This is a genomic window from Rhizomonospora bruguierae (genome assembly GCF_018397995.1).
In the GTDB taxonomy this organism is placed as follows: Bacteria; Actinomycetota; Actinomycetes; order Mycobacteriales; family Micromonosporaceae; genus Rhizomonospora; species Rhizomonospora bruguierae.
Genome location: NZ_BBQH01000013.1, coordinates 109,551 through 165,328 on the forward strand (window position 1 = coordinate 109,551; position 55,778 = coordinate 165,328).

General features: G+C 71.7%; 56 protein-coding genes, 3 tRNA genes and 2 pseudogenes (1 of these 61 only partly in view). 29 read left to right on the plus strand and 32 right to left on the minus strand.

The genetic code is table 11. From position 1 onward, the window contains the following. The 6 genes and pseudogenes from KJS59_RS05185 to KJS59_RS05210 all read right to left on the minus strand — a co-directional run. A pseudogene (locus tag KJS59_RS05185) lies at window positions 1-366 on the minus strand (LCP family protein); the annotation flags it as partial. Between the two features lie 57 nt (window positions 367-423). After that, the gene (locus KJS59_RS05190) at window positions 424-1,698 is read right to left on the minus strand and encodes an LCP family protein (RefSeq protein ID WP_213451138.1); all 1,275 of its coding nucleotides are present in this window, start codon (window positions 1,696-1,698) and stop codon (window positions 424-426) included. A gap of 67 nt (window positions 1,699-1,765) precedes the next feature. After that, window positions 1,766-2,743 (minus strand): NAD-dependent epimerase/dehydratase family protein, encoded by a 978-nt coding sequence (locus KJS59_RS05195; RefSeq protein ID WP_213451139.1) that lies wholly within the window; start codon window positions 2,741-2,743, stop codon window positions 1,766-1,768. Between the two features lie 114 nt (window positions 2,744-2,857). Further along, complete coding sequence (locus KJS59_RS05200) at window positions 2,858-4,534, minus strand: solute symporter family protein (RefSeq protein WP_213451140.1); 1,677 nt, start codon at window positions 4,532-4,534, stop codon at window positions 2,858-2,860. Then, a complete protein-coding gene (locus KJS59_RS05205; RefSeq protein WP_213451141.1) occupies window positions 4,531-4,890 on the minus strand; it encodes a DUF485 domain-containing protein in 360 nt (119 codons plus the stop codon). Before KJS59_RS05205 ends, KJS59_RS05200 begins: the two co-directional genes overlap by 4 nt. A gap of 141 nt (window positions 4,891-5,031) precedes the next feature. Beyond that, entirely contained in the window at window positions 5,032-5,562 is a 531-nt protein-coding gene (locus tag KJS59_RS05210) for a flavin reductase family protein (RefSeq protein ID WP_249713888.1), read from the minus strand. Window positions 5,563-5,643: 81 nt separating this feature from the next. Between KJS59_RS05210 and KJS59_RS05215 the strand changes: the two genes are divergently transcribed. Then, on the plus strand, window positions 5,644-6,612 hold the full coding sequence (locus tag KJS59_RS05215; RefSeq protein WP_213451142.1) for a DMT family transporter: 969 nt from the start codon (window positions 5,644-5,646) through the stop codon (window positions 6,610-6,612). Here the strand turns inward: KJS59_RS05215 and KJS59_RS05220 are convergent. The 4 genes from KJS59_RS05220 to KJS59_RS05235 are packed head-to-tail and all read right to left on the minus strand — an operon-like array spanning window position 6,596 to window position 11,150. Continuing rightward, complete coding sequence (locus KJS59_RS05220; protein WP_213451143.1) at window positions 6,596-8,272, minus strand: ABC transporter permease; 1,677 nt, start codon at window positions 8,270-8,272, stop codon at window positions 6,596-6,598. The genes KJS59_RS05215 and KJS59_RS05220 overlap by 17 nt on opposite strands. After that, on the minus strand, window positions 8,263-9,024 hold the full coding sequence (locus KJS59_RS05225; RefSeq protein ID WP_213451144.1) for an ABC transporter ATP-binding protein: 762 nt from the start codon (window positions 9,022-9,024) through the stop codon (window positions 8,263-8,265). Before KJS59_RS05225 ends, KJS59_RS05220 begins: the two co-directional genes overlap by 10 nt. Further along, window positions 9,021-10,748: a sodium/solute symporter gene (locus tag KJS59_RS05230; protein ID WP_249713889.1), complete on the minus strand. Its 1,728-nt coding sequence runs from the start codon at window positions 10,746-10,748 to the stop codon at window positions 9,021-9,023. The genes KJS59_RS05225 and KJS59_RS05230 overlap by 4 nt, the downstream gene beginning before the upstream one ends. A gap of 3 nt (window positions 10,749-10,751) precedes the next feature. Beyond that, on the minus strand, window positions 10,752-11,150 hold the full coding sequence (locus KJS59_RS05235) for a DUF485 domain-containing protein (RefSeq protein ID WP_213451145.1): 399 nt from the start codon (window positions 11,148-11,150) through the stop codon (window positions 10,752-10,754). A 119-nt stretch (window positions 11,151-11,269) separates the two neighbouring features. Here KJS59_RS05235 and KJS59_RS32115 point away from each other — a divergent pair. Then, a pseudogene (locus tag KJS59_RS32115) lies at window positions 11,270-11,614 on the plus strand (Uma2 family endonuclease); the annotation flags it as partial. Between the two features lie 84 nt (window positions 11,615-11,698). Here the strand turns inward: KJS59_RS32115 and KJS59_RS05245 are convergent. The 4 genes from KJS59_RS05245 to KJS59_RS05260 form a co-directional block, all read right to left on the minus strand. Continuing rightward, window positions 11,699-12,454, minus strand: a complete 756-nt coding sequence (locus KJS59_RS05245; RefSeq protein WP_213451146.1) for a LytR/AlgR family response regulator transcription factor — start codon at window positions 12,452-12,454, stop codon at window positions 11,699-11,701. After that, window positions 12,451-13,659: a sensor histidine kinase gene (locus KJS59_RS05250; RefSeq protein WP_213451147.1), complete on the minus strand. Its 1,209-nt coding sequence runs from the start codon at window positions 13,657-13,659 to the stop codon at window positions 12,451-12,453. The genes KJS59_RS05245 and KJS59_RS05250 overlap by 4 nt, the downstream gene beginning before the upstream one ends. Window positions 13,660-13,786: 127 nt before the next feature. Then, window positions 13,787-15,295 (minus strand): sugar transferase, encoded by a 1,509-nt coding sequence (locus KJS59_RS05255; protein ID WP_213451236.1) that lies wholly within the window; start codon window positions 15,293-15,295, stop codon window positions 13,787-13,789. A gap of 566 nt (window positions 15,296-15,861) precedes the next feature. Continuing rightward, on the minus strand, window positions 15,862-16,722 hold the full coding sequence (locus tag KJS59_RS05260) for an Fpg/Nei family DNA glycosylase (protein ID WP_213451148.1): 861 nt from the start codon (window positions 16,720-16,722) through the stop codon (window positions 15,862-15,864). Window positions 16,723-16,747: 25 nt separating this feature from the next. On the opposite strand from KJS59_RS05260, the gene KJS59_RS05265 reads away from it, so the two are divergent. Further along, the gene (locus KJS59_RS05265) at window positions 16,748-17,926 is read left to right on the plus strand and encodes a glycosyltransferase family 4 protein (RefSeq protein WP_213451149.1); all 1,179 of its coding nucleotides are present in this window, start codon (window positions 16,748-16,750) and stop codon (window positions 17,924-17,926) included. On the opposite strand, the gene KJS59_RS05270 is transcribed toward KJS59_RS05265, so the two are convergent. The 5 genes from KJS59_RS05270 to KJS59_RS05290 form a co-directional block, all read right to left on the minus strand. Beyond that, complete coding sequence (locus tag KJS59_RS05270; RefSeq protein ID WP_376771127.1) at window positions 17,868-18,635, minus strand: CDP-alcohol phosphatidyltransferase family protein; 768 nt, start codon at window positions 18,633-18,635, stop codon at window positions 17,868-17,870. The two genes, KJS59_RS05265 and KJS59_RS05270, sit on opposite strands and share 59 nt — an antisense overlap. Next, window positions 18,619-19,677, minus strand: coding sequence for an iron-containing alcohol dehydrogenase family protein (locus KJS59_RS05275; RefSeq protein ID WP_213451150.1), 1,059 nt, complete (start codon window positions 19,675-19,677; stop codon window positions 18,619-18,621). The genes KJS59_RS05270 and KJS59_RS05275 overlap by 17 nt, the downstream gene beginning before the upstream one ends. Next, window positions 19,665-20,396 carry a phosphocholine cytidylyltransferase family protein gene (locus KJS59_RS05280; protein WP_213451151.1) on the minus strand — a complete coding sequence of 244 codons (732 nt, stop codon included), beginning with the start codon at window positions 20,394-20,396 and terminating at the stop codon, window positions 19,665-19,667. Before KJS59_RS05280 ends, KJS59_RS05275 begins: the two co-directional genes overlap by 13 nt. A 110-nt stretch (window positions 20,397-20,506) precedes the next feature. Further along, entirely contained in the window at window positions 20,507-21,244 is a 738-nt protein-coding gene (locus tag KJS59_RS05285) for a hypothetical protein (RefSeq protein WP_249713891.1), read from the minus strand. Between the two features lie 17 nt (window positions 21,245-21,261). After that, on the minus strand, window positions 21,262-21,711 hold the full coding sequence (locus KJS59_RS05290; RefSeq protein ID WP_213451152.1) for an NUDIX domain-containing protein: 450 nt from the start codon (window positions 21,709-21,711) through the stop codon (window positions 21,262-21,264). Window positions 21,712-21,870: 159 nt separating this feature from the next. Between KJS59_RS05290 and KJS59_RS05295 the strand changes: the two genes are divergently transcribed. The 3 genes from KJS59_RS05295 to KJS59_RS05305 all read left to right on the plus strand — a co-directional run bounded on the left by KJS59_RS05295 (window position 21,871) and on the right by KJS59_RS05305 (window position 24,771). Then, entirely contained in the window at window positions 21,871-22,968 is a 1,098-nt protein-coding gene (locus tag KJS59_RS05295; protein ID WP_213451153.1) for an aminotransferase-like domain-containing protein, read from the plus strand. Between the two features lie 301 nt (window positions 22,969-23,269). Then, window positions 23,270-24,397, plus strand: coding sequence for a magnesium/cobalt transporter CorA (gene corA, locus KJS59_RS05300; RefSeq protein WP_213451154.1), 1,128 nt, complete (start codon window positions 23,270-23,272; stop codon window positions 24,395-24,397). After that, window positions 24,397-24,771: a hypothetical protein gene (locus tag KJS59_RS05305; RefSeq protein WP_213451155.1), complete on the plus strand. Its 375-nt coding sequence runs from the start codon at window positions 24,397-24,399 to the stop codon at window positions 24,769-24,771. Before corA ends, KJS59_RS05305 begins: the two co-directional genes overlap by 1 nt. Window positions 24,772-24,865: 94 nt before the next feature. Here KJS59_RS05305 and KJS59_RS05310 read toward each other — a convergent pair whose 3' ends face one another. Then, window positions 24,866-25,570: a hypothetical protein gene (locus KJS59_RS05310; protein ID WP_213451156.1), complete on the minus strand. Its 705-nt coding sequence runs from the start codon at window positions 25,568-25,570 to the stop codon at window positions 24,866-24,868. Window positions 25,571-25,727: 157 nt separating this feature from the next. On the opposite strand from KJS59_RS05310, the gene KJS59_RS05315 reads away from it, so the two are divergent. After that, entirely contained in the window at window positions 25,728-26,252 is a 525-nt protein-coding gene (locus KJS59_RS05315) for a peptidylprolyl isomerase (RefSeq protein ID WP_213451157.1), read from the plus strand. A gap of 70 nt (window positions 26,253-26,322) precedes the next feature. Then, window positions 26,323-27,270, plus strand: coding sequence for a rhomboid family intramembrane serine protease (locus KJS59_RS05320; protein WP_213451158.1), 948 nt, complete (start codon window positions 26,323-26,325; stop codon window positions 27,268-27,270). Here KJS59_RS05320 and KJS59_RS05325 read toward each other — a convergent pair. After that, window positions 27,258-27,680, minus strand: a complete 423-nt coding sequence (locus tag KJS59_RS05325) for a PH domain-containing protein (protein ID WP_213451239.1) — start codon at window positions 27,678-27,680, stop codon at window positions 27,258-27,260. The genes KJS59_RS05320 and KJS59_RS05325 overlap by 13 nt on opposite strands. A gap of 51 nt (window positions 27,681-27,731) precedes the next feature. Here KJS59_RS05325 and KJS59_RS05330 point away from each other — a divergent pair, with 51 nt between their 5' ends. The 3 genes from KJS59_RS05330 to KJS59_RS05340 all read left to right on the plus strand — a co-directional run bounded on the left by KJS59_RS05330 (window position 27,732) and on the right by KJS59_RS05340 (window position 30,333). After that, window positions 27,732-28,889 (plus strand): thiolase family protein, encoded by a 1,158-nt coding sequence (locus KJS59_RS05330; protein WP_213451159.1) that lies wholly within the window; start codon window positions 27,732-27,734, stop codon window positions 28,887-28,889. Between the two features lie 43 nt (window positions 28,890-28,932). Then, window positions 28,933-29,406, plus strand: coding sequence for a hypothetical protein (locus KJS59_RS05335; RefSeq protein WP_213451160.1), 474 nt, complete (start codon window positions 28,933-28,935; stop codon window positions 29,404-29,406). 234 nt (window positions 29,407-29,640) lie between these two features. Next, complete coding sequence (locus KJS59_RS05340) at window positions 29,641-30,333, plus strand: glycosyltransferase family 2 protein (protein WP_213451161.1); 693 nt, start codon at window positions 29,641-29,643, stop codon at window positions 30,331-30,333. Here KJS59_RS05340 and KJS59_RS05345 read toward each other — a convergent pair. Further along, a complete protein-coding gene (locus KJS59_RS05345) occupies window positions 30,323-31,186 on the minus strand; it encodes a transketolase family protein (protein WP_213451240.1) in 864 nt (287 codons plus the stop codon). The two genes, KJS59_RS05340 and KJS59_RS05345, sit on opposite strands and share 11 nt — an antisense overlap. A 5-nt stretch (window positions 31,187-31,191) precedes the next feature. Continuing rightward, the gene (locus KJS59_RS05350; protein ID WP_213451162.1) at window positions 31,192-31,887 is read right to left on the minus strand and encodes a transketolase; all 696 of its coding nucleotides are present in this window, start codon (window positions 31,885-31,887) and stop codon (window positions 31,192-31,194) included. 54 nt (window positions 31,888-31,941) lie between these two features. Here KJS59_RS05350 and soxR point away from each other — a divergent pair, with 54 nt between their 5' ends. Next, window positions 31,942-32,379, plus strand: a complete 438-nt coding sequence (gene soxR, locus KJS59_RS05355) for a redox-sensitive transcriptional activator SoxR (RefSeq protein ID WP_213451163.1) — start codon at window positions 31,942-31,944, stop codon at window positions 32,377-32,379. A 32-nt stretch (window positions 32,380-32,411) separates the two neighbouring features. On the opposite strand, the gene KJS59_RS05360 is transcribed toward soxR, so the two are convergent. After that, the gene (locus tag KJS59_RS05360; protein WP_213451164.1) at window positions 32,412-33,377 is read right to left on the minus strand and encodes an NAD(P)H-quinone oxidoreductase; all 966 of its coding nucleotides are present in this window, start codon (window positions 33,375-33,377) and stop codon (window positions 32,412-32,414) included. 145 nt (window positions 33,378-33,522) lie between these two features. Here KJS59_RS05360 and KJS59_RS05365 point away from each other — a divergent pair, with 145 nt between their 5' ends. After that, window positions 33,523-34,005: a lamin tail domain-containing protein gene (locus KJS59_RS05365; RefSeq protein WP_213451165.1), complete on the plus strand. Its 483-nt coding sequence runs from the start codon at window positions 33,523-33,525 to the stop codon at window positions 34,003-34,005. 122 nt (window positions 34,006-34,127) lie between these two features. On the opposite strand, the gene KJS59_RS05370 is transcribed toward KJS59_RS05365, so the two are convergent. Next, window positions 34,128-34,757 (minus strand): LysE family translocator, encoded by a 630-nt coding sequence (locus tag KJS59_RS05370; RefSeq protein WP_213451166.1) that lies wholly within the window; start codon window positions 34,755-34,757, stop codon window positions 34,128-34,130. A gap of 51 nt (window positions 34,758-34,808) precedes the next feature. On the opposite strand from KJS59_RS05370, the gene KJS59_RS05375 reads away from it, so the two are divergent. After that, complete coding sequence (locus KJS59_RS05375) at window positions 34,809-35,570, plus strand: aminoglycoside adenylyltransferase domain-containing protein (protein WP_249713892.1); 762 nt, start codon at window positions 34,809-34,811, stop codon at window positions 35,568-35,570. A 112-nt stretch (window positions 35,571-35,682) separates the two neighbouring features. Next, window positions 35,683-35,771 (plus strand) — tRNA-Ser (locus KJS59_RS05380). 408 nt (window positions 35,772-36,179) lie between these two features. On the opposite strand, the gene KJS59_RS05385 is transcribed toward KJS59_RS05380, so the two are convergent. Then, the gene (locus KJS59_RS05385) at window positions 36,180-36,983 is read right to left on the minus strand and encodes an ISAs1 family transposase (RefSeq protein ID WP_213451167.1); all 804 of its coding nucleotides are present in this window, start codon (window positions 36,981-36,983) and stop codon (window positions 36,180-36,182) included. Window positions 36,984-37,168: 185 nt separating this feature from the next. Between KJS59_RS05385 and KJS59_RS05390 the strand changes: the two genes are divergently transcribed. From KJS59_RS05390 to KJS59_RS05410, 5 genes are all read left to right on the plus strand, one after another. Then, window positions 37,169-37,369 carry a hypothetical protein gene (locus tag KJS59_RS05390; RefSeq protein ID WP_213451168.1) on the plus strand — a complete coding sequence of 67 codons (201 nt, stop codon included), beginning with the start codon at window positions 37,169-37,171 and terminating at the stop codon, window positions 37,367-37,369. Window positions 37,370-37,373: 4 nt separating this feature from the next. After that, on the plus strand, window positions 37,374-38,309 hold the full coding sequence (locus tag KJS59_RS05395) for an NAD-dependent epimerase/dehydratase family protein (protein WP_283775744.1): 936 nt from the start codon (window positions 37,374-37,376) through the stop codon (window positions 38,307-38,309). A gap of 546 nt (window positions 38,310-38,855) precedes the next feature. Beyond that, the gene (locus KJS59_RS05400; protein ID WP_213451170.1) at window positions 38,856-39,548 is read left to right on the plus strand and encodes a hypothetical protein; all 693 of its coding nucleotides are present in this window, start codon (window positions 38,856-38,858) and stop codon (window positions 39,546-39,548) included. 283 nt (window positions 39,549-39,831) lie between these two features. Then, the gene (locus KJS59_RS05405) at window positions 39,832-40,560 is read left to right on the plus strand and encodes a GntR family transcriptional regulator (protein WP_213451171.1); all 729 of its coding nucleotides are present in this window, start codon (window positions 39,832-39,834) and stop codon (window positions 40,558-40,560) included. Window positions 40,561-41,114: 554 nt separating this feature from the next. Beyond that, the gene (locus tag KJS59_RS05410) at window positions 41,115-41,648 is read left to right on the plus strand and encodes an NUDIX domain-containing protein (protein WP_213451172.1); all 534 of its coding nucleotides are present in this window, start codon (window positions 41,115-41,117) and stop codon (window positions 41,646-41,648) included. Window positions 41,649-41,727: 79 nt separating this feature from the next. On the opposite strand, the gene KJS59_RS05415 is transcribed toward KJS59_RS05410, so the two are convergent. Next, a complete protein-coding gene (locus KJS59_RS05415; RefSeq protein WP_249713906.1) occupies window positions 41,728-42,447 on the minus strand; it encodes an IucA/IucC family C-terminal-domain containing protein in 720 nt (239 codons plus the stop codon). 350 nt (window positions 42,448-42,797) lie between these two features. On the opposite strand from KJS59_RS05415, the gene KJS59_RS05420 reads away from it, so the two are divergent. Further along, complete coding sequence (locus KJS59_RS05420) at window positions 42,798-44,318, plus strand: peptide deformylase (protein ID WP_213451174.1); 1,521 nt, start codon at window positions 42,798-42,800, stop codon at window positions 44,316-44,318. On the opposite strand, the gene KJS59_RS05425 is transcribed toward KJS59_RS05420, so the two are convergent. Further along, on the minus strand, window positions 44,315-45,427 hold the full coding sequence (locus tag KJS59_RS05425; protein ID WP_213451175.1) for a globin domain-containing protein: 1,113 nt from the start codon (window positions 45,425-45,427) through the stop codon (window positions 44,315-44,317). The genes KJS59_RS05420 and KJS59_RS05425 overlap by 4 nt on opposite strands. A 234-nt stretch (window positions 45,428-45,661) precedes the next feature. On the opposite strand from KJS59_RS05425, the gene KJS59_RS05430 reads away from it, so the two are divergent. Both KJS59_RS05430 and KJS59_RS05435 read left to right on the plus strand, forming a co-directional pair. Next, a complete protein-coding gene (locus tag KJS59_RS05430; RefSeq protein ID WP_213451176.1) occupies window positions 45,662-46,309 on the plus strand; it encodes a pyridoxamine 5'-phosphate oxidase family protein in 648 nt (215 codons plus the stop codon). A 128-nt stretch (window positions 46,310-46,437) separates the two neighbouring features. Next, window positions 46,438-47,193 (plus strand): CPBP family intramembrane glutamic endopeptidase, encoded by a 756-nt coding sequence (locus KJS59_RS05435; RefSeq protein WP_213451242.1) that lies wholly within the window; start codon window positions 46,438-46,440, stop codon window positions 47,191-47,193. A 174-nt stretch (window positions 47,194-47,367) separates the two neighbouring features. Here KJS59_RS05435 and KJS59_RS05440 read toward each other — a convergent pair whose 3' ends face one another. Then, window positions 47,368-47,817 (minus strand): GNAT family N-acetyltransferase, encoded by a 450-nt coding sequence (locus tag KJS59_RS05440; protein ID WP_213451177.1) that lies wholly within the window; start codon window positions 47,815-47,817, stop codon window positions 47,368-47,370. A gap of 63 nt (window positions 47,818-47,880) precedes the next feature. Continuing rightward, window positions 47,881-48,492: a hypothetical protein gene (locus KJS59_RS05445; protein WP_213451178.1), complete on the minus strand. Its 612-nt coding sequence runs from the start codon at window positions 48,490-48,492 to the stop codon at window positions 47,881-47,883. Window positions 48,493-48,607: 115 nt separating this feature from the next. On the opposite strand from KJS59_RS05445, the gene KJS59_RS05450 reads away from it, so the two are divergent. The 3 genes from KJS59_RS05450 (at window position 48,608) to KJS59_RS05460 (ending at window position 50,138) form a co-directional block, all read left to right on the plus strand. Next, window positions 48,608-49,138 carry a hypothetical protein gene (locus tag KJS59_RS05450; RefSeq protein ID WP_213451179.1) on the plus strand — a complete coding sequence of 177 codons (531 nt, stop codon included), beginning with the start codon at window positions 48,608-48,610 and terminating at the stop codon, window positions 49,136-49,138. Window positions 49,139-49,940: 802 nt separating this feature from the next. Next, window positions 49,941-50,031 (plus strand) — tRNA-Ser (locus KJS59_RS05455). A 34-nt stretch (window positions 50,032-50,065) separates the two neighbouring features. Beyond that, a tRNA-Arg gene (locus KJS59_RS05460) sits at window positions 50,066-50,138 on the plus strand. 1,160 nt (window positions 50,139-51,298) lie between these two features. Here the strand turns inward: KJS59_RS05460 and KJS59_RS05465 are convergent. After that, entirely contained in the window at window positions 51,299-51,706 is a 408-nt protein-coding gene (locus tag KJS59_RS05465) for a helix-turn-helix domain-containing protein (protein WP_213451180.1), read from the minus strand. Window positions 51,707-52,040: 334 nt separating this feature from the next. Between KJS59_RS05465 and KJS59_RS05470 the strand changes: the two genes are divergently transcribed. The 3 genes from KJS59_RS05470 to KJS59_RS05480 are packed head-to-tail and all read left to right on the plus strand — an operon-like array spanning window position 52,041 to window position 54,524. Then, window positions 52,041-53,567, plus strand: coding sequence for a helix-turn-helix domain-containing protein (locus KJS59_RS05470; RefSeq protein WP_213451181.1), 1,527 nt, complete (start codon window positions 52,041-52,043; stop codon window positions 53,565-53,567). A 15-nt stretch (window positions 53,568-53,582) separates the two neighbouring features. Continuing rightward, window positions 53,583-54,215 carry a 2'-5' RNA ligase family protein gene (locus KJS59_RS05475; RefSeq protein ID WP_213451182.1) on the plus strand — a complete coding sequence of 211 codons (633 nt, stop codon included), beginning with the start codon at window positions 53,583-53,585 and terminating at the stop codon, window positions 54,213-54,215. Window positions 54,216-54,260: 45 nt separating this feature from the next. Beyond that, window positions 54,261-54,524 carry a hypothetical protein gene (locus KJS59_RS05480; protein WP_213451183.1) on the plus strand — a complete coding sequence of 88 codons (264 nt, stop codon included), beginning with the start codon at window positions 54,261-54,263 and terminating at the stop codon, window positions 54,522-54,524. Between the two features lie 617 nt (window positions 54,525-55,141). Here KJS59_RS05480 and KJS59_RS05485 read toward each other — a convergent pair. After that, on the minus strand, window positions 55,142-55,778 hold the 3' portion of the coding sequence (locus tag KJS59_RS05485; protein ID WP_213451184.1) for an SUMF1/EgtB/PvdO family nonheme iron enzyme. Its footprint extends 389 nt past the window's final position; only the last 637 of its 1,026 coding nucleotides appear in the window; its start codon lies off the right edge, out of view; the stop codon is at window positions 55,142-55,144.

Below are 55,778 nucleotides of genomic sequence, written 5' to 3' on the forward strand. Positions count from 1 at the left end.
GATCGGCACCCGCCAGTCCCGCGGGATCGACACCAGGTACCCCTGGTCGTGGCTGGCCGGGATGTGCAGGATGACGATCGTGTCCGAGCGGGCGCCCGCGTCCGGGCCGTCATTCGGCCGCACGTCGATGCCGACCAGCAGGAGGTTGATCGCGCCCTTGATGGTCGACCCGCCCGGCCCGCTCGCCGCGGCGGCGTCCCCGCCGATGAGGTTGGTCGTGGTGATCCCCGAGGTGGCCTCGTTGATCGCCACCCGGGCGAGCACCACCGTCGCGCCACTGCCCACCATCAGCAGGGCACCGAGGATCACGACTAGCCGCGCCCAGAGCGGGTCACGCCGGCGACGCCGCGGGGGCGCGGAAAGCATGGGCGCCACCGTAGCCACGGTGGCGGTACGGAAAATGGCCGCCAGGTAGCGCCCGGCTTAACTCCCCGGCTTGCCCGCCGGCACCCCGTTCGCCGCCGACCACTCCGCCATCTTGTCCGCGCGCATCGCCCCGTAGAGGTTGACGGCCTTGTCCCGGTCGGAGAGCAGCACCGACTCCCCGTCGATGGTGTCGCTGCCCGCGGTCGGGTTGGTGAGGAACGTGAGGTTCTCCCCGCGCAGCCCCTTGAACTGCCACGCCAGGTCCGGCAACTGGAAGGTCTTGTCCACGGTCACGGCCTTGGTGACCGACTCCAGGAACGCCTTGAGCTTGAGCGGGTTGGCCAGCGTGCCGTTGCTCGCCGCCTTGTCCATCAGGGCCCTGAGGAACTCCTGCTGGTGGCGCATGCGGGCGAAGTCGCCGTCCGGGAACTGCTTGCGCTGCCGGATCCAGTCCAGGGCCTCCTCACCGGTCATGTGCATGGGGCCCGCGGTGAACACCCGGTACGGCTTGTGGATCGAGGTGATCGTCTGGTCCACCCTCAGGTCCACCCCGCCGAGCGCGTCGACGACCTGCTTGAAGCCGGCGAAGTCGATCGACAGCACGTGGTCGACCCGCACGTCGGTGAAGCACTCGACGGTCCGCACGGCCAGCGGCAGCCCACCCCAGGCGAACGCCGCGTTGATCTTCGCCCGGCGCTCGGTGGCGCAGCTCGCGCTCGGGTTCTCCGGCACCGGCACCCACAGGTCCCGGGGGATGGAGACCAGGTAGGCGTGGTCGTGCGAGGCGGCGATGTGCATCATGATGATCGTGTCGGCGCGCCACTGGCTGGCCTTGTCCATCGGGGCGTCCGGGTCCCGGGAGTCGCTGCCGACGACGAGGATGTTCAGCGCGCCGTTCAGCGAGATCGGCGGGCGCCCGCCGGAGATCGCCGAGAACGGGTCGGTGCGGGCGACGTTGCTGGCCACCCCCCGGTACCACAGCAGCCCGCCGCCCCCCAGCAGGAGCAGCAGCAGGACGCCCAGCACCAGCGAGATGCGCCCCCACCGCGGGCGGACGCGCGGCCGGCGGGGAGCGCCACCGGGGCCGCCGGAGCGGCCGCCCCGCCCGCCCGGCCCGCCGGGGCCACCCGGCCCACCGGGCGACCGGGCCTCGCGCCGGCCCTCCCCGGACCGCTCCCGAGATCCCTGCGACGCCGCCCGGCCCGAGGCGCGGCCGGCCGGCGCCCCGGAGGAGCGTTCCGGTCGCCGGCGCGGCGGCTGGGACTGCGATCCGGGCACCGACGCGCGACCCGAAGCGCCGCGCCGGGGCGGCCCGGATGTCGAGGTTGACATTCCACCAGGGTACGTACCGGCGGCCCGGGCGCACGTCAGTCAACGCCGGGCGGCACAAACAGGGGAATCAGTGCAGCCGCTGGCGGAAGTGCTCGATGGTGCGGCGCAGACCCTCCTCCGGCCCCACCTCCGGCCGGTACCCGAGCAGCGTCCGGGCCCGGGTGAGGTCCGGGCGGCGCATCTCCGGGTCGTCGGCGGTGCGGGGCAGGAACACCAGCTCGGAGCGGCTGTCGCTCAACTCGATGATCCGGGTGGCCAGGTCGCGCATCGACATCTCGTGCTCGGTGCCGCAGTTGATCGGCCCGGTCTCGGCCGAGTCCAGCAGCAGCAGGATGCCGCGGACCAGGTCGTCCACGTAGCAGATGGACCGGGTCTGGTCGCCGCTGCCGTGCACGGTCAGCGGCGCGCCGCGCAGGGCCTGGCTGATGAACGTGGGGATGGCCCGGCCGTCGTCGGGGCGCATCCGGGGGCCGTACGTGTTGAAGATCCGCACGATCGCTACATCCACCCCCCGGCTGCGGTGGTACGCCATGGTCGCCGCCTCGGCGAAGCGCTTGGCCTCGTCGTAGACGCTGCGCACGCCGACCGGGTTCACGTTGCCCCAGTACGACTCGGGTTGGGGGTGCACGTGCGGGTCGCCGTACGCCTCGGAGGTGGAGGCGAGCAGGAACCGGGCGCCGTCCTCGGCGGCCCGCTCCAGCAGGTGCAGCGTGGCCACCGACCCCACCCGGAGGATCTCCACCGGGAGCGCGGAGAAGTCCGTCGGGCTGGCCGGCGAGGCCATGTGCAGGATCGCGTCGAAGCGTTCGACCAGCGCCGGCACGTGCTCGGGCAGCCCGTCCGAGACGTCCGCCTTGACGAGCGTGAACAGCGGCTGCTCCCGCAGGTGGGCGATGTTCTCCTCGGAGCCGGTGACGAAGTTGTCCACCGCCACCACCGTGCAACCGCGCTCGACCAGGACGTCGACCAGGTGCGACGGGACGAAACCGGCGCCGCCGGTGACCAGGATCCGGTGCCCCTCGCCGTACCGCCGCTCGACCGCCATGAGCGTCAGCCTATCGGTGCCGGTCGGTGCGGGCGGGTGAAGGGTGGCCGGATGGGACGATGGCCGGCCCCGTCGGGCGGGGCCGGCCACCTCTTTTCTTCCCAGCGTCCCGCGTCAGTGGGCGCCGGCGCCCGTGAGCGAACGGACCTCCAGTTCGGCGTACTTGTCGGCGTCCGACTCCCCGCTCAGGATCGTGCCGAGCCAGCCGCACAGGAAGCCGATCGGGATCGAGATGATGCCCGGGTTGGACAGCGGGAACCACTGCCAGTCCTGGTGCGGGAACATGGCGGTCGCCGCCCCGGAGACGACCGGCGAGAAGAAGACCAGCACCACCGCGGAGATCAGCCCGCCGTAGATGGCCCAGGTCGCGCCGGAGGTGTTGAACCGCTTCCAGAAGAGGCTGTAGAGGATCGCCGGCAGGTTGCCGGAGGCGGCCACCGCGAACGCGAGCGCGACGAGGAACGCCACGTTCAGGTTCTGCGCGAAGATCGCCAGCACGATCGAGACCGCGCCGATCACGAAGGCCGCGATCCGGGCCACGTTGACCTCCTGGCGCTCCGAGGCCTGCCCACCCTTGACGACGTTGGCGTAGAAGTCGTGGGCGAGGCTGGACGAGGAGGCCAGGGTGAGCCCGGCGACCACCGCCAGGATCGTGGCGAACGCGACCGCGGCGATCACCGCCAGCAGGGCGGCGCCGCCGGTGTCCCCGCCGAGGTACCGGATGCCCAGTTCGCGGGCGAGTTGCGGGGCGGCGGTGTTGCCGGCCTTGTCCTGCGCGGTGATGTTGGCGCTGCCCACCATGGCCGCCGCGCCGAAGCCCAGGGCCAGGGTGAGCAGGTAGAACACGCCGATGATGCCGATCGCCCAGAGCACGCTCTTGCGGGCCGCTCGGGCGGTGGGCACCGTGTAGAAGCGGATCAGGATGTGCGGCAGGCCGGCGGTGCCGAGCACCAGCGCGATGCCGAGCGAGAGCAGGTCCATCTTGCTGTAGAAGGTGTCCAGGGCGCTGGCCGACTCGATGCCGTACCGCAGCCCCGGTTCGAGGAACTTCTCGCCCTTGCCGGAGGCCGCCGCCGCGTCGCCGAGCAGCGTGGACAGGTTGAACCGGTAGGCCGCCAGCACCATGATCGACATGAGGATGGCGCCGCCCATGAGCAGGAACGCCTTGACGATCTGGACGTAGGTCGTGCCCTTCATGCCGCCGACCGTCACGTAGACGATCATCAGCGCGCCGACCAGTACGATCGTCCCCACCTTGGCGGTGGCGGCGTCCATGCCCAGGAAGGTCTGCCCCGGCTTGATGCCCAGCAGCAGCGCCACCAGGGCGCCCGCGCCGACCATCTGGGCCAGCAGGTAGAAGATCGACACGGTGATCGTCGAGACCGCCGCCGCCGTGCGGACCGGCTTCTGCCGCATCCGGAACGCCAGCACGTCCGCCATCGTGTACTTGCCCGAGTTGCGCAGCAGTTCGGCGACCAGCAGCAGGGCCACCAGCCAGGCCACCAGGAAGCCGATCGAGTACAGGAAGCCGTCGTACCCGTAGAGCGCGATCAGGCCGGCGATGCCCAGGAACGAGGCGGCGGACATGTAGTCCCCGCCGATCGCCATGCCGTTCTGGAAGCCGGAGAAGGTGCGGCCGCCGGCGTAGAAGTCGGTGGCGTTGCGGGTCTGCCGGCTGGCCCAGATGGTGATGGCCAGCGTGACCGCGACGAAGAAGAGGAACAGCGTGATCGTGATCGTCCGCGCGGTCGAGCTGGTGACCTCCGCGGCGAGGGGGACAAGGCCGTTCACTGCGCGCCACCCTCCAGGTCGTGCCGGATCTTGTCGGCGATCGGGTCGACCTTCCGGGCCGCGTACCGGGCGTAGTACCAGGCGATGAGGAACGTCGAGACGAACTGGAGCAGCCCGAAGATCAGCGCGATGTTGATGTGCGTGTCGCCGATCCGGGTGTTCATGAAGCCCCGGGCGTACGCCGAGAGGATCACGTACAGGGCGTACCAGAGGAAGAACGCGACGGTCGCCGGGAAGACGAAGCCGCGCAGCGCCTTGCGCAGCCCGGCGAACTCGGCCGACTGCTGGACGGCCAGGTAGCGGCCGCGCTCCGGTTCCGGCTCGGTGGAGACGGTCTCGGGGGCGTCTGTGCTCATTCGGTGTCACCACCTTCACAAGGGGTGTTCGGGTGAGGTTCACCGGGGACGCTAGGGATCGACATGCCTCGTGCACGGGCGCGTGCCGGCGGATGCGCCGAACGGCATCTCCCCTGCGCCGAGTGACCGGCGCCACAGCGGTCAGCGGTCGTCGACCTGCCGGTACCGGCCACGCAGGTGGAGCAGGGGCAGCTCGCCGTCCCCGACCGCCACCTGCTCGATCGTGGCCTCGACCAGCAGCCCCCACCCGTACGGGCGGGCCGCGTCGAGGCGGCAGCCGGCCCAGGTGGCAGCGCCCTCCGGTACCGGGCCGTAGCCGGTCTCCCGCCACCCGCCGGTCTTGAACGGGCCGCCGGGCGCGGGCATCAGGCCGGCGAACCGGTCGGCCAGGTGCCGGTCCCGCGCGGTGAGCGGCGTCACTGCGAATCGGCCGGCCGCCTCCACCGCCGCCCACAGGTCGGACTCGTCGTCCACGATGCCGAGCAGCCGCCCGGGGTCGCCGTCCACCACGACCGTGGACGAGACGGTCAGCCCGGCCGGACCGGGCGCGGTCCACAGCGTCACCGCCGCGGGCAGGCGGCCGCGCAGCCGGCGCACCGGCGACCGCTCCGCCGCCGGGGTGGCGAACGGGTCGGTGCCGTGGATCCCGGCGCCCGGCTCGAAGTCCCGCACCCCACCATCCTGCCCGCCCCGCACCGGGCCGCGCAGCGCGGGACCTTACTGAGTCGCCACTCAGTCCGGTACCGTTCGGCGGTGCGGCGGCGGGCGACCTGGGCGGTGGGGGGCATGCTGGCCGCCGCCGCCGTCTGGGGCTTCACCTACCTGTGCACGGTCTGGGTGCTCGCCGAGGCCAGCACCGCGAGCTTCCTGGCCGTCCGGTTCCTGGCCGCCGGCGCCCTGCTGGTCGCGCTGCGCCCGGGCGCGGTCCGCGCCCTCACCCGCCGGGAGGCGACCGCCGGCGCCGGCCTGGGCGTCCTGCTCGCGGCGGGCATCGGCCTACAGGTCGAGGGCCTGCGGCACATCTCCCCGGCCGTCTCCGGCTTCGTCACCACGCTGTACGTGGTGCTCACGCCGCTGCTCGGCCGGGTGCTGCTGCGCCGCCCGGTGGGCCGTGCCGGGTGGGCCGCCGCGCTGCTCGCCACCGCCGGCCTGGCCCTGCTGACCCTGCACGGCCTGGCGGTCGACCTCGGCGTCGCGCTGACCCTGGCCGGCGCGGTCGCGTACTCGTTCCACCTGATCGGGCTCAGCGAGGTATCCACCCCGGACCGGGCGCTCGGGCTCACCGCGGTCCAACTGCTGGTCGTCGGCGCGGCCGGGGCGGCCTGGGCGCTGGCCGAGGGGGTCCGGCTGCCGCACCGCCCCGGCGCCTGGGGCTGGATCCTGTTCTGCACGGTCGCCGCCACGCTGCTCGGCTACCTGGTGCAAACCTGGGCGCAGGGCTATGTGGACGCCACCCGGGCGGCGGTCGTGTTCGCCACCGAGCCCCTGTTCGCCGCCGGCTTCGCCGCCCTCGCGGGCAGCCCGCTCGGCGCGCGTGACCTGCTCGGCGGCGCCCTCATCCTCGCCGGCGTCCTGCTCCCGGTGGCCCGCCGCCGCCGGCTCCCGGTCGCGGCGCCCCCGCCCGATCCGGCGGCCACTCCCGGGCCGTCCACTCCGGTGGCGGTTGCTCCCGGGCGGGCGGACCGCCGCAGCGGTGCGGGTGAGGCTAGCGGCGCGGCGTGACGGCCTGGAGGAGTTCGGGGGCGCGGCGGTCGAGGATGTCGCCGCCGATGTAGGAGCCCAGGGCCGCGGCCCCCAACCCGTACCCGAGGCCGGCCGGCAGGGCCAGCCAGGACCAGGCGTCCCCGCTCAGCGCCGCGAGCAGCGCGACGGGCGCGGCCAGCGCCGCGGTCGCCACCAGCGAGAGCAGCGTGAGCAGGCTCTTGGCCACCCCGGCGCCGGTGTTCACCGCGAACGGGTTGGTGGTCTCGGGCAGCGCGTAGGCGCCGAACAGCGAGATGATCTGGTTCACCGCCAGCCCGCCGCCGTACGCCGCCCACAGCCCGCCGAGCATCGCGGGTATCCGGGCGGGGTCGCCGAGCAGGAGGCTGATCAGCACGGCGATCACGGTCAGCATGGGGACGATGTAGACGCTGTACGCCACCGCGCGGGCGCGCAGTTCCGTGCGGCCGGGCACCGGGATCGTCAGGTGCGCCGCGTACGCGCTGCCGTCGAAGCCGAACAGGTTGGCGAGGGTGACGGCGGCCAGTGCCCCGACCGAGATCATCGACAGCGTGATGGCCAGCGGGGGCGGTGTGGGCGCCTCGTCGAGCCCGGTCAGGCGGCCGAAGCCGATCGTGAAGACCAGCGGCAGGAAGATCCCGACCACGCCGAACGTGATGAGGTTGGCGCGGCGGCGGGCGTCCCGCCACCAGTAGCGGACCTCCCGGGCCACCAGCGCGCCGAACGGGCTCGCCGGCAGCCGCAGCGGACGCGGGAGCAGGGCGCCGACCGCACCGCCCGGCGCGGCGGGCGCCCGGTCGCGGCGGCGGGTGCCCGAGGCGCCGGTCGCGCCGAGCATCGCCGACTCGAGCGAGCGGGACCACCACCACAGGAGCGCGGCGATCACCGCCGCCACCATCGCGAGCTTCACCGGCACCGCCCACCAGGTGCCCGCGGCGGCGTCCGTGCCCACGGTGTACGCGGCGGCGAGCGGGGTCCAGCCGAGGGCCCGGCTGACCCGGACGAGCTGGTCCAGGTCGGTGTGCTGGGCGGCGCTCAGCACGAAGATCTGGAGCGGGCCGAGCATGGCGGCCAGCAGCGCCAGCACGATGGCGGCCAGGTCGCGCATGCGGCGCGAGCGCAGCATGCTCGCGAGCGCGCTGGTCAGCGCCCGGCTGACCGTGACGCCCAGCACCAGCCCGGCGAGCACGCCGACGAGTTGCACGGCCGCCGCGGCGGGCCCGCCCCGGGCCCCGGCGGCGACGACCATGCCGCTGGTGGCGAACAGCACCATCAGCACCGGAACGCTGATCAGCGCGCCGACCAGCAGCCCGGTCACCAGGGTGCGGCGGCGCAGCGGCAGCAGGGCGAACCGGGCCGGATCCAGCGTCTCGTCCACGCCGAACCAGATCGGCGGCAGGAACACCCAGCCGAGCGTGAGCCCGGCGCCGCCCAGCGCCGGGGCGATCACCGCGAACTCGTCGCTGTCCGCGTACCCCGAGACGAGGAACAGCAGGAACGCCACGCCGGCCAGCCACAGCCCGAGCAGGCTGCCGACGATGAACAGCGCGATCCGCCAGCCCTGGCCGCGGAAGTTGTTGCCCAGCACCCGCAGTTTCAGCCGGGCGAACGTGCTGATCCGCACCCGGCCGGCGGGCGGCGCGGCGGCGGTCAGAGCCACGACAGTTCCTGACCGGTCGCGGTGCGGCCGCCCACCACCTCGACGAAGACCTCCTCCAGGGGCCGCTCGCCGCGCACCTGCTCCAGCGTGCCGACGCTCCGGATGACCCCCTCGGCCATGATCGCGATGTGGCTGCACAGCCGCTCGACCACCTCCATGACGTGGCTGGAGAAGATCACCGTGCCGCCGCCGGTCACGTACCGCTGGAGGATGTCGCGGATCAGGGCGCCGCTGACCGGGTCCACCGCCTCGAACGGCTCGTCCAGCACGAGCAGGCGGGGCGCGTGCAGCAGGGCGCAGGCCAGGCCGATCTTCTTCTTCATCCCGGCCGAGTAGTCGATCACCAGGGTCCGCCCGGCGTCGGCCAGGGCCAGCACGTCCAGCAGTTCGGCCGCGCGCCGCTCCACCACGTCCCGCTCCATGCCGCGCAGCAGGCCGGTGTACGCGAGCAGTTCGGCGCCGTTGAGCCGGTCGAACATGCGCACCCCGTCCGGCAGCACCCCGAGCAGGCGCTTCGCCTCGACCGGGTCGTGCCACACGTCGCGCCCCAGCACCCAGGCGCCCCCCGCGTCGGGGCGCAGCAGGCCGACCGCCATCGACAGCGTGGTGGTCTTGCCGGCGCCGTTGGGGCCGAGCAGGCCGAAGAACGAGCCCGGCGGCACGTCCAGGTCGAGGCCCGCCACCGCCGTCTTGTCATCGAAGCGCTTGACCAGCCCACGCAGGCTGAGCGCGGCATGCTCCCCGTCTGTCACGCCTTGACGGTACCCGCTGTCCGCACCCCGGCGGCCGGAGCGGTCCGTGGCCGGTCCGGCTCGGGTCGCAGCGGTTCGGGCGCGTGCAACCGCAGCATGGTGGTGCCCACGTCGGCCGGCACCCGGCGTCGGGTCAGCGCCGAGCCGACCAGCATCACCAGGAACGACAGCGGCACCGTCCAGGCCGCCGGCTGCCCGATCAGCGTGGCCGGCCACGGCGCCATCGGCGGCCCGGCGACGGTCACCAGCACCGCCAGCACGGACGCGCCGCCCCCGGCCACGATGCCGGCGGCGGCGCCCACGTCGGTCAGGCCCCGCCACCAGATGCCGAGGACCAGCAGCGGGCAGAACGTGGACGCCGCGACCGCGAACGCCATCCCGACGACCTGGGACACGTCCAGGCCGAAGACGTTCAGCGCCAGCAGCGTCGGTACCGCGCCGGCCAGCACCGCGGAGATCCGGAATCCGCGGACCGAGCCCGGCTGCGCCATCCCGCCGCGGCCGAACACGTCCGTGGACAGGACGCCGGCCACGCTGGTCAGTAGCCCCGACGAGGTGGACAGGAAGGCGGCGAACGCGCCGGCCGCGACCAGCGCGCCGAGCAGTTGCCCGAGCAGTCCGCTGCCGAGCGCGGCGCCGGGCAGCAGCAGCACCACGGCGTCGGTCTCGCCGGTCATCAGCAGGTGCGGGGTGTAGATCCGGCCGAGCACCCCGTAGAGGGTGGGGAACAGGTAGAACAGCCCGACCAGCGCGAGCACCACCAGGGTGGTGCGGCGGGCGGCGGCGCCGTCCGGGTTGGTGTAGAAGCGCACCAGCACGTGCGGCAGCCCCATCGTCCCGAGGAACGTGGCCAGGATCAGGGAGTACGTGCCGAACAGGCCGCCGTCCTCGCGGTGCCGGTCGCCGGGGAGCAGCCAGTCCCCGCCGAACTCCGCGTCGACGCCGGAGACCCGCGGGACTGGCGTCCCCACCGCGAACTCCAACCGCTCGCCGTGGCCGACTTCCAGGGTGGCGCCGTCCGGGAAGGTGAGCGTGGCCGGCCGCTCCACGACGACCGTGGTGGCCCGGGGGAAGGTGGTGCCGCCGACCGGCGTGACCGGCGGCCGGTCGGTGGCCTGCCAGTGCAGCGCCAGGAAGATCACCGGGACGGCCAGGGCGGTGAGCTTCAGCCAGTACTGGAACGCCTGGACGAACGTGATCGCCCGCATCCCGCCGAGGGCCACGTTCGCCGTCACCACCCCGCCGACCAGCAGCGCGCCGAGGGCGTACGGGCTGCCGGTGACCGTGGCGAGCGTCAGCCCGGCGCCCTGCAACTGCGGCACCAGGTACAGCCAGCCGATGAACAGCACGAACGCGGTGGCCAACTTGCGCAGCCGGCGGGAGCGTAATCGCACCTCGCAGAAGTCCGGCAGGGTGAACGCGCCGGACCGGCGCAGTGGCGCCGCCACGAACAGCAGCAGCGCCAGATACCCGGACGCGAAGCCGACCGGGTACCAGAGCACGTCCACGCCGTGCTTGAGAACCAGGCCGGCCACGCCCAGGAAGCTCGCCGCCGACAGGTACTCCCCGCCGATCGCGGCCGCGTTCCACGTCGGGCTGATCGCCCGGGACGCCACCAGGAAGTCGGACGTGGTGCGGGCCATCCGCAGCCCGTACGCGCCGATCACCACCGTCACCAGGGTCACCGCCACGATCGCGGCCACGGTGTACGGGCTGGACCCCACCGCTCAGCGCTCCGGCCGGCGGACCACCGCGGTGAACTGCTGCTCGTTGCGCTCGGCCAGGTGCACGTACGCCCAGCCGACCGCGACCAGGAACGGGTACGCCACGAGGCCGAGCAGCAGCCACGGCACGTTCACCCCGAACACCCGCGCGGTGCCGGCGGCCGGGGCCACCACGAACAGCAGCGGCAACCCGCCCAGCCCGACCGCGACCACCAGGGTCAGCCGCAGCGCCAGCACCAGTTGCGCCCGCACCAGGCCACGGACCAGCGCGTCGCCCACCCCGCTCGGCTCGCTCAACTCCACCCGGTCGCCCGCGAGCCGCTCCCCCGCGCTCCGGCGCTGCCTCAGCTCGCCCAGCACGACCCGGGTGCGGGTGGGGGGCTGGGCGCGCTTGGTGGCCATGCCCGGCAGTCTTGCGGGGCATGGCCCGTCACGCAATCACCAAGACCGACTTGTGGATAACTACCGGTGCCTGTGGATAACTCCGGCTCGCCCCGGCGGGGTCCGGTAGAAGAGACACCATGTCAGTGACCCTGATCCGACCGGACTCGAATCCCTCTGGACGGTGGACGACCGACGGTGGACGACCTCGCCGGGCTCCCCGAGGGCTACCGCTACGAATCTTCGACGGGAGCCTCATCGTGAGCCCGCACGCGGACGTGTCACACGGCGGCGTCGCGAACCGCCCGCACCGCCCGCTCGGTCGGCAGGCGCCGGCCGAACCGCTGGTCGTCAAGCGGCACGAGTACGCCGTGGCCGGCATCCCGCAGTACTGGATCGTCGACCAGGCGCGGCAGACGCTCACGGTGCTGCGCCTGACGGCCGGCCGGTACGCCGAGACGGCAGGCGTGCACCCGGGCGAGAACTGGCGTGCGGAGGAGCGTTCCCGCTCGCCATCGACCCGGTCGAGCCGTTCCGATCCTGTGGATAACCCTGTGGGTAACCGCCGGTCACCGGCCCCAGTCGTGCTTGGCGGCGCGGACCAAGCGGTCCTTGAGGTCCCGGGTGTGCCGCCGGGAGACCGGCAGCTCCGAGCCGTCCACGACCACCACGTAACCGGAGTTGGCCAACCGCAGTTCGGCGATCAGCCGCAGCTGGACCAGGTACGACCGGTGGATCCGCACGAAGCCGGCGTCCGCCCAGCGCTCGGCGAGCGTCGCCAGCGGCACCCGCACCAGGTGGGAGCCGTCCGCCGTGTGCAGCCGGGCGTAGTCGCCCTGCGCCTCCACCCAGCGGACCGCCGAGCGCGGCAGCATCCGGGTGGTGCCCGCCAGTTCGACCGGGATGCTCGGGTCCTCCTCCGCCCGGGCCAGCGCCGCCGGGTGGGCGGCGACGACGCGGGAGGTGAGCACCCGCCGAATCGACTCGGTCAGCCGCTCCGCGAGGATCGGCTTGCGGACGTAGTCGGTGACGCCGATGTCGAACGCGTCCACGGCGCCGTTGTCAGCGGCGGTGACGAACACGATCGCCGGCGGCCGGGCGAAGCGGCGCAGCACCCGGGCCAGTTCCAGACCGTCCAGGCCGGGCATGCGGATGTCCAGGAAGACGGCGTCCACGTCGACGTCGCGCAGGACCCGCAGCGCGTCGGTGGCGTCGGAGGCGGTGTGCACGTGCGCCACTCGCGAGTCGGTGCGCAGCAGGTAGGCCAGTTCGTCCAGGGCCGGCGGCTCGTCGTCCACGGCCAGCACCCGCAGGAACCCCGTCACGGCCGCACCCCGGGGTGGAATTTCGGCACCCGCATGCTCACCTTCGTCCCCGCTCCCAGGCCGGTGTCCACCACCAGGCCGTACCCGTCACCGAACACGGCGCGCAGCCGCTCGTCCACGTTGGACAGGCCCACGTGCTGGCCGTCCGCCGACTCGTCACCGGCGGCCGAAGTGCCGGCCAGCACCGCCGGGTCCATGCCCACGCCGTCGTCCTCAACCGTGATCAGGCACTCCGCCCCCGCGTCCCGCGCCTCGATGCTCACCGTACCCATCCCCGGCTTGCGCGACAGCCCGTGCCGGACGGCGTTCTCCACCAGCGGCTGGAGGCACAGGAACGGCAGCCCGACCGGGAGCACCTCGGGCGCGATCTGGAGCCGGACCTGGAGCTTGTCGCCGAACCGGGCCCGCTCGATGGTCAGGTACCGGTCGATCGAGCGCAGTTCCTCGGCGAGCGTGGTGAACTCGCCGTGCGCCCGGAACGAGTACCGGGTGAACTCGGCGAACTCCAGGATCAGCTCGCGGGCCCGCTCGGGGTCGGTGCGCACGAACGAGGCGATGGCACCGAGCGCGTTGTAGATGAAGTGCGGGCTGATCTGGGCGCGCAGCGCCCGCACCTCGGCGCGGGCGAGCCGCTCCCGGGACGATTCGAGTTCCGCGACGGCGAGCTGGCTGGACGCCCACCGGGCGGTCTCCAGGGTCGCCTGGACCAGGCCGGGCGCGGGCAGCCCGTCCGCAATCGCGATTATCGCGGCGTTCGGGTGGCCGGACGGGACCGGGACCGGGGCGACGACCGCGCCGCGCACCACGCAGTCCACCCGGTCGCAGGCCAGGTCGGGTTCGCCGAGCACCGCGGAGCGGTCGGTGGCCACGGCGCGCTGGGCGGCGGCGAGCAACTGCGCCCGGTGGTGGTCGCCGTGCCCGTCCAGGGCCAGCACCTGGGTGGCGTCGACCACGGCCAGCCCGGCCGCGCCGACCAGCGCCCGCAGGTGGCGCACCGCCTTGGCGGCGCTGGCCCGGGTCAGCCCGGCGCGCAGCGGCTCGGCGGCCAGTTCGGCGGTGTGCAGCACGTCGTAGGTGGCCCGCTGCTCGGCGGTGGCCACGGCCCGGCCGCGGCGCAACCGCAGCACCGCGACGACCGCGCCGGCCAGGGCGGTCACCAGCGCCAGGACGGCCAGTGCCGTGGGCAGCCCCCTCACGGGAGGCATCCTCGTGGACGCACCGCCGGCCGCGCCAGTGGCGCGAGCGCCCGGTTCGAAACGGCCTGGTCGGCCGCGCCGAGCCATACGACGACCGGCGAGGTCCGCGACTCGATCGACCCTTCCGAAACGGGCGCTAGTAGGCGCCCTTGCGCGCCAGCACCACCCCGACCGTGCGCCACAGGATGCTCAGGTCGTACGCCAGGGACCAGTTGTCCACGTAGTACAAGTCCAGCCGGACGGCCTCGTCCCAGGACAGGTCGGAGCGGCCGGAGACCTGCCACAGCCCGGTGATGCCGGGCCGGACCAGCAGCCGGCGCCGCACGTCGCCGAGGAAGTCGCCGTCGTCGGCGGGCAGCGGGCGCGGGCCGACCAGCGACATCTCGCCGACCAGCACGTTCAGCAACTGGGGCAGTTCGTCCAGCGACGTGGCCCGCAGGAAGCGGCCGAACGGGAAGACCCGGGGGTCCTGCTTCATCTTGAACAGCAGGCCGTCGCTCTCGTTGAGGTCCCGCAGGGTGGCCAGGCGCTCTTCGGCGTCGGTGTACATCGTCCGGAACTTCCAGACCCGGAACGTGCGGCCCTCGTGGCCGACCCGGGGCTGGCGGAAGAAGACCGGGCCCCGGTCCGAGATGCGGATGCCGAGCGAGACGATGATGAACAGCGGCACCAGCAGCACCAGGCCGACGGCGGCGGCGACCCGGTCGAGCAGGTTCTTGGCCAGCCAGGCGGGGCCGGAGAGGGTCGGCTCCTCGACGTGCAGCAGCGGCAGGCCCTCGATCGGACGGATGTGCACCCGCGGGCCGGCGATGTCGGTGAGCTGCGGTGCAACCACCAGGTCGATGCCGGTGCCCTCCAGCTGCCAGGCCAGCCGGCGCAGTTCGCCGGGCTCGGCGCTGGCGGAGCCGCAGACCGCGATCGTGTCGGCGCCCACCTCGCGGACCAGGCCGAGGATGTCCCGGCCGGCGTGCACCGGCACCGGTGTTTCGATGCCCCGGGACGCGGCGTACCCGTCCGTGATGTGGATGGCGACCGGCACGAGCCCGGCGGCCGGGCTGCGGGTCACCGCCGAGTACACCTCCAGGGTCTCGGGTAGCGTGCCGACCAGCAGCATCCGGTGCCCGGCCTGGCCGGCGCGGCGCCGCACCAGGTGCAGGATCAGCCGGGACCCGTAGCGCAGCAGCAGGATGAAGACGAGCGCGCCGATCAGGGCCGTGCCCACCGAGAGCCGGGACAGGTCGATCTTCTTGGCGAAGGCCACGAACGAGACGCTGGCGGTGACGGTGATCGCGGCGCGCACCACCCGCTTGAACTCGTCGGCCCCGATGCCCAGGTACCGCCGGTCGTAGGCGCCGTGCCCCCACAGGGCGATGAGCCAGCCCAGCGGCAGCAGCACGTACGCCACCATGCGGAACCAGAACAGGTCGTCGTGGCCCTTGGTGAAGCCGGCCATGGCCTGCGCGAAGCTGGTGATCGCGAAGTAGCTGGCCAGCGCGGCGGCGCCGAAGTCCAGCGCGACCAGCACCGCGGTGTACGGCCGGTGCCAGCGCGAGACCCGCCGCCCGGACCGGGTCCAGGCGGAGCGGGGTACGCCGTTCGTGTGCGGCGCCGGCGGCTGGATCTCGAAGCTGTCGACGTGCCGCAGGGTACCGCCCTCACCGCCGCCCGCCGGCGTATCGGGGGCGGGTTGAGCACTCGCGCCTGATTCGGCGCTCAGGCCCGGTTGGGGACTCGCGCCAGCCTGGGCACTCACGCCTCGTTGGGAACTCGGGCCCGACGAAGCACTCGGGCCCGAAAAGCCGCTCAGGCCCGACGAAGTGCTCGGACCGGCACTCGGGCCCGGGGGAGCGCTCACGCCGGGTGCGGCATCCGCATCCGCCTCGGAACCCGCGCCTGACTGAGCACCCGCGCCCGACTCGCCACCGGTATCGGTGTCAGGTGTCGGGCGTTGGAGGCTGGTCGTCACCTCAACTACGCCCTCCGCTACCTGGTGTCGCCAGTCGCTGAGCCACCGCCGCAGCCACCTTTCCGGCCGGGGAACAGCCTGGGACACCGCGTCTGCCTCCCATCGGGGTGATGGGATGCGGGACCGGGCCACTATACCGACGGAATGTGACCGTGGAAGGTCCGAGTTGCCCGCGAATCATGCACAGTCACGCGAATGCTCACCGACCACTTCCTGCCCGAAAGCGATCGTTAGGGTACGCACGGTTATCGCACCAGCTTGGACAGGCGCCGATCCGCGAGCGGCTTGCCGCCGGTCTGGCAGGTGGGGCAGTACTGGAGGCTCGAGTCGTGGAACGACACCTCCCGGATCGTGTCGCCACAGATCGGGCAGGGCAGGCCGGTGCGGGCGTGCACCCGCAGGCCGGAACGCTTCTCGGACTTGAGCGTCGCGGCCTTCTGCCCCGTCGAGCGGGTCACCGCGTCGGTCAGCACCTCGCGGACGGCGGCGTGCAGGGCGCCCAGCTGCTCGTCGGTGAGCCGGTTGGTCAGCGCGAACGGGGACAGCCGCGCCACGTGCAGGATCTCGTCCGAGTAGGCGTTGCCGATCCCGGCGAAGACCTCTTGGTCGGTGAGCATGCCCTTGACCTGGCCGCGCCGGGCGCGCAGCCGCGCGCTGAACGCGTCCAGGTCCACGGCGAGCGGGTCCGGACCCAGCTTCGCCACTCCGGGCACCTGCGCCGGCTCCCGCACCAGGTACACCGCGAGTTTCTTCTGGGTGCCCTGCTCGGTCAGGTCGAAGCCGGAGCCGTCGTCCAGCCGCACCCGCAGCGCGATCGGCCCCTTGCCGGGCTTGAGCGGCGCGTTCCCGCCGAACGACTCCCGGTACTGCAACCAGCCCGCCCGGGCCAGGTGCACCACCAGGTGCAGGTCGTCGCCGACGGTCAGGTCCAGGAACTTGCCGTGCCGGCCGGCGCCGGTGACCGGCTGCCCGGCCAGCGCGGACGGCGGCGGGTCGTACGTCTTCAGGGCGCTGATCGCGGCGACTTCGGCGCGCTCGACCCGCCGCCCCACCGCGCGCTCGCGCAGGTAGGCGGCGAGCGCCTCCACCTCGGGCAACTCGGGCATGTGCGCAACGGTAGCCTCGTCATCCATGAAAGTGGTGGTCGCGCACAACCGGTATCGCGAGGCGCTGCCGTCGGGCGAGAACACCATCGTCGACGCCGAGATCGCCCAACTGGGCGCCGCCGGGGTCGAGGTGATCCCCTTCCTGCGCAGTTCGGACGAGATCGGCGCCCTCTCGCCGGCCGGCAAGGCGCTGCTGCCGGTCTCCCCGATCTGGGCGCCGGCCGCCCAGCGCGACCTCGCCGCCCTGCTGGCGGAGCACCGCCCCGACGTGCTGCACCTGCACAACCCGTACCCGCTGCTCTCGCCCTGGGTGGTGCGGACCGCGCACCGGCACGGCGTGCCGGTGGTGCAGACCGTGCACAACTACCGCCAGGTCTGCTCGTCCGGCCTCTACTTCCGGGACGGGCAGGTCTGTACCGAATGCAAGGGGCGCGTGATCGGCCTGCCGGCCGTCGTGCACGGCTGCTACCGGGGCTCCCGCGCGCAGAGCGCGATCATGGCCACGACCCTGGCGGTGCACCGCCCGACCTGGCGCTCGGTCGACCGGTACATCGCGTTGACCTCGGCGATCGAGGCGCATCTGCGGGAGTACGGCATTCCCGCGGAGCGGATCGTGGTCAAGCCCAACGCGGTGGCCGACCCGGGTCCACCCCCCACCGGGCCGGGCGAGGGGTTCCTGTTCGCCGGCCGGCTCGCCCCCGAGAAGGGGCTGGCGCTGCTGCTGGACGCCTGGCGCGCGCACCCGGAGAAGTCCCTCGGCACCCTGCGCGTCGCCGGCGACGGGGAACTGCGCGGCCTGGCCGAGCGGGCCGCCGCCGAGCGGGGCGACGTCGAGTTCCTCGGTCCGCTGGACCGCACCGCCACCGGTGCGGCGATCCGCCGCAGCGCCGTCGTCGTGGCCGCCTCCACCTGGCACGACGTGCTGCCCACGATCATCATCGAGGCGCTCTCGCACGGCCGCCCGGTGCTCGGCACCGCGATGGGCGGCATCCCGTTCCTGATCGGCAGCGACGAGCCCGCCGGCTGGGTGGTCCCGCCCACGGCCGAGGCGATGGCCGCCGCCCTGCCCACCGCCCGGGACGGCGCCGCGGCCCTGGTCGCCCGCGCCCGCACCCGGTACGAGCGGATGTTCCACCCGGACGCCGTCACCCGTCGACTCCTTGAGATCTACGCGGGCCTTCGCTGCGGGGCGCCATCGAGCTGACGCTGCCGAAGGCGATGCTGGCCAGGAGGAAGCCGCCGTTCACGACCGTGAAGGCGACCACGAACGCCACCGTCCAGGCGGGAACGAGGGTGAGCACCAGACCGGCCAGGGCGATCACCGCGCCGTAGTCGCGGACCAGCTTGACCAGGCGGACCGGCAGGGAGCGCGACGTGACCATGGAGGCGCCCTGGGCGCCGGACTGGAGCACCGAGGTCACCAGGTTGACCATCCAGGTGCCGGCGAAGGCGGCGACCAGCCAGGTGGGCACGCCGGGGCGCTGCGCCGCGGCGACCGCGGCGACGGCGGTGACCAGGGCGATCTGGGCGGCCACGTCGCACAGGATGTCGAGGCGGGCGCCGGCCGGGCTGGTGCGCCCGGTGACGCGGGCGAGTTGGCCGTCCGCGCAGTCGAAGGCGTACGCCACCTGCCAGCCGAGCAGGGCGAGCAGCCCGACCGGCCAGGCGGGCACGGTGCCGGCGGCCACCGGCCCGGCCAGCAGCACGACGGTGACCGACACGGCCAGGCCGAGCGCCAGGTTGACCAGCGTCAACGCGGTGGGCGGGGCGCCGAGCCGCCCGGCGGGCGCCGCGATGAGCGCGCCGAGCCGCTGGCTGAGGGATTCGCTGAACAGCCCCCCACCCCGGTTGGTGGCGTAGTAGGTGCGCCAGGTGGGCGGCGGCGCGGCGGCGCCCTCAGCCAGCGACCGCACGGGTGTACTCCGCGAGCTTCGCGCGGACCTCGTCCGGCGACAGGTCGAGGTGCTCGATGATGGTGTACCGGTCCGGCCGGGTGCGCGGCGCGAACTCCACCGCCTGGACGAACTGGTCGTCGGTGAGGCCCAAGTCGGCGGGCGTGCGCGGCAGGCAGTGCCGGGACAGGCACGCGGACATCTGCGCGAGCCGCTGCTCGTCGCCGCGCAGGAAGGTGCAGAACAGCGCGCCGAGGCCGGCGAGTTCGCCGTGCGAGCCGGTGCCCGGGAACAGCGCGTCGATGGCATGCATGATCTCGTGGCAGCCGCCGCTGGCCGGCCGGCTGGTGCCGCAGACGGCCATCGCGAGGCCGCTGGAGATGAGCCCCTCGGCCAGCACGGTGACGAAGCCGTCGTCGGTCATGTCGCCGGGGTGGTGCAGGACCGCCTCGGCGCCGGCCCGGGCCAGCGACGCGGCCAGGCCGTCCACCGGCTCGCCGCGGACCTCGCGGGCCAGTTCCCAGTCGGCCAGCGCGCTGATGTTGTTGATCACGTCGCCGATGCCGGCCCGGTTGTGCCGGTTCGAACCGCTCTCCACGAAGTCCAGGTCGACGATCACCGCGATCGGGATGTGCACGCCGTACGAGCCCTTGATGCCGTCGCTGATCAGGCTGGCCACCGGTGAGGCAATGCCGTCGTTGGCCAGCGCGGTGGCCACCGAGACCATCGGCAGGCCGCGGCGCATGGCGGCGTACTTGGCCACGTCGACGGTCTTGCCGCCGCCGATGCCGACCACCGCGTCGTAGGACCGGGCGGCCAGCTTGGCGCCGAGCTCGTTGGCGCCGTCCAGGGTGGCGCCGTTGGCGGTGAAGAAGTCGGCGGAGCCCAGCGTCGGCCGGATCAGTTCGGCGATCTTCTCGCCCTGGCCGGGGCCGACCACCACCGCCACGTCGCCGCCGGCCGAGATCCGCCCGTCGGAGAGGATCGCGCCCAGGTCGGCCACGGCGCCCCGGCGCACCTCGATGGCCAGGGGCGCCATCACGGAACGGGCTAGTAGCGGCACGCGATCTCCCGGGCCCGGGCCAGGTCCTCGTGGTTGTCCACCTCGACCCAGTCGACGTCGCCGATGGTGGCGGCCCGCACCTCGCCGCCCCGGTTCGCGAACTCCTGGTACCCGTCCTCGTAGTAGAGGTCGGGGTCGCGGCGCCAGGTGGCCGCCAGCGCGTCGGCCAGGTCGGCGGCGATGCGCGGCTCGATGAGGGTGGCCCCGATGTACTCGCCGAACGCCTCCGCCGGGTCCATCAGCTTGGTGATCCGGGTGAGCTGGCCGGCGGCGTCGAAGGTGGTCTTCATCTCCTCCTCGGCCAACTTCTTGACGTCGTCGATGGCCAGCAGGATGCCGGGGCCGCGCTGGGCCAGCAGGGTCTTCTCCACGCTGACCGGGTGCACGGTGTCGCCGTTGACCAGCAGCGCTCCCCGGGCGAAGTGGTCGCGCGCCAGCCACAGCGAGTACGCGTTGTTCCACTCCTCGGCCTTGTCGTTGTGCACCAGGGTCAGCTTGACCCCGTACCGGCCCTCCAGCCCGTCCTGCCGCTCGCGTACCGCCTCGGCGGCGTACCCCACCACCACGGTCACCTCGGTCAGCCCCACCTCGGCGAGGTTGCGCAGCGCGATGTCCAGGATGGTGGTTTCGCCGTCCACCGGTACCAGCGCCTTGGGCAGCGTGTCGGTGTACGGGCGGAGGCGACGCCCCGCGCCGGCCGCGAGCACTAGGCCGATCATTCCGCAATCCTTCCGGCGGGATTCACGTACCCGCAATCCGCAGGTACGCAGGGAAGGATAGCGGTCGGTGACGGGCGGGCCGTCCGGAGCGCGGCCCGGGGGCGGCCGGCTCAGTTCGGCAGGGCGGCCAGATCGGCCAGGAGGTGCAGCCGTTCCTCGGTGCTGAGCTGGGCGTATGGCGGCGCCGCGCGGCGGTTGGTATCCGCCTCGATCGCGGCCCGCTCCGGCCCGGGACCCAGGTCGGTGATACTCCGCGCGGTGTGACCGGCGGCCCGCCAGGCGGCGGCGTGCGCGTCGGCCCGGTGGTACCGCAGCGTGCCGAGCCGGTTGAGCAGCAGCACCCCGGGCGGCGTGCCGTCGGGCTCGTACGGGGGCGCCATGGCGGCGAACGCCTCGCCGGCGGTGTGTTCGGCGGCGGCCAGCAGCCGGCCGAGCGTCTCGGCCAGCCGGGCGATCCGGGCCTCGGCGCCGGACCACAGCCCCGCGGTCAGCGTGGCGTGCATCGCGTAGATCTCGGTGAGGAACGCGTGCCCCCGCTCGGTGGCCTGCACCCAGCCCTCCGGGCCGCGCCGGATCATCCCGTGCGCCACCTGCTTGTCCAGGACACGCAGGCAGGCGGCCCGCTCCCGGTACCGGGTGACGGCGGCGAACCCGGCCGGCGTGACCGCCCCGCCGGGCCCGGCGAGGCGGGTGCGGAACTCGACCAGGAACCCGGTGGCGTCCGGGCCGCCGTAACGCTGGCTGATCTCGGCGCCGCCCGCCGCGCGCCCGGCGGCCATGGTTCCGGCGACCAGGCGGTCGATCGCGGGCGCGACGAGCGCGGCGAACGGTTCCGGCTCCAGGTACACGCGCGACAGCCCCGGCCCTACAGCCCCAGCGTCCGCAGGACGGCGAAACCGGCGGTGACGATGGTGCGCAGCAGCCCGTCGTTGACCGCCCGGTCCTCGTCGAGCACGTCCAGGTCGGCCTCGGTGAGCCAGCGGTACTCGGTGTGCTTGCCGGGCTCCAGCCGGGGCCGGGACAGGTCGCCGTCGACCCGGACGAGGAAGTCCGTCTCGACCCGTTCCAGGCCGTCGCTGCCCCGGTACCGGTACTCGCCGACCTCGCCGAGCACGATGGACACGCGCCAGCCGGTCTCCTCGGTGACCTCCCGGGCCAGGGCCTCCGCCAGGCTCTCGCCCGGCTCCAGGTGCCCGCCCACGATGTCCCAGCAGTTGGGGAACAGCTTCCGCCGCGGGGAGCGGCGCTGGACGAAGATGCGCCCGTCGTCGTCGACGATCAGGGCGCCGGCGCAGCGCAGCGGTTCGGGGGGCACAGGGGAAATCTATCGGGCCGGCGGGCCGCCGGCCTCGGACTCGGGTCTCGAGTGTTCTTCCCGGCGGCCCTATCCGCGGGCGCTGATGGCATGCCCAGGTGGTGGACGGCGGATCAACCCGGCGGAGCCCCGCCGCGGCGCCACGTACCCTAGGCAACCATGACCGCCGAGCAGCTGATCTCGTTCGCCCGTGGGGCGCCCTCGCTGGACATCGTCGACGTCGCGGGGCTCAAGGCCGCCGCGCAGCGGGCCTTCGAGGCCGATCCGGCCGGCATCACGGCGTACGGCACCTCGGTGGGGTATCTGCCACTGCGCGAGTGGATCGCGCAGAAGCACGGCGTCGCGCCGGAGCAGGTGCTGGTCACGAACGGTTCGTTGCAGGCGGACGCGTTCCTGTTCAACGAGTTGGTCGGGCCGGGCGACGCCGTCGTGGTGGAGCGGCCGACCTACGACCGCACCCTGCTGAACCTGCGCAACCTCGGTGGCGAGGTGCACCAGGTGACTCTCCAGCCGGACGGCCTGGACACGGACGAGCTGCGCAAGTTGCTGGAGTCGGGGGTGCGCCCGAAGCTCGCGCACGTGATCCCGAACTACCAGAACCCGGCCGGCGTGACCCTCGCCCTGCCCAAGCGGCGCGCCCTGCTGGAGCTGGCCGCCGAGTTCGGCTTCACGATCTTCGAGGACGACCCGTACGCGGACGTCCGGTTCCGCGGCGAGGCGCTGCCGTCGATGCTGTCGATGGATGAGCGCGGCGTGGTGGTGCACGCGTCGAGCTTCACCAAGACGATCTGCCCGGGTGTGCGGGTCGGCTATCTGGTCGGGCCGGCTGCGACGATCGCGTCGATCGCCAAGAAGGCCACGAATCTGTACATCTCGCCCGGCATGGTGGCGCAGGCCATCGTCCACCAGTTCTGCGTCTCCGGCGACATCGAGCGTTCGATCGCGACGGTCAGCCGGGCGCTCGGCGAGCGGGCGTCGGTGCTGGCCCGGTCGCTGCGGGAGCACATCCCGGGCGTGCGCTTCACCGAGCCGGACGGCGGCTACTTCCTCTGGGTCGAGTTGCCCGAGGACGTGCACGTCGACGCGGTCCTGCCGGCGGCGGCGGAGCGGGGTGTGGCGGTCGTCAAGGGCAGCGACTTTCTGCTGGAGGGCGGCGAGCACGCGTTGCGGCTGGCCTACTCCGCGGTGACCGTCGACCAGATCGACGAGGGTGTGCGTCGCCTCGCGGCGGCGATCGCCGCGGTCCGGGAGCGATAGCGGGGCGTCAATACGTATCGACGGGGGTAAACTGTCGGATATCCGACAATGACGCCGGGCGCCGGGTGCGGGCTTCCCACGGGCGTGCGAGACCGCTCACAATGCTGCGAGCGCCAATCGCTATGCGGTTGACCCTATAAGCACAACCCTCCCGCCCCCCATCGGCGCCGGGTGGGCCGCTCGCACCCCCCACCCCCCGTCGCGGCCGGTCCACCCGGCGCCACCCCGCAGGGCGGCGTCGCCGCGCGCGGGCGGGCGTAGGCTCGTTCATCGGCCGCTAACGGTGCCGGGAGGTGGTGTCATGGCTGATCAGACGCGTGCTCGGAGCGAGAACCGGGCGGCGGCGAGGCGGTGGAGTGCCCCGGTCCGGGCCATGACCCGCCGCTGGGTCGCCGACGCGATACCCCCGCCCGCCGAGGAACGGTCCCGGCGCAGCGCCATCATCGACTGCGCGCTCTACGTCGATGGGCAGCGCCAGCCGGGCGAGTGGCGGTACGACGACGCCCTGATGGCGGCCCGCCGGCAGCGCAACGCGTTTGTCTGGCTCGGGCTGCACGAACCGGACGCACCGGAGATGGCGGACATCGCCGAGAAGTACGGCCTGCACGAACTGGCCGTCGAGGACGCGGTGAAGGCCGGCCAGCGCCCCAAACTCGAGCAGTTCGGCGAGGTGTCGTTCCTGGTGCTGCGCACCGCCCGGTACGTGGAACACGCCGAGTTGACCGAGAATTCGGAGATCGTCGAGACCGGCCACGTGATGCTGTTCATCGGGCCGAACTTCGTGATCTCGGTGCGGCACGGCGACGCGTACAAGCTCTCCCCGATCCGGGCGGACCTGGAGTCCAAGGAGGAGTTGCTCAAGCACGGTCCGTGGTCGGTGGCGTGGGCCGTGACCGACCGCGTGGTCGACCTGTACCTGGACGTCGCCGCCTCGATCGAGGACGATATCGACGAGGTCGAGGAGAGCGTCTTCTCCCGCAACGCCAGCGGCCGGATCCAGCGGATCTACCAGCTCAAGCGGGAACTGGTGGAGTTCAAGCGGGCGGTGGTCCCGCTACAGCGGCCGATGCACCTGCTCGTCGGCGAGCAGGTGTGCGATGTGCCGAAGGAGATCTGCAAGTACTTCCGGGACGTGCAGGACCACCTGACCCGCACGGTGGAGCAGCTCGCCTCCTACGACGACCTGCTCAACTCGATCCTGCAGGCCCGGCTGGCGCAGGTCACCGTCGAGCAGAACAACGACATGCGCAAGATCGCTTCATGGGCCGCGATCGCGGCGGTGCAGACGGCGATCGCCGGCATCTACGGCATGAACTTCGACGGGATGCCGGAGCTGACCTGGCGGTACGGGTACCCGGGTGTGCTGACCGTGATGATCCTCGCCGCGCTGGCCATGTACCGGCTGTTCCGGCGGACCGGCTGGCTGTGATGCGCCGGTACGTCCTGCCGGCCGGCTTGGCGGCGGCCGTGACGTGGGTGTTGCTGCTGGTGTACCTGATCCATGGCCGGCCCCCGGAGGGCGCGGCCGACCCGGAGCACCTCGCCAGCGCGTACCGGTCGGCGGTGGCCCGGTCGGACGAGCAGGCCGTGGAGCGGCTGCTCGCCGACCCGCCGGCCACCGCCGCGCGGACGCTCGTCCGGCGCGACAGCTGCGGCGGCCTGGTGGACGTGCGCGCGGTGACCGAGGGAGAGCTGCGCTTCCTGGTGCTCGCCGGCGCGGGTGGCCGGGAGTGCGGCCGGGTGGCGATCGCCGAGCACCGGGGCCGGTGGTTCGTCGATCCCTGGGCCGCCCCGGTGCACTGACGAGAGCCGCGGGAAACCGCCCCCCCGGCGCCCGCGCGTGGACGGCCGGCACGGGGCGTCGTGGCACCCGCGCCGGCCGCCGTCCGCCGGGTCGTCAGCCGCGGGCGTTGTGCGTCGGTGAGCCGCTGATGACGCCATCCGACGGCTGGCTCTTCTCCTTGCGGGCCGCCTCCCGGGCGCTGGCCGTCGCCGAGCCGGCCTTGCCGGCCGCCTTCTCCGCGGCGGAGGACAGCTTGTCGGTCGCCCGGTCGACGCCGGCGGCGACCCGCTGGGCGCCCGAGGCGGCCGAGTCCATGGCGCTGTCGAACGTGCTGCGCGCCGAGCCGGCCACCGCCTGCGCCCGCTTGGTGTTGTCCTCCATCGCCTGGTTGGGGTCGTACTCCTCCCAGCGCTGCTGCCTGCGTCGGCGCATCATCATCGCGCCGACGGTGCCCGCCGCGGCGCTTGCGGCGAGTACGCCGGTCACCATGAACCTCCGGCTCCGCGACATCCCCGGCCCTCTCTTGACTCCGGTGGCCCGGGCGCCCTTCGCCCCGGCCTTCAGGCTCTTGGCCTTCGCCATCGTGGCCCTGCCCCGCGTCTGCATGGCGCCCTCCCGGGCGGCCGCGGCGAGCGGGGCGAGCGCCGTGATGGTCGACCCCCAGCCGTTCCCCGCGGCGTACCGCATCCGCTCCGCGGTCGGTTCCAGGCGGTCCCGGGCCGCGCTGAGCCGCGGGCCCATCGTCGCGCCGACCCCGCCGGCGGCGTGCGTCGCGGCCTGCATGAGGTGGTCGAGCCCCACGCTCAACTCGTCCCTCATCAGCTGGCTGCGGCTTTTTCGGCGTCCTGTACCGAACACCAGCCCCCACCTCCCTGGGTATTTCTCCTGCATCCTCCACCTTCGGGTGCCCGCGTGTGGCCGGAACGGGCACATGGGAGGATCGGCGGCGAACATGACAACAGTTGAGGAGTTACCCGTGGCCGAGGCGCTTCACGCCACTCTGCACACGAACTTCGGCCCCATCCGGCTGGAGCTGTTCCCGAACCACGCCCCGAAGACGGTGCGCAACTTCGTCGAACTCGCCGAGGGCACCCGCGAGTACGTCGACCCGCGCACCGGCGAGAAGGGCAGCGGTCCGTACTACGACGGCACCATCTCGCACCGGGTCATCCGCGGTTTCATGATCCAGATGGGCGACCCGACCGGCACCGGCCGCGGCGGGCCGGGGTACCAGTTCGCCGACGAGATCCACCCGGAGCTCGTCTTCGACCGGCCGTACCTGCTGGCGATGGCGAACGCGGGTCCGGGCACCAACGGCTCGCAGTTCTTCATCACGGTCGGCCCGCAGCCGCACCTGAACCGGCGGCACACGATCTTCGGCAAGGCCGCCGACCCGGAGTCGGAGAAGGTCGTCGAGGCGATCTCGCAGACCCCGACCCGGCCGGGCGACCGCCCGGTGCAGGACGTGGTCATCGAGCGGGTGGAGATCCAGCGCTCCTGATCGCCGGTGGCGGGGCCGTCGATCGACGGCGGCCCCGCCACCCGCGTCGGCGCCGGGTACCTTTGCGGGCATGACCGAGCCCGCCGGGCCTTCCGCCACCGTTCCGGTGTGCTTCCGCCACCCCTCCCGGGAGACGTACGTCCGCTGCGCCCGCTGCGAGCGGCCGATCTGCCCGGACTGCATGCGCGTCGCCGCCGTCGGGCACCAGTGCCCCGAGTGCGTGGCCGAGGGCCGGCGCACCCAGCGCCCGGTGCGGACCGCGTTCGGCGGCAGCCAGGTGGGGCGCGAGGGGTACGTCACCAAGGCGTTGATCGCACTGAACGTGCTCGGCGTGGTGATCGGCGCGGCGGTCGCCGGCTCGGCCGCGGTGGTCGGCAACGGGCTGTTCACCGGCGTGACGAAGTGGCAGTGGCTGGGCGGCGTGATCAGCCGCAGCAGCACGGTCACCGCCTCCGGGGGCTGGTTCCCGGGCCAGGTGCTGCCGGACCTGGGCACCGTCTACACGGGAGTGGCGGACGGCGCCTACTACCGGCTGATCACCGCCATGTTCATCCACTACGGCCTCATCCACCTGCTGGCCAACATGTGGGCGCTGTGGATCCTGGGCCGCACCCTGGAGGGCGTCCTCGGCCCGCTGCGCTTTCTGGCGCTTTACCTGATCGCCGGCATCGGCGGCAACGTGGCCGTCTTCCTGATCGACCAGTTGCAGCCGGCGGCCGGCGCCTCGACCGCGCTGTTCGGGCTGTTCGCCGCGTTCTTCCTGGTGCTGCGGCGGCTGGGGCGGGACACGTCGGCGGTCATCGGCCTGCTGGTGGTGAACCTGGTGCTGACCTTCGCGGTGCCGGGCATCTCGATCGCCGGGCACCTCGGCGGCCTGGTCACCGGCGCACTGGTCGGGGCGATCATGGCGTACGCGCCGAGGGAGCGCCGCCGGTTGGTGCAGTGGGGCGGCAGCGGCGCGGTGTTCGTCCTGCTGGTGTTGCTGACGGTGGCGGCTACCGCCAGCTACTCCGGCTGACCGGGTCGGCCGCGGCGCAGCGCGGCCAGCGCGTCGGCCACCTCCTCGGGTTCGGCGCCGCCCAGGTCGTAGCGGGAGAGCAGGTGCAGGCTGTCGCCGGTGTCGATCTCCAGCGTCTCGGTCGCGATGCCGAGGCGGGGGCGCCGGTCCACGCGTACCCGCTCCACCCGGGGCCAGGCGAACCGTCGGCGCCCGGCGAACCCCGCGGCGACCGTGACCCCGTCGGCGTCGGCGGCCAGGCGGACCGGTACCAGAAGGTCGCGCACCGCCCAGCCGGCGAGGCCGGCGGCGACCGCCCCGGCGCCGGCCAGGGCGATCGGGTCGCCGTGGAAGGCCAGGGCGAGCAGGGCGAACACCGCCGCCGCGACGAGCTTGAGGGCGGGCAGCGTCCGGGTCACGCGCCACTGCATCTCTGTCACGTCCTCTAGTATTGGGGCACGCCAAGTTACCCGGGAGTAGTGATGAGGGACGCGGTCATCGTCGGAGCCGTCCGGACCCCGGTCGCCCGGCGCAAGGGCGGGCTGGCCACGGTCCACCCGGTCGACCTATCCGGCGCGGTGCTGCGCGCCCTGGCCGAGCGGGCGAACATCGACCCCGCCGACGTGGAGGACGTGATCTGGGGCTGCGTCTCGCAGATCGGCGAGCAGTCCTGGAACGTGGGGCGCAACGCGGCGCTCGCCGCGGGCTGGCCGGAGAGCGTGCCCGGCACGACCCTGGACCGGCAGTGCGGCTCCAGCCAGCAGGCCCTGCACTTCGCCGCCGCCGCGGTGATCTCCGGGCAGGCGGACCTGGTGGTGGCCGGCGGGGTCGAGTCGATGACCCGGGTACCGATGGGTGCCAGCGCGGCCGACGGCATGCCGTACGGCGAGGCGGTCCGCGCGCGGTACCGGGGTCAGGCGGGCTTCGACGACACCGCGCCGGTCCCGTTCAGCCAGGGCGTGGGCGCCGAGATGATCGCCGCCCGGTGGGGGTTCTCCCGGCGCCAGTTGGACGAGTACTCGCTGGCCAGCCACGAGAAGGCCGCGGCCGCGCAGGATTCGGGCGGGTTCGCCGCCGAGATCACGCCGATCGAGGCGGTCACCGCCGACGAGGGGGTGCGGCGGGACACGTCGCTGTCGAAGCTCGCCGCCCTGAAGACCCCGTTCCGGCCGAACGGGGTGGTCACGGCGGGCTCCGCGTCGCAGATCTCGGACGGTGCCGCCGCGCTGGCGGTCACCACCTCCGAGTTCGCCGCCGCCCGGGGCCTGACCCCGCTGGCGCGCGTCCACACCGCCGTCGTCGCCGCCGACGACCCGGTCGTCATGCTGACCGCGCCGATCCCGGCCACGGCCAAGGCGCTGCGCCGGGCCGGCCTCGGCATCGAGGAGATCGGCGTGTACGAGGTGAACGAGGCGTTCGCCCCGGTGCCCCTGGCGTGGCTGGCCGAGACCGAGGCCGATCCCGCCCGGCTGAATCCCCGGGGCGGCGCGATCGCGCTGGGTCACCCGCTGGGCGCGTCCGGTGCCCGGATCATGACGACGATGCTGCACCACATGCGGGAGAACGGCATCCGGTACGGGCTGCAGACCATGTGCGAGGGCGGCGGGATGGCCAATGCCACGATCGTGGAACTTCCGTAACTGGAACCCGCGTCACCCTGGCGTGCCGTGTCGTTAACTTCACATGGACGTGTTCTCCCGTACGTTCCTGCCGGCCGCCGCGGAGGGCGGCGTGGCGATCCCCACGGTGAGCCGGCACATGCCGGTCTTCCGGCGCTGTGTGGAGGGGGACGACGCGACCGTGCTCGTGACCCGCTGCGTGCGCCCCGAGCGCCCGATGCACGGTGAGTTCGTTCTCCTGCTGACGTACCGCCGGCTGGTGGTCATCCAGGAGACCCGGCTGCTGCACCGGCTGCGCATGCACCTCAACGCCGAGCTTCGGCACCTGTCCAACGTGAACTGGAGCCCCGACCCGCGCACCGGCTCGCTGGAACTGGCCGCCACCGCCGTGGACGGGGTCCGCGAGCGGTTCGCCATCAAGGTCGGCCACCCGAAGCGGGTCTGGCACCTGGACGCCCTGCTGAGCCACGTGTTCAAGCCCCGGACCGCCGACCACCAGCGCACCGAGCGCCGCGCGCTGGCCCTGAGCCCCCGCTGATCCATTCCGAACCCGGACGATAAGGCAGGGTCCCCTTCCGACTCACGGCGGAAGAGGACCCTGCCTACCCACGGCTGTTTGACCGATATCGATCTGATGAGCTGACGGTAGCCCCTCTTGCCGGCCAGGGGAACAGGCGGCAAGAAATCGGTTACGAACGGGTGTGTCACGTGCGGCGCGGGTCGGCGGTTAGTCTAGGAAGACTTTCGCCTGTCCCATGATGGAGACACCGCCGTGAAGCTCTCGATCCTGATGCCCGTCTTCAATGAGGAGGCGCGGCTCGCGGACGCCCTGAAGGAGGCACTCGCGGTCGACTACCCGTGCGATGTCGAACTGGTCGTGGTGGATGACGGCAGCCGGGACGGCACCCCTTCGATCCTCGCCGGCGCGGACGACCCCCACCTGCGGGTGATCACCCATCCGCGCAACCGGGGCAAAGGCGCCGCGATCCGCACCGCCGTCGACGCGGCCGAGGGCGAATACATGGTCATTCTCGACGCCGACCTTGAGTACGACCCCAACGACATCCCCCGGTTGCTGGCCCCCGTGCTGGACGGGCGGGCCACGGTCGTCTACGGCAACCGCACCTTCGGCAGTCACAGCGCGTACTCCTTCTGGTACGTGATGGGGAACAAGGCCGTGACGACCGCGGCGAACGTGCTGTTCAACTCGTACATCGGCGACCTGGAGACGTGCTTCAAGCTGATGCCGGTGCAGCTGTACCGGTCGCTGGAGATCCGCTCGCACGGCTTCGGCATGGAGGCCGAGGTGACCGGCAAGCTGCTGCGCCGGCGGATCCGCCCGTTCGAGGTGCCGATCAGCTACACCGCCCGCAGCCGCGAGGAGGGCAAGAAGATCACCTGGAGGGACGGCGTCGAGGCGCTGTGGATCCTCGGCCGCGAGCGGGGCCGGCGCGTCACCAGATGAACGACCCGATCGTCGCGCGCAGCCCGGCCGGGTCCAGCCCGTGCCAGCGCGCATGATCGGCCGGCGTCCCGTAGCGGTGCAGGTCCTCGCGGCCCACGCCGAGCGCCAGCACCCGGTGCGGCAGGTCCCGCAGCGCGTGCGCGATCGTGGCGGTCGACGTGCCGGCCAGGTACGGCTCGACCAGCACCACGCTCGGTTGCGCCACCGACCGTAGCCACCCCTCGTCCAGCGGGCGCGGCGTGTTCACGTACCCGACGGTGACGTCGAGGCCCTCCGTCGCCGCGAGTACCGGCGCCAGCATCGGCCCGACCGCCAGCACCAGCCCCCGGTCGCCGCGGCGCGGAATCGCCAGGTTCTCGTACGCCCGGGAGTTCTGCTGTGTGGACAGCCGGATGTAGACCCGTTCGTCGTGCGGCGCGGCGGCACGCAGCATCGCCTCGACCTCGTCCGGGTGCCCGGGGACGTGCACCGTCCAGTTGCTCAGCGTGTCCAGGAGCGCCACGTCGCCGGGCGAGAAGTGGGTGCGCCCCATCTGCGAGCCGTCGTACGAGGCGCCGACGCTGACCAGCACCGCCCCGCTGCCCTGGTGGTCCAGGTCCAGCTTGACCTGCTCGTACGCCCGGTCGACGAGGAACGTGGCGTACGAGTGGGCGATCGGCCGCAGCCCGGTCAGCGCCAGGCCACCCGCGGTCCCGATCATCAGTTGTTCCCGGATGCCCACGTTGACCACCCGCTCCGGGTGCTGCCGGGCGGCCGGCTCGAAGGGCGCGGCGGAGATGTCGGCGAGCACCAGCGCGGTGCGCGGATCCTCGTCCAGCAGCGCGGTCGTCGTCTCGATGAACCGTTCCCGCATCATCGTCAGTTCCCCTTCCGCTCCGTCACGGCGACCACCGCGTGGGGTCGCTCGCCGGTGTGGCCGCGCAGTGCGCGCTCGATGGTGTCCCGGTCCCGGCCGTCGACCGTCTCGGCGGTCCAGCCGTTGACCGTGAACCGGCTCGCGATCCCGCCCGGCCAGCCGTGCGTCGCCGACTGGTTGTCGACCACGATCGCGGTCAGCCCGGCCAGGCGGGTGGCGCCCGCGAACGCCACCGCCTCGTGGTTGGATCCCTCGTCCAGTTCCGCGTCGCCGAGCAGCACGTACGTCCGGGGCCGGGTGATGCCCTGGGCCCGCAGGCCGAGTGCCACGCCGACGCCCAGCCCCAGCCCGTGGCCCAGGGACCCGGAGCCGATCTCCACGCCGGGAACCAGCAGGCGGTCCGGGTGGTGGCCGAGCGGGCTGTGCGCGTCGCCCATGCCGTCCAGCCACTGCTCGGGGATGAAACCCTGTGCGGCGAGCACCGCGTAGTAGGCGGCCGGCCCGTGCCCCTTGGACAGCAGGAACCGGTCCCGCTCCGGGTCGTCGACCCGCTCCGGGGCCACGTCCAGCACCCGGTCGTAAAGCACCCACAACACGTCCAATGTGGAGTGGGCGCTGGGTCCGTGTTTCTCGTCGCCGGTCACCCGGCGCAGCAGCCCGGTCAGCCGGGCCTCGTCGGTCATCGTCACGGTAGGCATGCGGGTAGCTTGGTACTTAAAGTGCACTTCAACTCAAGGGTCGGGGGTGGTGGTGTGGCGGAGCTGACGATCGGGGAGCTGGCGGCGCGCAGCGGCGTGGCCCGGTCCGCGCTGCGGTACTACGAGCACCTCGGCCTGATCCGCTCCCGCCGCACCAGCGGCAACCAGCGCCGCTACCCCCGCGCGGAGCTGCGCCGGGTGGCGTTCATCCGGATCGCCCAGCAGGTCGGCGTCTCCCTTGAGGAGATCCGGGTCGCCCTGGACGACCTGCCCGAGGGGCGCACCCCGACGGTCGCCGACTGGGCCCGCCTGTCCCGCCACTGGCGCCACCGCCTGGACGAGCAGATCGCCCTCATGCAGCGCCTCCGCGACAACCTGACGAGCTGCATCGGCTGCGGCTGCCTCTCCCTGGCCAGTTGCTCCCTCAACAACCGGGATGACCGCCTCGCCGTCGAGGGCCCCGGCCCCCGCCGCCTGCTGGCTCCCCGCTGACGCCCACCCGCTGGCGCTACCGGCGTAATCCGCTACCGGGCGTTGCCCGTTGCCGAAGGTGCCACGAGGAGCACCTTGCCGACGTGGTCACTGGCCTCCACGAGGCGGTGCGCCTGCGCCGCCTCCGCCATCGGCAGCCGCCGGTCGATCACCGGTCGGATCGCGCCCCGGGCGATGAGCGGCCACACCTGCTCCCGCACCCCGCGTACGATCTCCACCTTCTGCGCCAGCGGCCGGGACCGCAGCGCCGTGGCGGCCACCCGCCCGCGCTTACCCAACAGCGCCCCGAGGTTCAGCTCCGCCTTCCGGCCGCCCTGCATCCCGATGACCACCAGGCGCCCGTCCGGTGCCAGCGCATCCACGTTCCGGCCCAGGTACGAGCCGCCCATGATGTCCAGGATCACGTCCGCACCGCGCCCGCCGGTCGCCGCGCACACCGCGGCCACGAAGTCCTGCTCCGTGTAGTCGACCGTCACCTCCGCGCCCAGGTCCCGCAGGCGCTCGTGCTTGGCCCGCCGCGCGGTGACGATCACCCGCGCGCCCAGCGCCCGCGCGAACTGGATCGCGAACGTCCCGATCCCGCTGCCGCCGCCGTGCACCAGCACCGTCTCGCCCTCGCCCAACCCGGCCACCCACACCAGGTTGGACCAGACCGTGCACGCCACCTCCGGCAGGCCCGCCGCGTCGATCGGGTCCACACCCTCGGGCACCGGCAGAACCAGTCCCCGCGCCACGGCGACCTTTTCCGCGTACCCGCCGCCTGCCAGCAAAGCGCACACGGGTTCGCCGTCGACGTGCCCGGACACTTCCAGTCCCGGATACATCGGCGCCCCCGGCGGGGGATCGTAATGGCCCTGGCGCTGAAGAATGTCGGCCCGGTTCACCGCGCTGGCCGATACGTCGATAAGAATTTCGCCGTCGCCCGGTCGCGGATCGGGCACCTCCGCCCAGACGAGCGCCTCCGGCCCGCCCGGCCGCGGGATCGTAATCGCGTACATGCCGTCAGTCTTACCCGACCGACCGGACAGTGTTCCGCCGACCGTGCTGACGCGCCCCAACCATCACGCTACGGTCATCGCGCGCCACCCCAGAGTCGATCTTTCCGCTGCCGCCGGGTGGCATTTCTGACGCCAAGGAGCCCCGATGATCCGCCGTGCCCTGTCCCGCGCGCTCGCGCTGCGCGCCACCGCCGTCGTGGCCGCCATCGCCGCCGGCGCGTTCGCGATCCCGGGCCCCGCGCAGGCCGCCACCCCGGCCATCCAGATCACGAAGGTCCAGTACAACTCGCCGGGCCCGGACAACCGCAGCAACGCCAGCCGCAACGCCGAGTGGGTCCGGCTGACCAACACGACGAAGTCCACCATCAATCTGAAGAACTGGACGCTGCGCGACAAGGCCAACCACGTCTACAAATTCACCACCGACTACCGCCTCGCCCCGGGCCGCCGCGTCTACATCCACACCGGCAACGGCACGAACGGCAAGCCCGACGCGCAGCACCGGTACTGGAACTCGGGCAACTACATCTGGAACAACACCGGCGACACGGCGACCGTCCGCAATCCCGCCGGAAAGACCATCGACACGTGCAAGTGGGGCTCGAAGGGCTCGGTCACGTACTGCTGATTGCCCGTACTTCTTTTCAGTTGGGTGGCTTCGGCGCTGGGTCGGCTGGATCGCCAGCCTGACGCCGAAGCCCCGTTCTCGGGCGGGCTGGGCGGCCAGCCTGAGGCCGACAGCCCTTGTCGTTAGGTGGGTTGGGTGGCCAGCCTGGCGCTGAAGCCCAGCAGCGCCACCCCGGTCGCCGCGTCCAGCCCGCGCCGCACCCGCCGCCGCGCCAGCACCCTCCGCGCCCGGCTCAGCCCGGTGGTGAGCAGCAGCAGGTACGTCAACGACAGCGCCGCATGGCTCAGCGCCAGCACCAGCAGCGCACCCAACCCCGCCCCGGGTCGCATGAACTGCGGCAGCACGGCCAGGTAGAAGACCAGCACCTTCGGGTTGGTGATGTTCGACAGGAACCCCTGCCGCCACCCGCCCAGCGCCGCACCCGGCTGGTGGCCCCGCCCGTCCGGCAGCGGCGCGTATCGCCCATGTACCGCCGACCGCAGCGCCTGGACGCCCAGGACAATCAGGTACGCCACCCCCGCCCACTTGATCGCCTGCAACACCGGCTGCATCCGCACGACGACCGCACCGAGCCCCGCCGCCGCGGCGGTCCCCTGAAGGGCGTTGGAGCTTGCCACCCCGCCCGCACTCCAGGCGCCCCGCAAGCGCCCCGCGGCAAGGGTGTTCTTGGTAACGACCGCGAAGTCGGGACCGGGCACCAGAACCAACGCCACGGCGAACACCAGGAACGACAGGTACGACGAGAGGCTCACGCCCCGACGATATGCGTCGCTGCGCGGTTCACATTCACGCACACTGTTCCGGTGAACCAGGCCCAGCACGTCGCCCGACTGGTCGCCGACACCCTCGGATCGAAGGCCCTGGGCATCTACCTGCACGGATCGGCGGTACAGGGCGGCCTGAAGCCGGCCAGCGACGTGGACATCCTCGTCGTGACCCGGCACACCCTCGACGACCGGGAACGCCGGACCCTCACCAACGGCCTCCGCCAGAAGACGGGTACCCGACCGGTCGAACTCACCGTCGTGGTGCAATCCACCGTCCGCCCCTGGCGGTACCCGCCAACCGGCGACTTCCTCTACGGCGAATGGCTCCGCGACGAGATCGCCGCCAACGGCCCGCCCCAACCGTCGCCCATGCCCAACCTGGCCATCGAGATCCCGCAGGCCCTCGCCGGCAACCACCCCCTGGCCGGACCGCCACCCGCCGACCTCCTGGACCCGGTCCCGCCCGCGGACGTGGCCCGGGCGAGCGTGGCAGGCATCCCCGACCTGCTCGCCAACCTGCCCGGCGACACCCGCAACGTCGTGCTGACCTTCGCCCGCATCTGGACCACCCTCGCCACCGGCACGATCCGCTCCAAGGACGAGGCCGCCGACTGGGCGCTGCCCCGCCTGCCCCCCGACCACCGGCCGGTCCTCCAACACGCCCACCACCTGTACCTCACCCGCCGGTACGCCGAAGAGACCTGGCCCGACGACCTCAAAGGCAGGGCGCCCGCGCACGTCGACGCGGTGCTCGCCGAGATCGACAAACTCACCGCCCACAGTGCGGCGTCCGAGTGACCGGCGGCGTCTGGCAGACTGGACCAGGGTCACCGACCACCGCACGGGGTCGGTCACCCGTCGCTGCGGCAACCGCGGCACGCCGTTTGGGGTGGTCGCGTTCCGCTGCTCGGGAGGGCTCGCCTAGTGGCCGATGGCGGCGGTCTTGAAAACCGCTAGGGGTGGTGACACTCCTCCAGGGTTCGAATCCCTGGCCCTCCGCTTCTACTCGGTGTACCCGCGCCTGACCTGCTGCTATGCCGCCTGTTGGCGAGGCTCCCGGGTTGGCCGGTGTCTCGTTGGCGCTCGCTCGGAGTCGCCGTAGCTCACTGGTTGGGGGCGTATCGGTGGGAAGCCCGATGCGCGCGACTGCCTGGTTCGCCTCCTCGGCCACAGTCAAACGCCCCCCGTCCGCCTCGCTAAGGGCGCGAACTGCGTAGCGCTGAGCAACCACACTCGCAATCCGCGATTCAAGCGACCGAGGGATTATGAGATCAAGTTGCCCACCACGATCTACCTGTCCCAACCTCGTCTGGTCTGCGGAAACCCCTCTCGGCATCTCTCAACGCCAGCCGCCGGGGCTCGACCTCTTGAGGACTGGATGAGGACTGAGACGGACCACGCTCATGACTATCTAGTACGAAAAAGACGACCGTGAACTGTGGGTCTGGCCTGGTCACGCGGCTTGTGCGGGTTCGATGGGGTTGAGGGTGACGGTGGCAGCGCGTTGAGGGCGTCGAACAGTGCCCGCCGGTTCTCCTTGACCGGGAACACGAACCGGCCGCCGCGGGAGTGGATGAGTTCGGCGGTGGCCTTGACCGTGTGCAACGCGTCCGCGGTGACGGTCCTGCCGTCGAGGTCGAGGGTTTCGAGTAGGTCGCGGGCGCAGGAAGGCCCGTTGGTCTTGGTCCCGGCGACGTCGACCTGGCCGATCACCACCGCCGGTGTGCCGGGCTCGACGCCACCGGCCAACGCCGCGAGCAGGTGCAACTGCTGCCCGTCGGCGTCGACAGCGCCGCAGACGGTCTTGCCGTCCAACCGGACCAGGTCAGCCGATGCCGGTGCCGGATCGTTCTCGGGCGAGGCCCCGGCGACCGGATCGCGACCCGATCGGCGGGCCGTCGTCCAAGCCCCGATCGCCGTGTCCAGGGCCCGCGGATCGGTATCGGTGCACACCCGCCACAACGTCGACCTCGACGGCCGACCGGCCGGCAGCACACCAGCCCGTAAATACAAATCGGCCAACACAGGCTGCGGCACATCGGCCACCCAGCCCGCCATCGCCGTGTAACCGACCATCCCCGCCACCGTCGCCGCCGCGACCAGCGCCAGGACCACCGCCGCCGGATGATCCCGGCCCTGCGACGACCGGCCATCCGACACCCCAGCCAGCAACTCCAGCAGATCAGCGCAATGCCTGCCCGACCGGGACACCCGCAACCGACACCATACCGGCGTCGGGCATGACACACTGCACCACGACGAAGCTCCGTTGAAGACAAGATCCGTGAGAAGACCTCGTCCTACCGGAGCTTCGTCCCTACCCCGCCGCGCGACACGCCACTGTGGCCAGACCGCGACCGATCACTCACACCACACTCATGATCTCTTGAAGGGATGTGTTCGATGAGATCTTCGCCGGTCTGGTCCTGATGAATCAGGAGGGCAGTGTGGTCACGGCCGATCCGGCTCGTCCGGCGACGGGTATTCCGTTCGCTGAGGAGCATGTGCGGCGGCTGCTGGATCATGAGCCGTTGGCGGGGCCGGCGGCTGCGTGCCTATCCCTGGCGTGGCAAAGTCGCGCGCTTCTGGTGGGATAGAGCGATGCGTGTCTTGGTGACAGGAGCGTCCGGGTACGTCGGTTGGGCTGTCGTGCACGAGTTGCGCGAGCGTGGCCATGATGTCGTGGCCATGGTCCACGAGTCCTCGCGGGAGTTTCCGCTGGATGTGGAGCTGCGTACCGCGCATCTCTTGTCCGAGGCTTCGCTGAGCGATGCGGTCATGGGCGTTGAGGGCGTGTGCCATCTGGCGGCCATGGTCCGAGTCCGTGAGGCGGCGGAGCACCCGACGCGGGTCTGGCGGCTGAACGTGGCCGGCACGCTGAATCTGCTCGACGCCCTGGCGGTCGCTACCGAGAAGACCGGCCAGGCTGCCCGGCTCGTGCTCACGTCTACCGGCGCCGTCTACGGCACGCCGGCTCAGCAGCCGATCAGCGAAGACGCGCCGCTGGCACCGATCAACCCGTACGCGGCGTCCAAAGTCGCCGCCGAGCAGGTCATCGCTGCGCAGGCGGCGACCGGTCTCGTCGGCGCCACGTCGCTGCGCATCTTCAACGCCGCCGGTGCGGTGGCCCGCCAAGCGGACCCGGACACGTCGCGGATCATTCCGAAGGCTGTTGCCGTCGCCGCCGGCCAGGCGCCGGCGGTGGTCGTGAACGGCGACGGCACGGCGGTGCGGGATTTCGTGCACGTCGGCGATATCGCGGCGGCGGTCGTGTTGGCGTTGGAAGCGGTGAAGCCGGGACAGTACAACGCGTACAACGTCGGTGCTGTGCCGGCCAGCGTGAATGACGTCATCGCCAGTACCGAACGGATCACCGGTCGGCGCGTGGCCATCGAGCACCGCCCGGCGTACGCGGCTGAGTCGCCGGAACTGCGCGCGGACACGGCCAAGATTCGCGGCGAGCTTGGTTGGTCGCCGTTGACGACGAGGTTGGATGAGCTTGTCGCGGATCAATGGGACGCTGGTCGCGGTGTCTGAGCAGGACTATTACCAGCGTTAATTATCGATCAAGCGCTGAAGTCGGTTCCATCGATGTATGGCATCTGCGTGTCGTACCGATCGCTGCCGTTCCTGTGAGGGACGGGGTTGGAAGGTCGTCAGCCGTTCCCGCACGGTCCTGACGGCCGAAACCGCACTCCGCCTTTCTCGCCGGCCCTGCCTGGATTGCTGCCCGCCCGGCGGACAGTCCGGCCGAGTGACGGTGACCGTTGATGCCTGCTGAGCACCGGGGCGGGTGCCGGGCACCGGCGATCCTGCCGTCTCCGCCCGCCTCGGCGCTCGCCCACCAACCAAACCGCCCCACCCGTAAGCGGTCCGTCCCGGTTGAGGCGGGGTGATTCCTGGTGCCTGCTGTTCCGCATCGCCCGCAGCCGCTTGAGTGGCAGGTGTTCCGCGACTCGACCGCCCTGCGGGCAGGGTCTGCTCACCGAGCATCAGCTCCGCAGCCGAGCGTGGGTCCGGCTGCGCCAGGACGTCTACGCGGATACCCGACTGGACCGTGACCACGGCTTGGCCTGTCGCGCGGTGGCCCTGCGGATGCCGGACGGCGTGGTGATCGCCGGGCCATCGGCTGCATGGCTGCACGGCGTTCGGATCGCTGCCGACTTCGACCGGGACGTGCACGTCATCGCCCCGCCCGGGGTGCGCGTGTGCGCTCAGCGCGGCGTGCGCGTCCACGTCACGGACTTGGACGACGACGAACTGACCGAGGCGGGCGGTCGTCCGCTCACCACGGCCGGACGGACGGCATGGGATATCGGGGCCTGGTTGCCCCCGACCCGGTCGGTGCCGATCCTGGACGCGATGCTGCGTCATGGCGTGGTGACCCGAAGCGACCTTGACGGCCTGGCGAGGCGGTATCAGGGGCGGCGAGGGCACGGCCCGTGCCGGCTCGCGTTCGATATAGCCGGCGGCGCCTGTGGAGAGCCGTCCGCGTCGTCCCTGCGGGCGCGGTTGATGTTGGAAGGCATACCGGCCCCGGAACTGAAGTACCGGGTGCTGATCGGCGCTGAACTGGCGGTGGTCCCAGGCATGGCCTGGCCGCGATACCGCGTCGCAATCGAGTACGACGCCCACCGGACCGCGTTGCTGACCGCCGCCGGCTGGCTGATCGTGCACGCCCCACCCACACGGGTACGCACCGAATTCCCCGTCGTACTGCGCGAGCTACGCCAGTGCCTGCACCGCCGAGGCGCCCACGTGGAGGCCACCCGATGACCCTCTACCGGAGTCGAAACACCACTACTCCGACAACGCACACCGATGGCTCTGCCCCGACCCGCGCGCCACCGAGCAGGAACAGCAAACCTGGCACGACCGCGTCCGCGAGCACATGCGCCAGCATCGCGAACGGCTGCGCCTACCATCGCCACCACCATCTCGACTCAAGATCATCCGAACGGGTAAGGCCGACGAGCGATAGGCGGGGGTGTTCGACATGCAGGGTCTCCGCCTCTAGCCTGTCGATAAGACAAGTTGTCGTGTTTAGGTGGTGCGCCGCGTGCCGATCGAGACTGCTCCGCCCAAATATGCGCTGATCGTGAACACGATTCAGCGGCGCATCGAGGATGGCACGTACCCGACCGACTCGACGCTGCCCAGCGAAACCGCTCTGATCGCGGAGTTCGGTGTATCCCGTCCGACCGTTGTGCGGGCGCTGGAGATCCTTCGTGAGCAGGGGTGGATTGAGGCGCATCACGGCAAGGGGCGTACCGTCCGGCCGCGTTCGGCGGTGACTGCGCGGAGGTCCTTCGAGCGTGGGTACGGGCTGATGAATGAGGCCGAGTCCGCGGCTGTGCAGGTGCTCAGCGCTGGCCCGGTTCCTGCGCCGGCTAGGGTTGCCTCGGCGCTCGCCGTTCCCGAAGGTACGGCGGTGATTGCGAGGCGCCGCCTGGTCGTCGCTGAGGGGATCGGGCCGGTTGAGCTTGGTACTGCGTACCTGCTGGAAGACCTGGCGGCCGGTACCGATGTCGGAGAGCCCGCGCCGCTGGCGGAGAGCTTGTTGGCGCACGTGGCGAAGCGCAAGGGCGTGGTGTTCGACCACGTTGTGGAGCGAGTGTCCGCGCGGCAGGCGACGGCAGATGAGGCGCGGCTGTTGGAGATCGGGCGCCGGGACCCGCTCCTGACCGCGATGCTGGCCGTCTGCGACCGGGCCGGGCGATGTCTCGTGGCCATTGACGTGCAGCTTCCGCCCTCGCGGCACGAGATCGAAGATGTCTTCGCCCTGTAGCTCCACCCACTCCGCCTCGAACTCTATCGACCGGTACTCGACAAGTCGAGTTGTCGTGCGCTACCTTGGAACGACTCGACAAGACGACTGAGCGACTGACTCGGGTGGCCGAGGTGCGCAGGAGGACGTCATGATGACCGCACGCTTGATACGTCGCCTGGCCCGGACTCTGCGCGCCAGCGAGCGTGGGGCGTCGGTATACGCGATTCGGTGCCCGTGGTGCTGGTCCGGGGTCAAGCCGTCCCGCTTCGACCTGGCGCACATGGCCTGCCGGTCGTGCCAGGGCACCTTGCATCGGCCGGCTCGCACGCGGGCATCGGTCCTCGGCGAGGGGGTGCGCCGGTGCCGTTGATCGACCAACGCACGCGGTGACCGAGCGCTGGGCTCGATGCTCAAGATCCGGACCCCCGTTCCGGATCGAGGTCAGCTGGCAAGGCCGCGTGCGCTGGGTGGACTGGCCGCTCGATCACGACGTAGGGACCGTCAGCCAGGACGCGGCACGCCGCTTGGTTACGGGGACTGCGGGCGGGCAACAGAGTTGCGATGATCGTTCGATGGAGCAGGTGAGTAGTCGAATCGTCTATCGCAACCCGTGGATGACGGTGCGTGAGGATGCGATCCGGCACGCCGATGGCAGCCCGGGTATCTACGGCGTGGTGGAGAAGCCGGACTTCGCTGTCGTGCTGCCTCGGTGGTCACGCGGGTTCTGGCTGGTGGAGCAGTACCGTTATCCGGTCGGTCGGCGCGCGTGGGAGTTCCCGCAGGGCAGTTGGGGTAACGGTGGCACCGGCGAACAGGTGGAACTCGCCCGGCAGGAGTTGGCCGAGGAAACCGGGCTGTCGGCCGAAACGATGTCTCATCTCGGGCACCTGTTCGAGGCGTATGGCTTCTCGACCCAGGGCTTCGATGTCTACCTCGCCACTGGCCTGAACGAAGGCAGCCCGGAGCGCGAAGCCAGCGAACAGGACATGCGGCACCAGGCATTTACCGATGAGGAAATCGAGCAGTTGATAGTCACCGGGCAGCTGGTCGACGCGCCTTCTTTGGCCGCGCTGACGCTGTACCGCCTTCGGTCTGGTTGCGGCTGAACAGATCCCGTGCGATCAGGTCGGTGCGGTGAAACGCGACCCCTCAAGCCTGCCTTCAGAACGACATCCAGGGTCTGTGTCAGCGGATGCAGCAGCCGGTGCACACCTTTGGTTGGGGGAGTGCGAAGGCTAGGCAGCATGTTTTGCGCTGCACGGTCAGTTCGCCGGAGCGGCCGGGTACGAGGTCGACCAGGTCGGCCACGTTCAGCGCGCGGAGGAGGGTGTCGATTGTTTCGGCGATCGGGCCGGGGACGGTGTCGGTCGCGCGGATGAGGCCGTGGGCGACGCCGGAGGCGAGCGAGCCGAGCAGGGTGCGTCTGCCGAGGCGGGCGTCGGTGCTGAGGCGTTCGGCGAGCGGGGTGAGGTGTGCGTCCAGTAGGGAGTCGCGGAGCAGGTCGAGGAGGGCGGCTTCGTCCGGGGCGACGCGGACCTGGGGCAGGGCGAGCGCGGCCAGTGGGTCGGATGGCAGGATCGCCACGTTGGTGGCCGGGTGTAGGCCGAAGGTGACCAGGGGGCGGTGGTCCGCGAAGTGGACCAGCACGTCTGAGGGGGTCAGTAGGGGGATCCGGCGTGCTGATGCCCAGCCGAGGACGGCGGGTAGGGCCAGCCAGTAGGTGTAGGCCTTCCAGGCGAGGGCCGTGGTGACGTGTGGGGCGGCGCCGCGCCACCGGCGGTTGGCGGAGGCGCATAGGGCGGGTAGCTGGGTGCCGTCGATGAGGGTGGTGGCGGGGTGCCAGCCGGCGGTGTCGTGCACCGTGAGGCCGGGCGCGAGGCCGGGCAGCCGGTCGGTGCCGAACATGGCTCGCAGTGTGGCCGTGATCGGTGCCAGGACCGTCGCCTCGCCGGAGTGTTGGTTGAGGGCCGCGGTCACGACGCGGCGCCGCTCGGGAGGGTGGGCGCAATCGGCACCGTCGCCACCCCTTCCCCCGTCACGCGTCATCAGGACGCCCCACCTTAGCGTCTCTAAGGCTAGCCTAACCAGACTTGAAGCTGACGGTTCGGGGGTACCCGGTGGGCGAGGGCTCAATCGCGCGGCCAGCCTGAGCGGCGATACGTGCCCTGTCAAGACGTTTGTCGGGAACGCGCTACTCCGGCTTGGTGCTCCTGCGGCGCCCATCAGACTGGAATCCCCGGCACGAGGGAACGCGCATGACGATCTCGCCCGTCGAGCGGGCGGCGGAGGAGTTCGCCGCGGAGCTGGCCCGATGGCGGGTCGAGCGCGGGCTGAGCAAGAAGCAACTCGCCGGCAAGATGGGGTTCGACCCGTCGTACGTCAGCCACGTGGAGGGGCGCCGGCACCGGCCGACCGAGGACTTCGCCCGCCGGGCCGAGGCGGTGCTCCAGGCGGGCGGCGCGATCTGGCGGCGCTTCCAGGAGTACGACGGGAACCGGCAGGCCCGGGGGCAGGCCGCCGCGGGGGCGAAGGACCCTCCGGTACCCGATCAATGGCTGCCGCCCGGTACCGGTCTCGTGGTGGACCAGGAGGTGGCGTCGCTCACCTACCGGGAGGGGACGTACCGGTACGCGGTCCGCCGGCGGCTGTACAACGCCGGCACCGAGCCGGTCACCCGGTACCTGGTGCGCATCTCGGTCGACCGGTACCCGCACGACCCGGCGCGCTCCAACCGGTACCACCGCGACCACCCGCTGACCCTGAACGAGTTGGACTTCCAGGCGGTGTGCGGGGAGAGCGAGGTGCGCGAGCCGATGGTCTGGCGCCCCAAGCAGGACCGGGACGCGTTCAAGGAGATCTGGCTGCTGTTCGAGAACGAGGACGGCCGGTTCCCGCTCTACCCCGGCCGGCGCGCGACCATCGAGTACTCGTGCGAGATACCGGAGGTGAAGTGGGGGCAGTGGTTGCAGCGGGCCGTGCGGATGCCGACCCGGCAACTCACCGTCCGGCTGGACTTCCCGGCGGCGCTGGAGCCGCAGGTCTGGGGCGTGGAGACGTCGATGTCGGCGGAGGAGACGCCGCTGCGTACCCCGGTGATCCGCCAGGAGGAGGGCGATCGGGCGGTGTTCGAGTGGGCGACCGAGACGCCGCCGCTCAACGCCCGGTTCCGGCTGGAATGGCGGTTCCGGTCGCTGCCCGCCCAGGCGCCGGCCGCCGCCGAGCAGCGGGCCAGCGAGCGGATGCGGGCCGCCGGCATCGTGCAGCGCGGCGCGGACCTGCTGCGCCAGGCTGCCCGCCCGTTCGACCTGCCCCGGGACGAGTCGCGGGCCCGCGAGGTGGTCGGCCGGCTGCTGGCCACCCTGGACCGGCTGGACGAACTGCACCTGTTCGTCAAGGGGGTCGGGCTGGCCGCACCGCAGATCGGGGTGCCGTGGGCGGCGGCGGTGGTCCGGCCGCCGGAGCGGGCGGCGGCGCCGGTGGTGCTGCTGAACCCGCGGGTGGTGGACACCTCCGACGAGACCGACGAGAAGTACGAGGGCTGCCTGTCCTACTTCGACGTGCGGGGGCTGGTCGCCCGGCCGCTGGTGATCGACATCGAGCACGCCCGCTGGGACGGCAGCCGGGTCATCACCTCGTTCGAGCGGGGCATGGCGCGCCTGGTCGCCCACGAGATCGACCACCTGGAGGGGCGCCTCTACGTCGACCGGATGAGCCCCGGGGTTCCGCTCGTGCCCTTGGAGGAGTACCCGGACACTGGCCACCCCTGGACGTACTAGCCGTCGGTGAACGCGTCGTACTTGATGCGGATCGACGGGACCTGCAACCCGGCGAGCGTGCGCATCGTGGCCTTGACCATCGCCGGTGACCCGGAGACGAAGAAGTCGTGGTCGTTCCACGGCCCGTACCGGGCGATCACCTCGGAGATGTTGCCCTGCTCGCCGTCGAACCCGGGGTCGTCGCTGCACGCCGGCACCACGGTCAGCCACGGGTACTTGTTGGCCATCGCGTTCAGGTCGGCCAGGTCGTACAGGTCGTCCCGGTCCCGGGCGCCGAAGAACACGTGCACCCAGCGGGTGCGGTTGTAGCGGCTCAGTTCGTCCACAATCGCCTTGACCGGCGCCAGCCCGGTGCCGCCGGCGATGCACACGACGTCCCGGTTGGAGCTGTGATCCGGGCTCATCGAGCCCATCGGGGCGGCCAACCGGATCAGGTCCCCCGGCCGGGTCCGCCGCACCAGCGCGCCGGAGACGTACCCCGCGCCGAGGGCCCGCACATGGAAGTCGATGGTCTGGTCCGGGCGGGGGGCGTTGGCCATCGAGTACACCCGCCACAGCCGCGGCTGGTACTTCGGCACCTCGATGCTCAGGTACTGCCCGGCCCGGTAGTCCAGCGGGTAGAACGGCCGGCAGGTGAACACGGCGATGTCCCGGCTGCGCCGCTCGTGGGCCAGCACCTCCGCGTTCCAGTACGGCGGGTTGGTGTCCGCGGCCGCGCCGGCCATCATCTTCTTCGCGATCACGGCGTACCCGTCGCGCCACGCCTGGTCGTACTCGATGTTCCACCGCTCGCCGGCGAACGTTCGCAGCGCCTCCAGCAGGGCGTTGCCGACGAGGTCGTAGTGCTGTGGTTCCACGTGGAACTTGCGGTGGTCCCGGCCGAGCGACTGCAGGTACTCCTCGAACCGGTCCGGGTCCTCCATGGTCTGGACCGCCGTGACGATGGCGCCGAGCAGGCGGGCGCGCTGCACGTCCATCTGCGTCGGAAAGAGGTCGCGCAACTCGGGATTGGACAGGAACATGCGGGCGTAGAAATACCCGGCGACCTTGTCCTGCTGCTCCTCGACCAGCGTCCAGCTTTCCTTCAACAGACGCGACAAGTTACCCATCGAACCTCTGCCTCCGGAGCTCGCGCATGCCGATGGCGGTCACGCAACGGCTTGCGTGTGGTCGCGCGCCGTGATCGCCTGGTCAAGAGTGGCCAGCGCTGTGGGCATCGTGTCGCACTGGGTGTGCGACATAGAGGATCATATCCTTGCGCCGGAGCCGGGAGCGGCCAGACTGTAGCCCGTGTGGTCGCGTTGCCGTGTCCGCGTTGACGTCCCTTGGCGAGAGAGCGGGTCATGGAGCAACGCAACGAGTTGGCGTGCCTGCCGGGTTCGACCGGCGAGCATCGCCTGCAGGATCGGTACGGTACCGCCGACCGGGCCCGCCGCTTCTACGAGCAGCAGGTCCTCGACCGGCTGAACGAGCGGATGCGTGAGTTCGTCGGGCGCCAGGAGATGATGTTCGTCGCCACCGCCGACGCCGGCGGCGAGTGCGACAACACCTACCGCGCCGGGCCGCCCGGCTTCGTCCAGGTTCTCGACGAGCAGCGGCTCACCTGGCCCGAGTACCGCGGGAACGGCGTCATGGCCAGCCTCGGCAACATGACCGAGAACCCGCACGTGGGCCTGCTGTTCGTCGACTTCTTCCAGGACGTCATCGGCCTGCACGTCAACGGCCGCGCCGCCATCGTCGAGGACAACGCGATGCGCGCCGCCGTCCCCGACCTCCCCGTCGACCCGGTGCCGGGCAGGCGGCCGGAGCGGTGGGTCCTGGTCGAGGTGGAGGAGGCGTACATCCACTGCGCCAAGCACATTCCCCGCCTTCGCAAGGCGCCGCTGTCGTCCCGCGCCTGGGGCACCGACGACGCGCGCCGCAAGGGCGGCGACTTCTTCGGCGCCCGGCGCGACGCGGCCGGCCGGGTCGAGGCGGTCCCCGAGGGCTGAGTTCCGGCCGCTGCGGGCGGGTGAGGCGCCCCGGCGGGTGGAGGCGGCGCGGGAGGGGTCGGTGGCACAGTAAGCGGGTGGGTCATCCCGTCCAACCCGTCTCGGCGCCGGCCGCCGCCGGCGAACCGGTGCCGCCGCGCCGCCGCCGGCGGCTGCGCACCGAGGTGCTGCTCGTCCTCGGCGTTTCGCTGGGCGCGTCCGCGGTCTACTCCGTCGTCTCCCTGGCCGCGAAGCTGACCGCCGGGCGCAGCCTCAACCAGCAGACCGCCACGCTCAACCCCTCGCATGCCCCGGACCGGCCCTGGCTGGACCTCACCTACCAGCTCCTCGGCATCTTCTTCGCCCTGGTGCCGGTGCTGTTCGCGGTCCACCTGCTCGGCCGGGACCACGACCGGGTCGGCCCCCTGCTCGGCGTCGACCGCCGCCGCCCCGCCTTCGATGCCGGCTGGGGCGCCGTCCTGGCCGCCGCGATCGGCCTCTCCGGCCTGGCGTTCTACCTGGTCGCGGTCAAAATCGGAATCAACGCCACGGTGGTGCCGGCCGCCCTGCCGCACGTCTGGTGGGCGGTCCCCGTGCTCATCCTGTCGGCGGCCCAGAACGCGGTCCTGGAAGAGGTCATCGTGGTCGGCTACCTGGTGACCCGGCTCCGCGAGGCGGGCTGGCGGGTGGGCGCGATCGTCGCGGCCAGCGCGATCCTGCGCGGCTCCTACCACCTGTACCAGGGCTTCGGCGCTTTCCTCGGCAACGCGGTCATGGGCGTCGTGTTCACGCTGTTCTTCCTCCGGACCCGCCGGGTCCTGCCGCTGATCGTCGCGCACACCCTGCTGGACGTGGTGGCCTTCGTCGGCTACACCCTGTTCGGCCACGTGCTCGGCCTGAAGTAGCACCGGGCTCCCTGCTCACCGCTGCCGCCGCCGCGGCTCGTGGCAGCCCGTGGCGGTTCGCGGCTCGTGGCGGTTCGCGGTTCGCGGCTGCTCGTGGCGGTTTGTGATGTTTCGCGGCGGCTCGCGTGCCCGGCGGGTGGCCGCGAATGGCTCCAAGCCCCGGCATGGTCGCCGCTACGCCCGGAGGGCGAGTTTCATCCCCTCGTGGCTGGCCACGAAGCCGAGCCGCTCGTAGAAGCGGTGCGCGTCGGTGCGCGACTTGTCCGTCGTGAGCTGTACCAGCCCGCACCCGCGCGCCCGCGCCTCGTCGATCGCGTAGCCCATGAGCCGCCGCCCCAGTCCGCCGCCCCGCCGGTCGGACCGCACCCGCACCGCCTCGATCAGCGACCGCTCCGCGCCGTGCCGCCCCAGCCCGGGGATGTACGTGATCTGCACGCACGCCACGACCTCCCCGCCGTCATCCGCCACGACGAGGCGGTTGCGGGGGTCGGCCGCGATGTCCGCGAACGCCCGCTCGTACGCCTCGTCGACCACCGCGAAGTCCCGCGCCTTGCCCAGCACGTCGTCGGCGAGCAGCCCGATGATCGCGGGCAGGTCCGCCCGCTCCGCCTCTCGAAAGATCACCCACCGAGCCTAGGCACCCCGGCCCGCGCCCCAACCCGGCCAAGGCTCCCGGCAGCGCGGGGATCACATCGTTCGCCCCGGTGCTGCTCCCGGGCGGCGTGCTCCTGCGCCACGCTGGCCGGGAACGTCGTGCCGGAACCGCGCCACCGCCCGGTGCGCCAACCGCTCCGTCGCGGACCCGTCCAGCATCAACCCCACGAGCGACCCCCCGCCGGGCACGATCCGCCCGGCGACCCATCGCGCGAACCACCGCGCGCTCACCGCCGCGGCCGGCGTCGCCAGCCGCCACACCGCCTCCTGCAACAACACGTCGCTCGCCGCCCGATCGGGCCGCCCCACCTCCGCCGCCGCGACCGCCCGCGCCGCCGACTCCTCGTCCGGGTGCACCCGCGTCAACACCAGCAGGTCCACCGCCCGCTCCGGCTCCGCCGGGTCCAACCCATAGGCGGCCGCCAGTCGCAGCACCAGCCGCACTTGCGCGTACCCCAGCGCGGCCACCCCCGCGACCACGGTAACCGGCCCCCGCACCGGCGTGCCCCCGGCCGCCAGCGCCAGCCGCACGGCACGCGCCGTCGCGAGCCGCGCCACCCCGTCCGCATCCGCCGCCGGGTACGCCGACCGCACCTGCCGCACCCACTCACCCGCCGCCGGGCCCCAGCGCCGCACGGCGTCCAACGCCGCAATCTCCGGTCCAAAGCCGGGGTTGTCCCGCCACTTCCGCCACCAGGAGGTACCCCCAGGAACAGTCCCCGGCTCCGCCGCTCCCGGGGCGAAAGCAGCGGCCGGCGAGGTGGCGACGGTCCCCACCGTCGCAGGCACCGCCGTCGGCGCGCCGGCAGCATCCAGGGCGTCCTCAATAGTGGTGCTTGTCTCCGGCGTCGCGGCTGGCGGCTGCGTCTCCGGTTCCGCGGCCTTGGCCACCGCCCGCTTCGCCGCGGCCTTCTTCGGCGGCACCGGCTGCTTCGCCGCCGCTGCCACCTCGCCCGCCTCCGCGGCCTGCGACGCCTTCTCGGCCGGGGTTACCTTGTTCGTGGCCGTCCCCTTCGCGGGGGCGGCTTTCTTCGGCGCTGCCTTCTTCGCAGGGGTGGCTTTCTTCGGCGCCACCTTCTTCGCGGGGGTGGCCTTCTTCGCCGGGGTCGCCTTCTTCGTGGCCTTCTTCGCGGCGGCCTTCTTCGCGGGCGCCGCCTTCTCGCCGGGACTGGCCTCGCCCCCGGACGTCGCGTCATCGCCGGTCGCGGAGTTTTCGGGCACGGCACTCGCGGCGAACGCCGCGCTGCTCGCCGCTTCGGTCTCGCGCTCCCGTTCCGTGCCCCGCTCCTGATCCGCGTCGGTCTCCCGTCGCGCCCCAGCCCGCCTGGCCCGGCGCGCCTGCCCCGCAGCCTGTTCCCCTTCCACGCCGCGTTCACGCTCGGCGGTGTGCCCCGGTTGCTCGACCCCCTCGCGCTCCGAAGGCCGCTCCCGTGCGGCGGCCCGCCGGCCCGTCTCGCCCTCATCGCCTCCTGCGGCACGCTGCCGCGCCGTGGTGGAATCGTCCTGGCGCGCTCATTACTCTCCGGCTCCCGCGGGGCGGGTGCCACGAAGGGCGACCCCGCCGGAGGGCGCGGCGCACGCTGCGGGGGCGGTGGAGGCGCCGGCTCACCCGGCAGACTCGGGCTCCGAAACTGCGGCATGGCCGGCGGTTGGCGTGGCCGGCGGGGACGCTCCGGGACGCTATCGGGGTCCATGAGCATCGACCTTAGTGGCGTGCGACGAATATCACCCCTCCATACCACCGCCCGGCGCGCGCGCCGCCCCGATCTGGCCCTGCCGGATGGCCCTCCGCCCAGCCCGCCGCGTGTACCGCCCTCTCTTGCCCTCTCTTGCCCTCGCGGCTGACTCTCGCGGCTGACCTGATCGGCCGCAGCGCTGGCAGCCGGTTGGTGGGCCGTGCGACACGCCGTTGGCCGCGCGGCCGCGAGCCGGCCCGGCCCTGCCAGGGACGAGCACGGGCCCAACGCCACGCCGTCTACACCTGGCGCCACGCGCGCACGTCGCGCCACGCTGGTCGCAGAACGCCAACTGCTTTGCCGCGATCCACGGACGCCCTGTATCCTCGATCGGCGGTGGTCCCACGCGGCCACCGGGGAGACTTCGCCTAGTCTGGTCTATGGCGCCGCACTGCTAATGCGGTTGGGGTTTTACCGCCCCTCCCGGGTTCGAATCCCGGAGTCTCCGCGTTTCGGCCGGTGTGTATGCTGGTCGGGCACCAGCGCCCGTAGCTCAACGGATAGAGCATCTGACTACGGATCAGAAGGTTAGGGGTTCGAGTCCCTTCGGGCGCGCAACATCAAGAGGCGGTTGACCTGCGGAAACGTAGATCAACCGCCTCTTTTCGTTTGTCCACTGTGGACCTGAAGTGTTCCAAAAGTGATCGGCTGTTTCGGAAGGGTCCAGACCGGTCCGCGTCGGTGCGTGCTGGACCGCGTCGATCAGTCTGGATCTTGGGTGCGGTTCCGTCCGCCAGGCTGGCCGGGAGCAGCGCCGTGTTGGCATCTGATGCCGATCGGATGCGGCCCTGCTGTGAAGATCGTTTCACGGCGGCTTGCGGGGTGGTCAGCACGGCCGGTCGACGTTGCACCGTCCTTGAGGACGAGGTAGCTGGCGCCCGATCGAGCCGTCCACCTCGAAACCGGTCAGTTCATGCACGACCCGGACAAGCCCGTCGGTATCGGCAGTGCGCACGCTCGGCGGAACTGGTCCCGTGCATGATCCGGGCCCCGGCCCTGTGGCCGCACCGCGGCCTCCTGATCGTCGGTCCCAGCGTCGGCGAGGAGTTCGCCGACGGTGTTGATCACCGGCGAGGTTCCGCTTCCGCTGAGTGGCTACTTCGACGCGGTCACCGCCGTCGACGTCGGCGGCGAGACCCGGGTTGAAAACCTGCGGATGGCTCAGTGAGCGCATCAACCGTGCCCGCGGCGGGTGAGCACGGTGTTCACCGCCAGCAGTTCGCGCACCTCCAGGCCGCCGTCGGACAGGCGCAGGCTGCCGTGCTCGGCGACATCGCGGATCACCCTGCGACATCTCGCCCAGCTGGACCAAGGTTGGGGTGCGGCATCGGCGGGTGTGAGCCCGAGGGTGAGGAGACCGGCATCCACGGGGGAAGATGCCGGTCTCGATCCGAGACGATATCCGAGCAGCGTGCGCAACGCCAGATATCGGCCGGTGGCCGTAGTTATGGCCAGAGAGGCCTGTGGGGCCGGCCCGCAGCACGCGACGCCGTGTCCTGTGGCCAAGGCCGTCGCCCTCCTCGCTGCGCCGCTGCTCTGGCACAGGTGCTGCAGCGTGACCGGAGAGGTCAGCATGGCGGCGCAGAACTGGTCGCTGAGCTACCTCGCGGCCGGACTCCTCGATGTCCTGTCTGCCACGAAAATCGGATGGAACTCCATACGCAGTTCCCGTTAATCCGCGCCGACTGGGCTGTGTCGACCCTGTTTGCTTTGGGCTACCGGTCTACGCGGCGTGGCAGTGAGTAGAGGCGTGCTCTGCCGGGTGGCGTTGCTTCGGGCTCGGCGGCGGGTGCATGTACAACCTCGGCGATGATCTTGATCAGGATGGGCTGCGGTGGCGGTGCCGCTTCTGTGGCGGTGAGGTGCTCGACGAACGCCAGTAGGCGGGTGAGCGCGCCATCGGTGCGGAGTTCCTCGTCGCATCGGCGCAGCAGGCTCTCGGTCGGCGTTCGGGTGGCCTTCTCGACCTTGCACAGCAGGTCTGCGCTCGCGTGGATGGCGTGCCCCAGTTGCGTGAGTGACAGTCCGCGGTGTTGGCGCCAGCAGCGCAGTTCGGCGCCGAGGAAGTGTCGGGGTGATACGTGCGGGGTCAACGTGCTCGGAGTTTGGGCCATGTCATCCATCCACCCGTGGTCGGCTCGGTGCGGTTGAGGCGCCGTGGCATCCGAACGTGGGATCGGGGCGTTGTCCTTGGTGGCCCGCGACGGCGATCGCGTGGATGCCGCGCCGGTGCCGGTGCTTCGTCAACACGCCCATTCGGATGCCCCTCCGCGCTTACCGGTTCTGGTCCGTGGTGGGCAGCCTGCCGTATCCATCGATGGAGCGGACTACCGTCCTTGGTGAGAATTTCCCCCACTACCAGAGCCGCCTGACCTGCTCAGATAGTGATCAACTGCGCTGCAACTACCCACCCTGTACCCGGCGGCTACACCACGGTCCGTACCCAAGGGATTGCCGATGGCATACCGTGGCCAGCACGATGCAGGGTCGGAGGTGGTGATGGCGGTGTCTCGGACGACCGGGACGAAAGCCGACCGCGATCAGGTCCGCCAGACTCTGGCCGGTTTCGGCGCGACCCCGGCGGCTATCGCCACGGAGTTGCAGCGCCGGTTCGGCTTGCGCCCCAGAGATGCGTTCCGGCAAGCGCACGGCTGGACCCAAGACGTCGTGGCAGCGCATCTCAACGCCGCCGGTACCGGTTCGGCGACGTTCACTGGAGCGCGGATCAGCGACTACGAACGCTGGCCGTTCGGCGGCCGGCGCCCAACGTTGGCGGCACTCACCGCGCTGGCCGAGGTGTTCGGCACCACCCCAGCCTGCCTCGTGGACCTCGATGACCTGGCCGCGATGCCGGACGCTGATCGGGCCGTGCTGCACGCCGCGCCGATCACCGCAGCGGTACCTACCAGCCCGCCGGTCACGTCGACGCGTCTTGCCGGTGACACCGGCGGCGGGATGCGATGGGATTTGGGGGGACTGCTCGACGAGACTGAGTTGGTGATCGCGGTGACCGAACGTACGGCGGGATTCGGTGCATGGGCGGAGTCGTCCAACGTCGGCCCGATGACGCTCGACGACATCGCCTCCTCCACCCGTCGGGTCGCCGTCGACTACCTCAGTCATCCGCCGGTCGTGGTCTACGCCCGCGCTGGGCTGCTTGCCGATCGGGTGTTCCGGCTGCTCCAGACTGGCCGTCAGCGCCCCGATCAGGCTCGGGAGCTGTATACCTGGGCAGGATATCTCTGCGCGCTGCTGGCGTGGATGGCCGGCGACCTGGGCCACCCGGCCGCCGCCGAATCGCAGGCACGCACTGCCTGGATGTGCGCTGAACTGGCCGGCGACAACACGCTGCGCGCTTGGGTGTTGTCGACGACGAGCAAGATTTACCTGTGGGACCGGCGCTACGAAGAGGCCGCCGCTGCAGCCGCCCGCGGTCTAACCCTCACCCCGAGCGGCACCGCCGCAGTGATGTTGGCCTGCCAGGAGGCAGACGCCTGGGCCGAGATCGGCGCGGAGGGACCGGCCCGCACTGCCTTGGCCCAGGCGCAGGAGGCCCGGCAAAGCGCTGGCGTTGATCCCGTCGGTGGGCTGCTGGCATGCGGCACGGTCCGGCAGCACAACTACGCCGGGTCGGTTCTGCTGCGCACCGGCAACCCCGCTGGTGCCATCGACCACGCCGATCAAGCGCTCGCCGAAGCCGCGAGGACCCCGGCAGTCGCCTACGGCACGATCGCGCAGATCCGAATCTGGGCCGCCACGGCGCATCTCGGCGCCGACAGCATCGACGGCGCTGCCCAAGTCCTCGCACCGGTCCTGGTGCTCCCGTCCGAGCAGCGGCTGGACACCCTAGTCCGTCGGTTGCGTGACGTCGGTCGACTCGTCGCCGCCCGCCCGGATCTGCGCTCCAGCGTTCAGGGGCGCACGCTGCACGCCGCCGTCACCGAGTTCTGCGCCGCCAGCGCGGCCCGCCAACTGCCCGCATAGACCTGGAGGGATCGTATGGTCGTCCCGCACGCCACCGACGTCCGTGACCACTGGTACTGGCGCCCAGGGTGGGGCGTCGGCTCCCGCTTCTACACGTGGCACATCACCTTCGACGGCCAGCCGGAGGTCGCCGAACTCGCGGACCGGTACCGAGACGTCCTGGCCTTGCAACCCAGCCTCGACATCATCCCGACCCAGTGGCTGCACCTGACCATGCAGGGCATCGGGTTCGTCGACCAGGTCGACCGCGGCCAGGTCGACGCCATCGTGGCCGCCGCCCGTACCCGGTGCGCGGCGCTGCCCCCGATGAAACTGACCATCGGCACCCCGCACGTCGACCCAGAGTCCATCCAGATCGCGCTCGCACCCGCCGAACCAGTCCGCCAACTCCGCGCCGCCATTCGCGCTGCCATCGCCGACGTGTGGGGGCCCGATCAGGTACCAGAGCCGGCCGAGCCCTACACCCCACACATGAGCCTGGCCTACATCAACACCGCCGGCCCCGCAGCTCCGCTCGCCCACACGCTGGCAACCGCCCCGGACATCACGGCCACCGCCGTGATCGACTCCTGCCAGCTCATCGTCCTCAACCGCGACGACGGCATGTACGTATGGGAGCCCTACGCCACCGTGCCCCTCGGCCCATGACCCCGTCGGCACCGCGGTCCACCGACCGCTCCATCGAGCCGCGAGGTGGCCGGGTTGCGCGCTCGGCCGCGCCTGCGCCTCACCGATCCCGAACCCGAACCGAGCAGCGGCTTGCGCCACGCTCACCTGCTGATGCCGTCCGGGCACATCATGGACGGCCCACATATCCTCGGCCTGCACCAGGTTCCTGGTGGCGTGCTCGGCCATCAGTGCGGCATAGTCAAGTACCTCGTGCACTGGCAGACGCTTGTCCCGCTCCGCGTTCTGGCTGATCAATACGTTCTCCGGCTGGGGGGAAGCGCAGCATGACCACCGGTGCCGCGAACTGTTGGGCGATGGCCACGAGCCTTGCCCGGCCTCGCCCCGAACGTTCGTGGCGTCGACCACCGTAGTCAGGCCCGCGCGGAGTCGTTCGGCGACCCGGTGATCCCGTTCGGCGAAGATCGATCCGCACGCTCCCGGTCGACTCGTGCGCCGAACATCTGCACCGCGATGTCATCACTGGACACGACTGCGGCCGAGTCCACCTTGCCTTGACGGACAAGCTCTGCCGTGAACGTACTCTCGTGCACCGCGGCGGGGGCTGGCGCGGCGAGCCGTACACCGCGGCATCGGGCAGCCACGTCTCCGTTTACCAACGGCCCGACCGGTGAGCGGGACCGTGGCGGCACCAGGCATGCACCCCATCCACGACCTCCTGGCCGGCCGCTTGGCCCCGCCCGGCGACGGCGCGGTCGTCGACCTCGGCTGCGGCCCGGCCGCACCCTTACCGCTATCCACCACCGCTGGCCAATGGCCCAACTCATTGGCATCGACCTGCAACCTGTTCCGCTGGCCACCCGCCCGACCAAGCGGACGCCGACGGCGAGCCCTGCTTCGCCGAAACCGCACTCATCACTACGGCGACGCGTCCCGCCTGGACTGAATCAGCCCGTACGGTCGTGTTCCTGCAGTCGCGAAGCCGCACTAGGGGGCGATCCCGAGGGTTTGCGTACCGCTTGAGCCGGGGCGACGCATCGGAAGCTGGTGTCGTCATCGAGCATTTCTGCGGACGCGTCGTTGAACAGTGACGGTGCGCAGCGCAGGAACGGGCTGGTGAACGCGCTGCCTTTGAGTTCATGGCGGCCGGGCGTTGACTCGGTAGAGCACCATTCCCACGTATTGCCGCACAGGTCGTACACGCCGTACGGGCTGGCGCCGCTGGCGTAACGGTCGACGGGTGTAGTGCCGTGGATGTTGTTCTCCCGGCAGTTGCATTTGGCAGGCGTGCGTTGGCTGCCCCACGGGTAGATGTCGCCACGGTTACCGCGGGCTGCTTTCTCCCACTGCTGGCTGGCTGGCAGGCTCTTCCCGGCCCACTGCGCATACCCATCCGCGTCGTGCCATGTTACGAACACGACCGGGTGGTCGAGCAGGGCTTCGGGCGGCTTGCCGTTCTCCCAATGTTGCGGCGGCGGAGCATCGGTAGCCGTGACGAATCGGGCGTAGTCGGCGTTCGTCGTCGGGTACACATCGATGTAGAACGCCGGGAGATAGACCGGCTGGTTGTCGGCGCCCGAGAAG

Coding starts and splice junctions, on each gene's coding strand:
- KJS59_RS05190 (WP_213451138.1), bottom strand. CDS start 1,698: ATGTCAACCTCGACATCCGGGCCGCCCCGGCGCGGCGCTTCGGGTCGC.
- KJS59_RS05350 (WP_213451162.1), bottom strand. CDS start 31,887: ATGCCTACCGTGACGATGACCGACGAGGCCCGGCTGACCGGGCTGCTG.
- KJS59_RS05420 (WP_213451174.1), top strand. CDS start 42,798: ATGACGATCTCGCCCGTCGAGCGGGCGGCGGAGGAGTTCGCCGCGGAG.
- KJS59_RS05360 (WP_213451164.1), bottom strand. CDS start 33,377: ATGTACGCGATTACGATCCCGCGGCCGGGCGGGCCGGAGGCGCTCGTC.
- KJS59_RS05395 (WP_283775744.1), top strand. CDS start 37,374: ATGCGTGTCTTGGTGACAGGAGCGTCCGGGTACGTCGGTTGGGCTGTC.
- KJS59_RS05465 (WP_213451180.1), bottom strand. CDS start 51,706: ATGGATGACATGGCCCAAACTCCGAGCACGTTGACCCCGCACGTATCA.
- KJS59_RS05250 (WP_213451147.1), bottom strand. CDS start 13,659: ATGCCTCCCGTGAGGGGGCTGCCCACGGCACTGGCCGTCCTGGCGCTG.
- KJS59_RS05295 (WP_213451153.1), top strand. CDS start 21,871: ATGACCGCCGAGCAGCTGATCTCGTTCGCCCGTGGGGCGCCCTCGCTG.
- KJS59_RS05310 (WP_213451156.1), bottom strand. CDS start 25,570: ATGAGGGACGAGTTGAGCGTGGGGCTCGACCACCTCATGCAGGCCGCG.
- KJS59_RS05320 (WP_213451158.1), top strand. CDS start 26,323: ATGACCGAGCCCGCCGGGCCTTCCGCCACCGTTCCGGTGTGCTTCCGC.
- KJS59_RS05305 (WP_213451155.1), top strand. CDS start 24,397: ATGCGCCGGTACGTCCTGCCGGCCGGCTTGGCGGCGGCCGTGACGTGG.
- KJS59_RS05415 (WP_249713906.1), bottom strand. CDS start 42,447: ATGTTCGGCACCGACCGGCTGCCCGGCCTCGCGCCCGGCCTCACGGTG.
- KJS59_RS05330 (WP_213451159.1), top strand. CDS start 27,732: ATGAGGGACGCGGTCATCGTCGGAGCCGTCCGGACCCCGGTCGCCCGG.
- corA (WP_213451154.1), top strand. CDS start 23,270: ATGGCTGATCAGACGCGTGCTCGGAGCGAGAACCGGGCGGCGGCGAGG.
- KJS59_RS05205 (WP_213451141.1), bottom strand. CDS start 4,890: ATGAGCACAGACGCCCCCGAGACCGTCTCCACCGAGCCGGAACCGGAG.
- KJS59_RS05260 (WP_213451148.1), bottom strand. CDS start 16,722: ATGCCCGAGTTGCCCGAGGTGGAGGCGCTCGCCGCCTACCTGCGCGAG.
- KJS59_RS05365 (WP_213451165.1), top strand. CDS start 33,523: ATGATCCGCCGTGCCCTGTCCCGCGCGCTCGCGCTGCGCGCCACCGCC.
- KJS59_RS05195 (WP_213451139.1), bottom strand. CDS start 2,743: ATGGCGGTCGAGCGGCGGTACGGCGAGGGGCACCGGATCCTGGTCACC.
- KJS59_RS05430 (WP_213451176.1), top strand. CDS start 45,662: ATGGAGCAACGCAACGAGTTGGCGTGCCTGCCGGGTTCGACCGGCGAG.
- KJS59_RS05410 (WP_213451172.1), top strand. CDS start 41,115: ATGGAGCAGGTGAGTAGTCGAATCGTCTATCGCAACCCGTGGATGACG.
- KJS59_RS05345 (WP_213451240.1), bottom strand. CDS start 31,186: ATGCGGGAACGGTTCATCGAGACGACGACCGCGCTGCTGGACGAGGAT.
- KJS59_RS05265 (WP_213451149.1), top strand. CDS start 16,748: ATGAAAGTGGTGGTCGCGCACAACCGGTATCGCGAGGCGCTGCCGTCG.
- KJS59_RS05475 (WP_213451182.1), top strand. CDS start 53,583: ATGGTCGTCCCGCACGCCACCGACGTCCGTGACCACTGGTACTGGCGC.
- KJS59_RS05425 (WP_213451175.1), bottom strand. CDS start 45,427: ATGGGTAACTTGTCGCGTCTGTTGAAGGAAAGCTGGACGCTGGTCGAG.
- KJS59_RS05280 (WP_213451151.1), bottom strand. CDS start 20,396: ATGATCGGCCTAGTGCTCGCGGCCGGCGCGGGGCGTCGCCTCCGCCCG.
- KJS59_RS05235 (WP_213451145.1), bottom strand. CDS start 11,150: ATGGCCACCAAGCGCGCCCAGCCCCCCACCCGCACCCGGGTCGTGCTG.
- KJS59_RS05335 (WP_213451160.1), top strand. CDS start 28,933: ATGGACGTGTTCTCCCGTACGTTCCTGCCGGCCGCCGCGGAGGGCGGC.
- KJS59_RS05470 (WP_213451181.1), top strand. CDS start 52,041: ATGGCATACCGTGGCCAGCACGATGCAGGGTCGGAGGTGGTGATGGCG.
- KJS59_RS05325 (WP_213451239.1), bottom strand. CDS start 27,680: ATGCAGTGGCGCGTGACCCGGACGCTGCCCGCCCTCAAGCTCGTCGCG.